The sequence below is a fragment of the Gemmatimonadaceae bacterium genome (assembly GCA_035606695.1).
Taxonomy (GTDB): domain Bacteria; phylum Gemmatimonadota; class Gemmatimonadetes; order Gemmatimonadales; family Gemmatimonadaceae; genus JAQBQB01.
The window spans coordinates 115,343-162,418 of sequence record DATNEW010000039.1; the positions used below are offsets into that span (position 1 = coordinate 115,343).

Sequence of the window (47,076 nt, forward strand, 5' to 3'; positions counted from 1 at the left end):
CGACCGCGTCGCATCAACCCACTGATCGATCACGCGCAGCCCCATCCGCTCGGCGTCGTACTCGACGAGCGCAACGCTGTCGTGCGCGATGAGCGCGCCGAAGTGGCGAATGGACGCGCTCAATGCCGCACTCCGATCGACGCGTAGATGTTGAGAATCGGCAGCATGATCGCGAGCGCCACCATCAGGATGACACCGCCGATCATCGCAATCAGCAGCGGCTGAAGCACGGTGATCATGCGCCGCACCGACGCGGGGATTTCGCGATTGTAGAATTCCTTGGTGCGAGCGAGTGCCTGATCGAGATTACCCGTCGCTTCGCCGAGCGCGACGGAGCGCAGCACGACGTTGGGGAAGAGCGCCGATTGTCCGAGTGCCGAGGCGATCGAGATGCCTTGAATGACTTGTTCGCGCGCGCTGCCGACGGCCCGCGAGACCGCGCGGTTCGTGATGATGCGCTCGATGATCTCGAGCGACAGCACGAGCTCCACGCCGGTGCGATAGAACAGACTCAGATAGGTGACGACGCGCGCCATGTTGACGTCGCGGATGACGCCGCCAACGACCGGCAGGCGCAGCACGAGACCGTCGATGAACAACCGGCCTTTTTGCGTGCGGTGGATGAAATACACCGTGAGCACGATCGCATTGAACACGACCAGAACCGCGAGCCAGTCGGCGCGCACGATTTCCGACGCACGCAGGATGATGCGCGTCGGCAGCGGCAGGGTCTTCTGTCCCTTGAGCAGCGGCAGAATGCGCGGAAACACGAAGCCGATCAAGCCGATCACCAGCAGCGTGACCGCGCCGACGACGATGACCGGATACATGGTCGCCTGCTTGAGCTGCGAGGCGATCGTCTCCTGCCAGTCCATGTACTCGACGAGCTGCCGAAGCGCGTAGCCCAACTCGCCGCTGGCTTCGCCGGCGCGAATGGTTCCGATGCAGAGCTCCGGAAACGCCATCGGATGCTCGGACATCGCGCCGGAGAGGCTCTTGCCTTCCTCGGACACGGCGAAGCGAATCTCGCCGATGATCTTGCGCAGCCGCTTGGACTGCAGGCGCTTCGCGACGTCGTCGAGCGCTTCGAGAATGGGAATGCCGACGTCGAACGAGCCCGCGACATACTCCAGGAACGCGAGCAGTTCCTTGCGATCGACCTTGCCGTCGGTGGTCGTGCGGACCGCAGCGCGCTTTTCGCGAACTTCCGTGCGAATGAGGAAGGCGCCCTTCTCACGGAGCTGATTCTCGAGCGTGGTCTCGTCGGGAGCGAACAACACTCCCTCGCGAACCACGCCGGCGTCAGTCAGAGCGCTATACCAGAAATCCGGCACCAAATCCTCGAACGCTTATTCGTGTGTCATGCTATGCGGTGACCCGAAGTACTTCATCGAGCGTGGTAAGCCCGGATCGCACCTTCGAAACGCCATCGTCCAGAAGAGTGGGACGACCGGAGAGGCGGCGAATGTCTTCCGACGACCGTCTCTCATATATGGCGGAGACGATTTCCTCGGTAATTGGCAAAAACTCGAAGATGCCTATTCGCCCACGGAAGCCGGTATTACGGCAGAGTTTGCAGCCGTTCGGCCGATAAACTTTCGAGCCATCGAGCGCGAAGCGCTGACGAATCGCGTCGGGTACGTCGTTTTCCGCCTTGCAGTCGGCGCAGAGCGTTCGAACGAGGCGCTGGGACGCGACGAGTGAAATCGCCGACGCCACGATGAACGGCTCCGCCCCCATATCGAGCAGGCGCGGAATGGCGCCGGCGGCGGTCGTAGTGTGCAGCGTCGTCAATACGAGGTGGCCGGTAAGCGCGGCGCTCAAGGCGATCTGAACCGTTTCCTGGTCGCGCATCTCGCCAACGAGAATGACGTCCGGATCGTGCCGAAGCATCGAGCGAAGACCCGATGCGAACGTCAACCCAGCGCGGACGTTGATCTGCGACTGGCGAATGCGCTCGACCTCGTACTCGACGGGATCTTCGAGCGTGATCAGGCAGCGCTCGCCGGTGTTCATCTCCAGCAGTGCCGAGTAGAGCGTCGTCGTCTTGCCGGATCCGGTTGGGCCCGTAACGGGAAGCAAACCGAACGGTTTGTTCAGCGCGTCGCGCAGCAGCGCCATGTCCGTCGGGTTGATGCCGAGCGATTCGAGCTTGAGGTTGACTCGGCTCCGGTCCAGCACGCGCAGCACCGTGTCCTCGCCATGCACCGTCGGAAAGGTCGAGACGCGAAGGTCGATCAACCGTCCCTCTACGCGCGTGCGCACCCGACCGTCCTGCGGCAAGCGGCTTTCGGCGATGTCCAGGCTCGAGAGAATCTTGATGCGGCTGAGCAGTGATGCCTGAAGTGCTTTCGGGTACGACGGTCCGTTTTGCAGCAGGCCGTCGACCCGGTAGCGGATCTGGACGATCTCCTCGAGGGGTTCGATGTGAATGTCGGTCGCGCCCACGGTCACGCCGCGTCGGATGATCTCGTCCGCGAGTTCGGCGGCCGTCATGCTGTCTTCGCTACCGGTCGCTGGCGCCTGGCGGGGAGTGGTGACGGCGGCGGTCGGCGCTGCGTTTTGCGTCCATGTCGACCGGGCGCGGGCGGCGATCTCACTGGCGCCAGACTGCGATGATGCTGTTTGTGTAGTGCCGCCACGACCATACACCGTCTCGACGAGCTGCGCAATCTCGGCAGGATCAGCCGCCGCGACCCGGATGTGCTTTCCAGTCGATCGTTCGAGTGAGCGAATGACGCCGACGTCGAACGGGTTGCCCATCGCGACAAGGAGGGCCTTGGCCTCCATGCGGAGTGGAACCACGTGCTGCGAGCGGGCGACGGCCGGCGGCACATCGCCTGTCACTGTCGGATCGACGATCAGCTCGCGCGGTTCGAGGTACGGAATGTCAGCGTCGGCGGCGAGCGTCTTGAGCAGGTCGCGCTCGGAAATGTAGCCGAGTCCGACGAGCGCTTCGCCGATGCGTTCCCCTGTCGTGAGTCGACGCTTGAGGGCCTCTTCCAGTTGGCCTGGAGTGATGAGGCCCGCTTCGACGAGCGATTCGCCGAGCCGAATTCTGCGCGACATTAACGATACCGTTCCGGGATCAGCGGGGACGCATCACTGCGGTCAGCCTTCGTCGGCTAACAATCCGTCGATCGGACAGAGGAGAACTGCGGGGGATTGAGGTTCAGCCCTGCAATCTAATCCCCAGCTCTGGCCGGTCGGCAAGCAATAAATGTTTACGGTCGCCAGTTCGCCATGAACAGATTCAACTCGCCCGGCTTCGACGAGCGCCCGGACGCCCACACCAACTCGCTTCCATCCGGGCTGAACATTGGAAATCCGTCAAACTCCGGATGGTTCGTTACGGCCTCGAGATGCGAACCGTCGGCGTCGACCAAATACAGCTCGAAATTCCGGCTTCGAGGATTCTTGTAGTTCGACGAGAAAATGATCCGCTTGTCGTCCGGCGTGAAGTACGGCGCGAAGTTCGCGCCGCCCAGGTTCGTGATTTGATGCTGGTTCGATCCATCGGCGTTCATCACCCAGATCTCCATGCGGTTCGGACGAACGAGCCGCTGCCGCAAAAGATCCTGATAATTCGTGAGCGCCGTGTCGGATGGATGCCACGCGCGATACACGATTTGCTTCCCGTCGTGCGAGAAGAACGCGCCGCCGTCATAGCCCGGTGCCGTCGTCAACCGCTTCAGGTTCGAGCCGTCGACGCGCATGGTGTAGATGTCGAGGTCTCCGTCCTTGAGCGACGTGAACACGATCGTCTGCCCGTCCGGTGACAGCGTCCCTTCGGCCGTATACACGCCGTAGTTCGTGAGGCGCGTGAGTCCGGAGCCGTCGGGGCGCGCGGTGTAGATGTCGTACGGATCCAGTCCCCACACATAACCCTTCGACGGATCGGGTTTCGGCGGGCACGCGGTATCGGCGGCGTGCGTCGAGCCGAAGAAGATGTTCGCGTCGCCGCCGTAGAAGTAGCCGCACGTGGTCTTGCCGAACCCGGTCGACACGCGTCGCACGTGCGAGCCGTCGGCGTTCATCACGAATTCCTGATCGCAGCTGCGGCCGTCACGCGTCGACTGAAAGATCAGGCGCTTGCCGTCGCTGCTGAAATACGCTTCGGCATTCTCGCCGCCGAACGTCAGCTGGCGAATGTTCGTGAGGTGACGCTCGCCCGCTTCGGGCTGGACTCGCGTGACGCTCGAGCCATGACAGCCACATGAAGAAACCGCCGCTACGATGGCGATCGTAGCGGCGGTGAGACGGGGCGCTGTTCGCATGCCCCGGAACTTACGGCTTCTTTGGCGCTGCGGCAGTCCGGGTGCTGGCACCGGCCAACGTTTCGCCGGCCGCGGTGAAGAGCTCGCGTTGCGAGCTCGCGTGATCGAGCAGATCGATGGCGCGGCGCAACGGCGCGTCGTACGGCAGGTCGCGGCGCTTGGCGCTCGAGTCGCCGGCGACGAAGTGTGCGACGCGCTGCTCGAGGACGCGGGTCATGTAGCGATTGGCCGCGTCGTACTGCTTGCGGTCGACGGTCACGCCTTTGGACTGCAGCCGGTTGTAGAACTCGTTGAGCCACGACGACTGCACTGTGAAGTTCGGCGACGCCGACTTTGCCAATTCGGTGGCGTAGTCGTCGCGCACGGTCACGAAATCCTGACCCTTCGGCGCGATCGTTTTGAGGAACGTCTGCTCGGCGGTCGTGAGCGTGTCGTCCTGCACGATCACGTCGGGCGTGATGCCACCGCCGCCGTAGACCACGCGTCCCGCGTCCGACTTATAGGGCGGCCGATTCTTCTTCGACGCGTTGGTTTCATTGCTGTCCGGCGTGTCTTCGACGAACTGGCCGTTCACGAACTTCCGCGGACGCTGAATGGATCGACCGCTCGGCGTGAGCCACTTGCCGGTCGTCAGCTTGAGCGCGTACCCGCCGTCGAGATTGTAGACGCCCTGGACCAGACCTTTGCCGAAGCTCGTCTGGCCGACGACGAGCGCACGGTCATGATCCTGCAGCGCGCCGGTCACGATCTCGGCTGCCGAAGCAGTGCGATCGTCGACGAGAATCACGAGGGGGATCGTTGCGGCGACGGGTGCATTCTTCGCCTGCTCCGACTGCGCGGGCCCTTCGCGATACTTCACGGCCGCGATGAGCGAACCTTGCGGCAGGAACATGTTCGCGATGTCGAGACTTTGCTCGAGAATGCCGCCCGGGTCGCCGCGCATGTCGATGATCAGACCGCGCGCGCCCTGCGACTGATACTGCTTGACGGCCGCGAGCAGATTGTCGTACGCGTTCTCGTTGTATTGCTGCAGCGGGATGTAGCCAATCTTGTTGCCGAGCGTGAGCGTGAACGGCACGGCGGGAATGTGAATCTCGGCGCGCGTGAAGTTGCTCGTGATCGGCTCGGTCACACCGGGGCGGGCGAACGACACGCGTACGCGAGTTCCGATGATGCCGGTGAGTGAATCGGAGACTTGATTGATCGTCCAGCCTCGCGTCGACGTCGAATCGACGCGAATGATCATGTCACCTTCACGGACGCCGCCGTTCTCGGCGGGCGTGTTCGGGTAGACCGTGACGACGCGGACGAGCTTCGTCGTCGGATCCTGCTCGATGAGCATGCCGAGTCCGCCGTATCGCCCGCCGGTTCGGCTGTTGAACTGCTTGAGGTCGCGTGGCGACATGAGCTCGCTGTATGGATCGTTGAGCTCTTTGACCAGGCCACGCGCGGCCTTCTCATAGACGTCTGGAAGCGGCAGCGTGTCCACGAATCGATCGGAGACGAGACTCATCACCTGATCGAGCAGCAGCGCGCCTTGCTGCTGAGACCGTGATTGCAGAATGAATGCGCCGGCGACGACCGGGATGGCCAGTGCGCCGATCAGCGCGGCCTTACGAAAACGTGGCATGCGAGTGTTCCAGCGTAGGTGTACCTGGTGTCCCGAACGATAACCCGGGATAAAACGACGGCGAGCCCAACGGTGGCGCAACGCCTACGGCCCGATCAGCGGTCCTCGATGACGCCCACAGGTGTAGCAGCGTCGTCCTGAGCACCGAACCGGGCCCACACCATCTTCCAGGATAATGCCACGCCGGAGCGAAACCGCTTTTTCGTGAGGCGAAAGCCGGCTGGAGAGATCGCGATGGTGAATGGCTCGCCATCGATTTCGATCTCGCGGCGGATGGTCTTCTCGAGTTTGGTCGACATGGCTGCGGGATTATACCCTATCAAACAAACGGGGTTCACCCCGTTAGCGCTGATGGGCCTTAGGCGCTCTTGCTCCCAGCCGATCGACCCGCCAGGACGTAATCGACGAACCACTCGCGCTGCTGCTGCCGAACCATCGCCTCGCGAATGAGGCCGCCTTCCTTGAGCATGTCGTGCGCCGGTTGCAGCACCCGCTGCAGATGGGAGGGATAGCGTTGGGAGAGCGGCAGTTGCTCGCGCAGGCGGTCGAGCGACACGCGCCAGGTCAGAACTCCGTTCGCGCGCGCGACCTCGATCAGTCGGAAGAGCCGGCGTGCAACAGGCGATGGAAGCGAGAAATATCTGCCGACGTTCATCGGCACGACGTAGCGCGCGGCGATGTTCTGTCGCACGAGCGGCGAGATGACGACGCGCGCCTCGCCCGGCTCCGCGGCGACGACGGCGGGGAAGAGCGCGAGCTGATCGCGCTCCGACGATCGCCGGCGCTCGATCATGACGGACGTGAGCAGCGTGAAGCTGACGTCGACCGGCCCGCACACCACGGCATCGTAATACGCGTGCTCGGATTGAAGCACTGTGCGTTCGAGACGCGTGAGCGACGCGCGCAGCTGCTCGTAGGTGCGGCCGTCGGCTTGCCGGCCCATCGATCGCAGGAACGCATGAAGCGTGAACGTGAGCGCACCGTCACTCGGCGAGCCCGCCTCGTCGAAACGGCGCATCAGCTCGATGTACACGTCCTGATCGAAGGTGCCGGGCAATCGTTCGCCGGGGCTCGCGAGGACGCGCCACCGGCCGCCATCCGCCGTGGCGAAGGAGATGACCAACTCTTCGGCCGTGTCGCTCAGGCGAAACAGCGGAAACTCCTCGATCGAGCGGTCCAGATGCACCACTCGCGCGTGAGAGCGTCGCTTCGCCGGGAGCATCATCATGCGTGCGTCGTCATCGAGGCGGCGTCATCCCAGCGGAATGAGCGAACCGGTGATGGCGCCGGCGCGGCTCGAGCAGAGAAAGGCCACCAGATCCGCAACCTGTTCGCGTTCGACGTATCGAACGTCATCGCCCATGGCGGCGACATTGGTCGCCGTACGAATCGACGTGGGCGCGATCGCATTCGCGCGCACGCCTGTCTTTCGCTCCTCGGCGGCAATGGCTCGCATCAGCGTGACGACGCCGGATTTCGCGACAGCGTACGCGGCCTTGTTCGCAACGCTTGCGCCCGGAAGCGCCGCCTCGGATGCAAAGAACACGAGCGCGCCGCGGCCGGCACGGAGCTGCGGCAAAAACGCGCGCGATGTGAGATACGCCGTGGTGAGATTGATCAAGAGCTGGCGCGACCAGATCGCGGGATCGCTTTCGGCGACGGGACCACTCATCGCGAAACCGCCGGCCATGTGGACGAGGCCCGCGAGTGCGCCGCCGTGATCGGCGCGTACGCGTTCGGCGAGATCGTCGACCGCGCTCGGGTCGCTGAGATCACAGGCGTAGCCGCGCGCGTGCGCGCCCGAAGCGACGATCGCGGCTGCTCGCGCCTCGACGTGCTGCGCGGTGCGGTCGACCAACACGAGCGCGGCGCCGAGTCGAGCGAACGTTTGCGCGACGACCTCGCCGACCTGGCCTTCGGCGCCGACTCCTGTCAGGAGGACCGTTGTACCGTTGAACATGCTCATAAGGTGGCGCAATCCTGGCCGGAGGAAAAGCAGATCCTCGGGCCTACGGCGCGAGGATGACACGTTCGGGCTGGCACGAAGCCTGTTATTGATTCACCTGACATGTCCCGCCTGAAAAGCGCCGGAATCATCGTAATTGTTGTCCTCGTGGCCTCCCTGGCCCTCATTGGCGGCCTGTCGATCACGCGGGGCACGCCCGTCAGCTATGTCTCGACGCTGTCGGACTCCGGGCCGCCGGCGATCAGCGACTCGCTGTTCGAGCGGACGTTCGAGCTGTTCACCGGTACGCACATCTTCCAGGGTAATGCCGTACAGCAGGCGAACAACGGCAACGGCATCTACCCCTCGCTCTGGCGCGACATGCGGTCGGCGCAGCACACGATCACCGTGCAGATGTACTACTCGCTGCCCGGCAAAGTAGCGGACAGCATGGCCGCGGTGCTTCGCGAGCGGGCGCGCGCGAACGTTCGCGTGCTCTTTCTCATCGACGCGTTCGGCTCGCAGCACCTGTCCGACGAGTATTTGAAATCTTTGACAGACGCCGGCGTGAAAGTGGCGAAGCTCAGGCCACTGCGCTGGTCCACCATCTCCAACGCCGCGACGCGCTCCCACGTGCGCGTCGTCGTCGTCGATGGGCGCGTCGGGTACGAGGGCGGCTTCGGCCTGGCCGACTATTGGCTCGGCGATGGACATCATGACGAGCAGTGGCGCGAATCGAACGTGCGATTCGAAGGCCCGGCGGTCATGCAACTCCAGGCCGCATTCGCCGCCGCGTGGGCGGAATCGACTGGAGAGCTGATCACCGGTCCGCTCTTCTTTCCGTCCAGCGGATTTCAGCCCGTTGGACCGACGCGCGCCGGGCTGCTGTATACGGCGCCGACGACGGGGAGCACGCCCGCCGAACGATTTCTGGCCCTCACGATCAGCGGCGCGCGCAAGTCGCTGTACATCGAGAATTCATACTTCGTTCCCGATGAGGATTTTCGAAAGCTTCTCGAGCGCGCCGCGCGTCGCGGCGTCGACGTTCGCGTGCTGACCGTGAGCTCGAAAACGGACGTGAAGACCACCTGGTACGCGGGCCGACACTATTACGAGGAGCTGCTCGGCCGCGGCGTGAAGATCTACGAGTACCAGCCGACGATGCTGCACTCGAAAACCATCGTGGCCGATGGCTTGTGGAGCTCGGTCGGCTCGATGAACTTCGACAATCGTTCGATGGCGTTCAACAACGAGTCGAATCTCGTGGTGTTGGACACGGCCTTCGGCGCGCAAATGGACTCGATCTTTTTCGACGATCTCCGCTACGCGCGTGAGATCAAGCTCGACGAGTTCCGGCATCGCTCGCGATGGACGAAGCTGGTCGAGAGCATCGCCACGTTGATGTCGCGACTGCTCTAGGCTGCTCTAGCGAATATCCTCGCGGCCGAGTGCCGCGCGCACGGCTTCGCGCATGGCGACGAGCGCTGCTTCTCGGGACGACGGCGAATCCTCGCGAACATGCAGTTCGACCCCGTCCGCCACCATGACTCGCCGCCAGCTCGCGGGCGCATCGTCATCGACGGCCTGCCGGCGCGTCTCGACCGTGGCGCCGAGCGCCGCGGCGAGTGATGACGCCACGCGGCGCTCGAGTGCGTCGCCCGTCACTTCCTTCATCTCGCCTTTGATCGTGTCGAGCGTCACGCCTTCGCGCTGGCGGATCTTGATGGCGAGAAGCTGAAGGAAGTGGCGGTAATTGTAGGTCGCGGCGGTGCCGGTCCCCTCGGGGCGTTCGAGCAATCCATTCGCGACGTAGAACCGAATCGATCGCGCGCTCGGCGCGGCGCGTGCCGACGCATTGGTCGGACGCACGCCAGCGGCATCGACGAGCGCGGTCACCTGCGCGGCGAGGCCGCGCGCGTTCCACGGCGCCTGCTTGGCGTGGGCGCGGAGAAGTGCGATGGGTGATTCAGCCATGTACCGCGAAGGGAAGCAAAGCCGTGAGCCGGCGACGAGAACGAGAAGCCAACGAGCCGAACGCGCAAGGAACAATAACGCGCACGACCGCGGTCAGGGGAGACGCAGGCTCGGCAGGGAAAATGTGAGCGTCGTGCCCGAGCCTTCGGCGCTGTCGAGCGACAGATTGCCGCCGTGGTCGTTTATCACGCGGTGCGCGACGGCCAGGCCAATGCCGGCGCGACCGGGCTTCGTCGTAACGAGAGGTTCGAAGGCGTGCGACAGCGTGTCGGCGGGGATGGCCGGGCCATCGTTGTGCAGACGCGACCGCCAGGCGCCGTCGCGATCGACCGACGACGCGATCGTGAGATCACTCCCTTCGGGCGCCGCGTCAATGGCATTGACGAGGGCATTGCTCAGCGCCAGCGCGAGCTGCTCGGCGTCGATGGCGCAGGTTGCTCGCGGGTCGGCGGGGGTGTGTTGAACGAGGAGCGCCTTGCTCTCGAGGATGCCGCGATTGGACGCGAGGACGTCGGTCCAGACGTCGTCGGGATTCGCGGGCTCGAGACGTACCGGCGCGGGACGTCCGTACTCGAGCAGTGCCGACACGAGAGCGTTGAGACGCTCCGTCTCGCGGAGAATGCGGCCGAGGTTCCGCTCGATGAGCGGGTCGTCGGTGTTGCGATAGCGCAGGAGCTGCGCGGCAGACGCAATGGCGAACACCGGGTTGCGCAACTCGTGCGCGATCGCGGCGGCGACATGCTGAGACGCCTTGACGCGCTCTCGCCGCAGCGTTCGCGCGGTGATCGGCGTGTCGGTGCGCGATTCGATGTCCACGGAGCCGTGTGGGAAGGAGAGAGGAGTGGACGTTACAGGTTCATATTAACCGAAGCGAAAAGACAGCGGAGCGCGCATGCCGACGCTCCGCTGTCTTCGTTGGTAGTCGTGCGAACGCTTCCTGTCGGCGTCTAACGGCGCGACTTCTTCCCGCTCTTCTTGGCGCCGCCCTTCTTGGTGCCGCCTTTCTTGGCCGCGCCGGCCTTTTTCGCGCTGCCCTTCTTGGCCGCGCCGCTCTTCTTCGCTCCACCTTTCTTGGCGGCGCTATTCTTGGCGCCCGCCGCCTTCTTGGCCGGACCGCTCGATTTGGCGGCTGGCTTCTTTGCTCCACCCTTCGCGCCGCCCTTCGCGGACGCGCCGCTTGATTTGGCGCCGCCCTTCTTGGCTGGCGCTGATTGCTGTCCGCCGCCGGATGATTTCTTTGCGGTCGTGGCTGGGGCCGACTTCGCAGGTGCCGACTTCGCAGGCGTAGGTTTGGCGGGCGCGGACTTCGCGGGCGCCGATTTGGCCGGTGCGGATTTGGAACCCGACGACTTCGCGGCTGCACCGCCGGACGAGGACGATGAGGACGATGCCGCGCCGCCTCCCGATGTCGAAGCCGCGTTTCCGGATCCGCCACCCGACGCGGCGCCGCCGCCCGCGGCTGCACCGCCGCCGCCTGCGCCCGAACCCGCGGGACGCCCGGGGCGACCGCGACGCGGCGCACTCAGGACGTCTTCGTCTTCCTCTTCTTCCTCGCCGGCCTCGAACGTGGCCGGCTCCTCTTCGTCGTCGTCGACATCGTCGGCGCTATCCCACAGGTCGTCGCTGTCATCCTTGTGCGTCATCCAGCCGCCGTCTTCCTCGTCGTCGTCGTCGTACGACGAGCTTCCACCACCACCACCTCCGCCGTATCCCAGATCGTCTACGTCGTCGTCACGATCAGAGAATCGGTACTCCTCATGCAACTCGTCACCCCGCGGCATGCCCGCCTCCTGAGAGGATAGTGATCAGCGAATGGGTCGACACACGGCCGTGATGACGGCTGCACGTCGTATGCCTCATACCGAATGCGCGTGGCCCAACGCATCGGAGATTTTCAACGCCTTAGTATACTTGGCCGGGCGCTTCGTCAAGAAGCTCGTCATTGCATCTCGCTGCATCCACCACGGTCCGGATGCAGATTGAAAACGTCGGAGAGCACTCGTGCCAAAACTTCTCGTTCTCTTCTCCTCGGCAGACAGCTACGCGGCGAACATGGCGGACGTTGTCGCCGACGGTGCGAAGCGTGTGCGATTCACCGAGGTGGACGTGCGCGCGGTGGTGGACGGCGGCAGCGGCGCGTCGGATCGCCGCCGACTCGAGTCCTTCGACGCGCTGCGCGACTACGACGGTGTGGTCCTGGTGGGTCCCGGTCCCGAGTCGTCGGGCCACGAGCTCGGTGCGCTGCTGGATGCGCTGGACGACGGCGAGCCGATGACGAATGTCGTGTTCGGTGTCGCCGGCGACGAGAATGCTGATATGCTGACGGCGCTCGCGCGCGCAGGTGGCCTGATCGCGGCGCAACCCAGGGGTTCGAGTGCCGAGGAGCGGGCGCGGGGTTTGGGGGCGCGGGTGGCGAAGGTAATTGGGTGGGTGCGTCATGCGCTGGGGCACGAGTCGGAGCATGCCCAAGGACATCACCACCATTCGCATGATCGCCCGGCGAGCTGACATCCAATCACAATAATGGTGTTATAGTGGCGCGATAATGTCGCTAAATACTACGCCGATAGTTGTTTGCTACTCGACTCCACTCGAAGGCGGCGACCTCCCACGCGAGATCGGCGGGCGCCCCATCGCACTCCTCCAGACGGGCGTTGGACTCGTCAACGCCGCGTTCATGCTCACACGTTTTCTGGCGACTAACAAAGTGGCGGCCGTCATCGGGTGCGGGGTCGGTGGCGCCTACCCGGGTTCGAACCTCGAGCCAGGCGACGTCGTGTGCGCCGAGTCCGAGACGTACGGCGACCTCGGGGCGGATTCGCCGGAGGGTTTTCTGGACATGGAGGCGCTCGGCTTCCCGGTCATCGCCGGCGCCGCTCCGCTATACAATGAGCTGCCGCTCGATCTGTTTCCGGCAGCGCGGCGCGTGCGATTTGTGACGTGTGCGACGTGCACCGGCACCGATGACGTCGCGCGCGCGCTGGTCGCGCGGACCGGTGGCGCGGTCGAATCGATGGAAGGCGCGGCGATCGTTCACGTCGCGAAACTCATTGGGGTGAAGGTGGGAGAAGTGCGAGGCATCTCGAATTCGGTGGGCAATCGCGATCGCGGACGCTGGCGGCTGAACGATGCGGCGCGCGCGGCGCGCGAGGCCTTGGTGCACTGGATCGAGGACGGAGCTCGAGAATGCTGAGCCTCGCGATCTCTCCCTGTCCCAACGATACGTTCATCTTCTGCCAGATGGTCAACCGCTATCGGCTCGAGCTGGACGACGTCGAATCGCTGAATCTGCGCGCCGAGCGTGGTGAGTTCGACGTGACGAAGATTTCGGTCGCGGCGTACGGGCGCATTCGCGATCAGTACGCGCTGCTGCGCGCCGGCGGTGCCGCGGGATTTGGCGTGGGTCCGCTGCTCGTGAGCAGCGTCAAACGCGAGCCGGGCGGACGCGTCGCAATTCCGGGCGATCGCACGACGGCCGCGCTGCTGCTGCGGTTGTGCGGCGACTTCGAGACGATTCCCATGCGCTTCGATCTCATCGAGGCTGCGGTGTTGTCGGGCGAGGTCGACTGCGGCGTGCTGATTCACGAAGGCCGCTTCACCTACGCCGACAAGGGTCTCGTGTGTCTGGCGGATCTCGGTGAAGTCTGGGAAGCGAAGATGAACTGTCCCATTCCTCTCGGCGCGATCGCCATTCGCCGTTCGCTCGGTGCCGAGGTGGCGCGGCAGGTGAACGACGAGATTCGGGCGAGCCTGCAGCTTGCCTGGGCGCATCCCGAGCGTTGCGCTGACTTCGTGCGCGCGAATGCGCAGGAGATGTCGCCGCAGGTGCAGCAGAGGCACATCGATCTTTACGTCAACGACTACTCGATGGACGTTGATGCCGACGCGGTGACGCGACTCGTGACGCTCGGTGAACAGCGCGGGTTGTACGCGGCGTCGCGCGAGCCGATTTTCGCCGTGTGACGCCGCGCTACGGGGCGCGCCGCGGCGCGACGCCGCGCTACGTCAGGGCTGCTTGGCGTTCAGCGCGATGACGATGTCGTTGTCGTGCGCGGTGTATTCCGGGAGATTCTTCGCGCGTTCGCTCGCCGCGGAGGCGACCAACTTGTCGTGAAAAGAGCGTTCGGCCGCCGCATCCTTTCGCATGTGCGCCGCGTTGCCGGCGAGAATGAGGCCGAGCAAATGGTTCGGATGCTTGGCGAGAATGGTGTCCGCTTCGGCGCGCGCGAGTTGTTCGTCGCCCGAAATCGCGGCGATGCGGCCCATGTCATAACGTGCGTCCAAGTCGAGCGAATCGAGCGCTTGATACGCCTGAATGGCCATCGGCGCGAACATCGCGACGGTGTCGGCGTGGCCGTTTTCGTGCGCGGCCATGATGCGATTGTACAAGCGTTCTGCCCGTTCGGTGGGCGACATGTTACTGATGTCGGGCGGTTGACCGCCGCCGCCGGCGAAGGGAGCGGCGTTCGCATCGGCGGTCGGCGTGGGCGTCGCCTCTTGACTGCGTCCGAATCGCTGGCCCGCGACGAGCGCGACGAATGCGAGGAGCGCGATCGCGGCAACTGACCACGGAAGCGCCGAATTGAAGCTGCGCTGGTCGCCGGTGCCCTCGGCGCCGGCGGGAGTGCCGCATCGATGGCAGAACTTGGCGCCGGGACGGAGCTCGGCGCCGCAGGCGGCGCACTTCGTGGCCGAGAGCGCCGCGCCGCAATTCGAGCAGAATTTGCCGGACGCCTGGGCGTGGCAAGCTGGACAGGCGATCGTGTCGCCGTCCGAGGCGGGAGAGGTTGGGGAAGTCATGCGCACCAAAGTTACACGGCGGAGGCTGTTCGCGCAGAGTGGCCTGCTCTCTGCACCGGAGATCGCCGTCGTGAATCGAGTGAGACTGTAGGTGCAGCGGACAATTGGACAAGCGGCGAACGTCGTCTACGTGTGGAACCACGAGTATCCGTGGGACGTTCGCGTCGAAAAAGTGTGTGCCGCGCTGACGAACGTAGGCCGTTCGGTGCATTTGACCGCGCGCAATCTCGGGCGGCGCTCGCGGCGCGAAGAGCTGCCAGAGGCAACGGTGCATCGGTTGCGCCCGCTGCCGCTCGGCCGATATGCGGACGCGGCGCTTCAGTTTCCCTTCTTCTTCAACCCCCGCTGGGTTTCGCATCTCACACGCACGGCGCGGGAAGCGAACGCCGACGTGTTGATGGTGCGCGATCTCCCACTCGCGCCAACCGCGATTCACGTCGGCCGGCGGTTGGGCATTCCCGTCATGCTCGACATGGCCGAGAACTATCCGGCGCTGATGACGGAAATCTTCACGGCAAAGCGGCAGAAGCCGCTCGACTATGTCGTGCGAAATCCGGCGGCGACGGCGGCGGTGGAGCGCTACACGCTGCGGAACATCGATCACGTGGTGTGCGTCGTCGACGAGATGGCGGACCGGCTTCGCGCGATGGGGTTAGGCGCCGATCGGATCAGCGTCGTATCGAACACGCCGCCACGTTCGCGCGTCGTGCCCGCGGAGTCGCGCACGGCGCGCGAACCTGACGGCGCGTTGGTACTCGGATACCTCGGCATTCTGGAAATTCCGCGCGGGTTGGGCGATGCGATCGACGCAGTTGCGCGGCTGCGGTCGCAGGGCATTGATGCGCGGTTGCGCATCATTGGTGGCGGGCGCGACAGCGAAGTGTTCGAGCAGCATGCGAAGCGGCTCAATCTCGACACCTCGATCGTACAGTTCCTCGGTCGTGTCGACGACCACCGCGAAGCGGTGCGCGCGCTGGAACAAACGGACATCGGCATTCTGCCGTATCACACGAGCGAGCAGTGGCACACGACGATCGCCAACAAGCTCTTCGATTACATGGCGCTTGGGCTTCCGGTGGTCGCGGCGGACGCGCGGCCGGTCGAGCGCATTTTGCACGAGACGGGCGCGGGCGTGACGTATCGTTCGCGCGACGTGCATGACTTCGCTCACGCGGTGTTGTCGCTGCGCAATGAAGATCGCCGGCGCACCGCGGGCGAAGCGGGCCGGCGTGCAATTCGTGATCGATATCACTGGGAACGTGACGTGGAGCGTCTCGTCACCGCAGTCGATATCACCGTCGAGCGGGCTCGAGAGAATTCTCGAAAGATTCCCTCTGCAATTTCACTTCTGGAGGCGTGACGCGAGCGCGCTGCCGCGCGTCGTTCACTTGACCACGCACGACACCAGTCACGGTGTCGTGCTCGTGTTTGGTGGACGGTTGCAGTCGAGGTTGGCAGCATGGTGTCCCGCGTCAAGGCAAGCATGATTTCCGTAGCGCTCCTCGTGTGCGGAGTGACTCTCTCCGGATGCAACACGTTCACCGACGTCGTTGCGCAAGGCGTCAGCAACGTCGCGAAGGAAATCAAGGCGGCCGGCGACAGCACGAAGTCGCCGAGCGACTCGACCAAGACGAAGCCGGACACCACGACGAAGACGCCGCCGGCAGCGACGGACACCACCGGTGTCACTCAGCAGGGAAATCCGACGGGCAGCGCCTCGGCGCCGACGACGCCGTACAGCGTCAAGTCGCCGCACTGGTCGCACATCCGCGTTCACGTCTCCGACTATCGCATTCAGTATCAGTCGGACGCGAACGTGCGTGCGACGGAGTATGCGTGGTCCGCGGCGCACTTCGACGACGTAACGCTCGACGCGGACGACAAGACGTCGGTGGCGGCGTACCATCTCGCGAATCCGACGGTTTCGGTGGTTCGCTACGCGCTCAACTGGTCGGTGATCAAGCCCGGACAGCAAAACGAGAACGTGGCCACGTCGTACACCCAGCACATGTCGCAGTGGTACGCGGCGCATCCGCAGTACACGCTCGAGAATGCGTTCCTTCACGACGGCAGCCAGTGTCCGGCGGGTACCGCGGCGACGCCGAACTGCCGCCTCACGATTCACATCTGGACGCAGGACCGCTGGGTGGTGAATCCGGGCGATGCGGGCTTGCGCGCGTATCAGGCGAGCCGGCTCGCGCAGTACATGGGCGATGCGGACGGGCTCTTCCTCGACGAGCACGGCTCCGGCGACATGTCGGACCAGCTCGGCAACAAGAATGTTCGCGAGTATCCGAGCTTCACGAACTATCAGAACGATATCGTCGGCGAGCTCTCGTCGATTCAGTCGGCGCTCGGCTCGTCGAAGAAGATCATGATCAACACGGCGGAGTACACGTCGTCGTGGGATGCGGCGATGCAGAACGCGGTGACAGGCGCCGAGCTCGAGCTCTTCAACAATCCGACGAACAACTCGATGGAGAGCCGTTGGAGCTTCATCGATGCGCAGCTCGCCAAGGGCCGCGTGTTGCAGATGGAGTCGGGCGGGACGTTGCCCGCTTCGTTCAACGCGGGCAATTCCGCGAGCGCGGCGGATCGTCAACGGCTGTGGCAGCTGGCGAGCTACTATCTCGTGGTGCCGTCGAATTCCGCGAACCTGCAGTTCGGCATTCACGACGCGTGGAACACGGCGTTCTCGACGCAGTGGCTCAAGGCGATCGAGATGAACATCGGCAGCCCGAGTGGCGCGCGCGCCGTGGTGGCGAGCGGGACTGATGCAAGCGGCTCATCGTACAAAGTGTGGGGCCGCGATTTCGGCAGCGCACTCGTGATGGTACGTCCGAGCGGGAATGGATCGTCGTTCGGCGACGCGACGAAGGCGTCGCTCACGCTGCCGACGAATGATCGCTATTTGCCGCTCCATGCCGATGGCACGGTAGGTGCCCCTGTGACCTCTGTCGAACTTCGTGCGAGCGAAGCGGTTGTGCTGCTGAAGCAAAGCCGATTCCCCTCGCTGCAGAGCGCGCCGAACCGGGTTCCGTGATCGACTGATCGGGGCTGTCGGGCGGCGCTGATGGTGCCGCCCGAGCAGTTCCGATGCCCCTGTCGCCCCACAACATCGCGCACTTCTTCACCGTCGACGTCGAAGAGCACTTTCAAGTTTCGGCGTTCGAGGGAATCGTCGAGCGGGAGAGCTGGGCGACGCAGCCGTCGCGCGTCGAGCGCAATGTGGACCGTGCGCTTGCGCTGCTGGCTGACGCGAACGCCACCGCGACGTTCTTCACGTTGGGGTGGGTCGCCGAGCGCCGGCCTGCGCTCGTGCGGCGCATTGCGGAATGCGGTCATGAGATCGCGTCGCATGGAATGACGCACCGGCGCGTCTATCATCTTTCGTCCGCGGAGTTTCGCGACGAGCTCCGCACGTCCAAGCGATTGCTCGAGGACATCACGGGTACGCACGTCGTCGGCTTTCGCGCGCCGAATTTCTCGATTCTGCCGCGCTCCGAGTGGGCGTTCGAAGTGTTGGTCGAGGAAGGGTATCGCTACGACTCGAGCCGGTTTCCGATTCATCGCATCGATTACGGATCGCCGGACGCGCCATCAGACGTTCACGTCGTGACCTGTCCGAGCGGAACGTTGCTCGAGTTTCCGCTCGCGACGTACAAGGCATTCGGCGCGCGAATTCCCGCGGCGGGCGCCGCGTACTTGCGGCACTTTCCGTATCGCGTCGTGCGCGGCGCGTTCGCGCAATCGGAGCGGCGCGGTCAGGCGGCGGTGTTCTACATCCATCCGTGGGAGCTCGATCCCGAACAACCGCGGATCGACGCACCGCTGCTGACGCGCTGGCGCCACTACACCGGCCTGTCGCGCACAACCGCGCGGGTGGCGCGGTTGCTCGGTGAGTTCCGTTTCACGTCGTTCCGCGCGCGACTGGAGCGACCGGCGCCGCGCGACGCGGTGCTCGTCGCATGACACACGTTGCGACGCGCGCGACGGAGAGCACGTCGAGCGGCACTCGCATTGTGGTGGGCAACTTCGACGGCACCGCGACGGAGTGGGACGCGTTCGTTCGCCGTCAGGATGGCGCGCGGCATTTTCATCTTCTTGGATGGCGGCGCGTTATCGAGCGCGTTTACGGGCATGAATGTGTCTCGCTCGAGGCGCGCGATGCCGATGGATTACTCGCCGGTGTGCTGACCGTTGCGCGCGTACGGAGCGCGATGTTCGGCGATTTTCTGGTCTCGATGCCGTTTGTCGATTATGGGGGACCACTCGGGAATGATGCGGCCGTGCGCGCGCTGGTGGATTCGGCGCGTTCGATGATGGGACGCCGCACATTGCTCGAGTTGCGCAGTGCGATTTCGTTGAACATCGGTGTGGAAGCGTCGCATCGAAAGATCGCGGTCGTGAAGACGCTCGCGGGCAGCGCGAGCGACGCGTGGGACGGCCTCCGCTCGCAGGTTCGCGGCGCGGTGCGGAAGGCGCAGAAGTCCGGCATCACCGTGCGGTTCGGCGCGGATCAAACGAACGAATTCTTCCGCTTGTTCGCGCTGCGCATGCGCGACCTTGGCACGCCGACGCATTCGCTTCGCTATTTCGAGACGATCGCCGACGAGTTCCCGGACAGCATGTGGCTCGCGTGCGCGTACCATCAAGGCGCCGCCGTCGCCGGTTTGTGCGGTTTCGCGTTCGAGGACGAGGTGCACCTGCTGCACGCGGCGCAGCTCGACTCGTATCGATCCATGCACCCGAACATGCTGCTCACGTGGGCGTTCATCGAGCGCGCGATCGACGCCGGCATTTCGCGATTCAACTTCGGCCGCTCGTCGCCCGGCACCAGCACGCACGAATTCAAGCGACGCTGGGGCGGGGTCGACGAAGCGCTCCATTGGTACGACGTCGGAAACGGACCCGTCGCCAAGACGCCGTCGCCGAACGACTCGGCGTACGCGCTCGGACCGCGGCTATGGAAACGGTTGCCATACCCGGTCACGACCGCACTCGGTCCACACATCGTGAAGTACATCCCATGACGAATGCAGCGCGCGCGAGCGCGGACGATCGCCGGCCCGACTTGCTCGTGATCGGTGTCGGCCTGACGGTCGTGTGTCATCTGTGGCGCGTTCCGGATCTCTTTCCGGTACTTGGGCCGCTGCGGTTGATGATTCTGAGCGCCGTCGCGTGCCTTGCCGGCTTGGTGTTGTCGCGGCGCGGCGAGCGCTCGTTGACGCGGTTGTTCACGCCGGTGACCGCTCCTCTGCTGGCGCTCGTCGCGTTGATGGTGCTAAGCATTCCTACGAGTCTCGATCCGCAGCTGAGCACTGTCTTCCTGTTCAAGGATTTGCTGCCGCGAGTTCTGTTGGGTGTGCTCATCGCGGGGAGCATTCGGAATCGCCGCGATCTCGAGTGGATCATGCTCGCCACGCTCGCGGGCTGCTGGATGTACACCGCGATGATGATGGTGCGCGCGCCGCGCGCCACTGGTCCGACAGGATGGACCGATCTGGCGATGTACGATCGCAACGACTTTGCACTCCTGGCTGTGTGCGCGTTGCCGCTCGCGATCTACTTCCTGCGTCGCGAAGCGGGGCGTAGTCGTCGCATCTTCGGTGCGCTGACGATGATGGTGCTGCTGTACGTCATCGCGCGCGGCGGTTCGCGCGGCGGATTCCTTGGCCTCACGGCGGTGCTGGGCTTCATGGCACTGCGCTATCGCGCCGTACCGGCGCGCGTACGATTTGGAGCCGTGCTCGCTGGAGCGCTCGCGATCGGAGTGCTTGGGGGCACGCGGTACCGCACTCAACTCGCGACGCTGCTCAATCCGACGCAGGACTACAACTGGTCGGGCCGCGACTACAATGGACGGTTGGAGTTATGGAAGCGCGGCCGCGGCTACATCGCCGATCATCCTGTGGTGGGCATTGGACTGGCCGCGTACACGGTTGCAGAGGGCGAGTTGTCCGAAGTGGCGCGCGAGCGTTTGGCGCACGGGCAGGAAGTCACGCCGCTCCAGGCGCACGACATGTTCATTCAGATCGCCGCCGAGCTGGGACTTCCGGCGCTGGTCGCGTTCGTGTTCTTGCTCTGGCGCTTTTATCGAACGACGCGCGACGTCCGTCGCGCACTGGACACACCGCGTGAAACCTCGCGGCCGCCCGAGCACGCGCTTGCCGTGGCGCTCACGGCATCGCTGTTGGGATTCATCGTCTGCGGCGTGTTTCTCTCGGCCGCCTACTTCGCGCAGTTCTTCATCATGGTCGGCTTCGTCGGCGGGTTGGCGAAGCTGTGTCCCGTATGGGCTACGCGCCGCGCTCCGGTTGCGCCGTATGCACCCGTGTGGGTTGGTAACGACGCCGCGGCGGCGCTGCCGCCGATTCAATGATGCGTATCAGCTTCGATCGCACGTTCGCCAAACGCGCCGTCGAGCGCGTGATCTGGTCCAGCGGATTGCCCGCGCTTCGTCGTCGCGGACTTCGTGAAAGCTCGCTTGTCCTGGCGTATCACAATGTCGTGCCTGACGGTGTGCCGCCGGTCGGCGATCGATCGTTACATCTGTCACGGGCGGCGTTCGCCACGCAGCTCGATGCATTGATGGAGACGCACGACGTCGTGACACTCGAGGAGGCGCTTGGACTGACGGTTGCGCGCGGTACGACGCGCCGGCGTCCATTCGCGGCGATCACGTTCGATGATGCGTATCGCGGCGCGCTCACGCTCGGACTCGGCGAGTTGCGGGCGCGCGGGCTGCCGAGCACCGTGTTCGTTGCGCCGGCGTTCATCGGCGATCGGACGTTCTGGTGGGACGCCGTGCGTTGGCCCATTGGAACCGCCGACGGCAACGCGTTCCGCGGCGAGGCGCTCGAACGATATCGTGGTGTCGATGCCGAGGTTCGCGAATTCGCGGCACTGCGCGGGTACGGAATTCAACCGATGCCGGCGTACGCGCGCTGCGTCACGGAGGACGAGTTGCGGGCCGTTGCCCGCGCGGGCGATGTCACGCTTGGCTCGCACACGTGGAGTCATCCGAATCTCGCCGCGCTGCACGGCGAGACGTTGCGCGCCGAGCTCGAGCTGCCGATCGCATGGCTGCGCGAGCGCTTTGCGCGCGTCACGCCGGTGATCGCGTATCCGTATGGTCGATGGTCGCCCGAAACGGCGACCGCGGCGCGCGCTGCCGGTTATGCGGCCGGGCTTCGCGTGGACGGCGGTTGGCTGCGTTCGCGCGAAGCGAATCCGCTCGCGGCGCCGCGATTAGACGTGCCGTCGGGTCTCACGACGACGGGCTTCGCGCTTCGTGCCGCCGGGATGTTTTGCCGATGAAGCGCATCGCGCTGCTGAACGAAACGAGCGGTCCAGGCGGCGCCGAGCATATGGTCTTGATGCTGGGCGAGGAGCTGGCGCGTCGCGGATACGAGGTCACGCCGGTGCTTCCGTCGTATCTGGATCCGTGGCTCGTGAACGAGTTCAAGTCGCGTGGCTTCGACCCAGAGACATTCGACGCGCCGTCGTTCGTCGATCCCGGATACCTGTCGCATCTCGTTCGAATTCTCAAACGACGCGGCGCCGACGTCGTGCACTCGCACGAGTTCCTGACGTCGGTGTACGGCGGCGCGGCGGCGGCGATCGCTCGGAAGCCGCACGTGATGACCATGCACGGCGGCCGCTACTACGCGGGCAAGCGATATCGGCGCGAAGCGTTGCGGTGGAGCGCGCGACGCAGCCGCGCCGTCGTCGGTGTCTCGGCCGCAACGGCGAACGAGCTGGCGTCGCATCTGCGACTGTCGCCCGAGCGCGTCCGTGTGGTGCACAACGGCATTCGCCCGCGACTCGGCGACCCGCTCGCGGTTCGCCGCGAGCTCGGCGTGACCGACGGCGAAATGCTCGTCGTTGCGATTGGAAATCTGAAACCCGTGAAAGCGCACACCGTGCTGCTCGAGGCGCTGGTGTTGTTGAACGCGCGCGGCACTGCGCCGTCGTGGCGGTTGGCCATCGCAGGAACCGGTAGCGAGCAAGGCCGACTCGAATCGCTTGCCGAGCAACATGGCGTGCGCGATCGACTGCATCTGCTGGGCTATCGTGCGGACGTCGGCAACATCCTCGCGGCCGCCGACGTGTGGGCGATGTCGTCGTTGTCAGAGGGTCTTCCGCTCGCGCTCATCGAGGCGATGTTCGCCGGCAGGCCGGTTGTCGCGTCGAACGTGGGCGGCATGCCGGAAGTCATCACCAACGACGTGAATGGTTTGTTGGTGCCTCCGAGCGACGCCGTCGCGCTTGCTGACGCACTGGCGCGTCTATTCGCCGATCCTGCGTTGCGTGAGCGGCTCGCCGCCGCCGGCAAGCGGGATGCGGAGGCCCAGTTTGGCATCGACCGCATGGTCGACGCCTACGAGCGACTTTACTCCGGCGCCGGAATCGAAGCCCGATGATGAAACGCATACATGACGAGATCGACGCGATCGATCGATGGTTGTATCGGCAGAAGAGCCGCCGGCCCGTGGCGATCGTGCTCGGCGCGTCGATCAACGGCCTGGCGATCGTGCGCAGTCTGGGGCGGCGGGGAATACCGGTGCTGCTCATCGATCGCGATCCGCAGCTGGGCACGTGGACCCGCTTCGCGCGCGTCGTCTCGTTGCGCGGCGTGCCGGGCGACAACGATGCCGTGCTCGAGCTGTTGCTCGGCCTCGGGCACCGCCTCGCGCAACCGGGTGTGATTTTTCCGACGGCCGATTCGCAGTGCCAGTTCCTGGCGGATCATCAGTTCGAGCTCGAGCACCATTACAAGTTCTTACAGCCCGATCCGGCGACCGTCCGCGCGATCATCGACAAGCCGAAGCAGTATGAGATTGCCAAACGCGCCGGCATTGCCATCCCGGGAACGTTCGTGCCGACGAGCATGGCCGACGCGGAACGCGCGGCGGCGTCGATCTCGTATCCGGCCATTCTCAAGCCGTACTGGGGCGCCGATCTTCGGCCGGCCAGCATGCGCGAGAGAGGCATCAAGGTGTTCGTCGTTGGATCGCGCGACGAGCTCCTGGCGGCGTACGCGCACGCGAATTCGCTCGACGTGCCGGTGATGATTCAGGAAATCATTCCAGGCGACGACAGCGAGATTTACGGCTATTGGGCGTTCTGGGACGAAGAAGGCAAAGAGCGCGCGTGGCTGACGATGCGTAAACTGCGTCAGAATCCGCCGCGTTTCGGCGACGGTTCGCTGCAACAGACCGTCGCGGCTCCGGAGGTCGCGGCGCTCAGCAGAAAGCTGCTCAAGGCGTTCGACTATCGTGGATTGGTCGGCGTCGAATTCAAGCGTGACGCACGCGACGGATCACTCAAGCTCATCGAGATCAATCCACGCACCGAAGGTGGCAATCAACTCGCGGTGAGCGCGGGAGTCGATTTCGCGTGGATTGCGTATCGTCACCTCACCGGCACCGCGCTGCCCGACGAAGCGGCGGCGTTCACGCCGGGCGTCACGTATGTGAATGAGGAAGCTGACCTCAAGACGTTTCTCGAGCTGCACAAGGCGGGTGAGCTCAAGACGACGCAGTGGCTGCGCTCCTGGTTTTCAGCGAAGGCGTATGCGCTCGGCGCATGGGATGATCCGATGCCGCTCATCGTGCTCGCGGGTCGGGTGGCGCGAGCCGCGACCAAACGCACGCTCGGCATCGCGAGCTGAGATCGCGGCTGCCGCCTAGGCCGGCGCGGCGCTCGATTCCGGATCGGCCGGAACGACACCGGCTTCCTCCGAAACGCCGCCGCGAAGTCTGCGCACCATGTTGACGAATGCCAGCGCACGCGAGCGATGCCGCAACGCAATCACGCCGACATACGTGATGGCGCCGACGAGCACCTCGATGGCGAACTGAACGGAGACCGGATACGTCGCGGGCATCACGCGCCGCGCGGTCAGCACCATCAACGCCATCGCGATCGTTGAGCTCAACGCCGGCCACAGTGCGCCGATGTAGGCAGTCGGGCGCATCCCGAGAAGGCGAAATGCAAAGCGGTACGCCGGAAACATCACAATCGGAAATCCAAGGGCCCACGCGGCGGCGACGCCAACAGCGCCCCAGTGCGAGCCCGCGAAGAACAGCGGCGGCAACACCAGCACCGCGAAGAACGTGTAGTGAAGATCACGGCGCGCATGTCCCGTGGCGACGAGCACGGGCGGAATGATCGTCGCGATCGCGCGGAATCCTCCGTAGAACGCCAGCAGACGCAACGGGCCGACGGCGGCGCTCCACTGCGGTCCGAGGCCGAGTCGAACGAGATGATCCGCCGTGATCGACATGCCGATGGCGAGCGGCAGCACGATGAACGCAAGCCCCTCCGTCAGCGCCAGCGTGTAACGCCTGAGCGCCGCCACGTCATTCTGCGCGGCCGAGAGGACGCTGGGAATCACGCGCTCGACGAGGGCGCTGACGCGGTCGATGGGAATCGTGGCCAGCGTCCAGCCGAACGTGTAGGCACCCAGTACCGCGCCGCCCAGCGCCCGGCCGACGACCGCGAAATCAGCGTTCGTATATACGTATTCTCCAACACGCGCAAAGGCGACTTGCCATCCAAACGTCGCGGCGGAGCGAATGCTCCTGAACTGTGACGGCCACGAGATTCGATGCGGGGCCCAGCTGATCGCCACACCGGTCGTGATGACCGCGCTGATCATTCCCGCGTACACGAACGACCAGTAGCGGAAGCCCAGCAGCGCAAAGACGAGATTGCCAACCATCAGCGTGATGGCGGCGACGCTGTCGAGCCAGGCGAGCTTGCGGAACTGGAGCTCGCGGGCGAGCAGCGCCCGCGGCAGCATCTGCGGCGCCGTGATCATGAACATCACACTGAGCAGGAGCACAATGCCTTCGACGCGCGGCTCGTGATAGAACGAAGCGACGACGGGCGACAGCGCCATGCACAACAGCGAGAAGCCGAACGCGTAGATCAGCGACAGGCCACCAAGCCGCGCAACCTGCTCTCGATCCATGTCGCGCCGCTGAATGATCGCGGCGCTCAATCCCAGGTCGTAAATCGGCGCGACGAGGCCCATGTAAAACATGGCCATGCCGTAGAGGCCGTAATCGCTGGGCGTGAGGATGCGCGCCACCAACAGCGTCGATCCCCAGCTCACTACCTGAGTCAACCACTTCATGCCGGCCGTCCACGCGACGCCGACCACGAGCGATCGGTCGAGCGAGGCGGTGTCCGTCGAAGCGGTGTTCGCGTCCTTGAATTCCTTCGCCATCGTCGTCCTCAACGAAGCAAATGCGTGGCCAATGCGTGGCCAGTCGGTGCGCGTGCTTCTTGCCTCTGTAGCACGGCGATGTCTGATGCATTCTCGGTCGCGCACGTCGTGGCACCCGCCGAGTTCGGCGGCCTGGAATCGGTCTTACAGCTGTTGACGCGCAGCCAGCGCGCACGCGGCCATGCCGCGCACGTCATTGCCGTCGTGCCGACGGCGAACGGCGCGGCCGCATGTCTCGACGCGCTCGAGCATGGCGGCGCGACCGTCACTCGGATCGTCAGTCCGGGGCGGCATTACGTCCGGGAGTGGAGGACGCTTCGCGACGCCATCGCGCGGCTGTCGCCGGACGTCGTGCACACCCACGGCTACCGCGCTGATGTGCTCGCCGGGGATGCGGCGCGCCGGCTCTCGACGCCGATCGTGTCGACGGTGCACGGGTTCACCGGCGGCGATTGGAAGAACCGCCTGTTCGAGTCGCTCCAATGCCGCGCGTTTCGCCGATTCGACGGTGTCGTCGCCGTGTCACGGCCCATGCGCGATGTCCTGGCTGCCCGCGGCGTCGGCGATGAGCGATTGCACGTCGTTCCAAATGCGTACGCAACGGATCAGCCCGCACTCGATGCTTCCGCATCGCGAAACATCCTTGGCATCGATGAGCAGGAATACTGCATCGGCTGGGTCGGCCGCCTGAGCTTCGAGAAAGGGGCCGACGTCATGCTCTCGGCGCTCGCGCAACCCGCGCTGCGCGGCGCGACGCTGGCGATCGTCGGCGACGGGCCGGAGCGGTCACGTCTCGAGGCGCTTGCCCACACGCTCGGCGTCGCCAAGCGCGTGCACTGGTGCGGACCGCGGCGCGACGCGCGGCGACTGCTTCGCGCGTTCGACTGCGTCGCGTTGAGCTCGCGCACTGAAGGAACGCCGATGGTATTGCTCGAGGCGATGTCCGCCGGTGTTCCTCTCGTCGCGACGCGCGTTGGAGGAATTCCCGACGTCGTCGACGACGGCTGCGCGCATCTCGTTCCCGCTGAATCACCGGAAAAGCTCGCGGCGGCGATCGCCGCGCTTCGCGGGAACGCGGACGACACGGCGTGCCGGGCGGCGAAGGCGAGTCAACGCGTGCGGCATCGCTACTCGATCGAGCAGTGGGTCGCCGATTACGATGACGTGTATCGCGGCGCAATGCGCGGCTCGTCACGCATGGCTTCATGATCGACCCCCGGTGGTTCATGGTCGCGGCGCCGGCCGCGCCGCTCGCCGTGGCGACATGGTTGTATCCGGCCGTGCTGTCGCTGTACGCGCGGCCCGATCAGGCCGATGCATCGTCGCCGCCCGATCCGGCCGAGTGGCCAACGGTCAGCATCGTGCTGTCCGCGTACAACGCGGAGAGCGTCATCGCGCGCACGCTCGATCAGTTGCTTGCCACGGACTATCCGCGCGAGCGGCTGCAGATTCTCATCGTGTCCGACGGCAGTACGGACGCCACGGAAGCGATCGTTCAACGGTATGCAGATCGCGGCGTCGAGCTCCTTGTAGTGCCGCGCGGCGGCAAGACTCTCGCTGAGAATCAAGCGGCGGCGGTCGTGCGCGGAGAGATCGTCGTCGGTACGGACGCCTCGATCATCGTGTACCCGAACGCCGTCCGGGTACTCGTGCGTCGTCTCATCGCCGAGCCGCGGTTGGGCGTCGTGTCGGGGCGTGCGCTGGTCGTGCCGCACGCCGTGTTCGCGGAAGGTGCGACCGCGGCGATGAGCGCTGTGGCGCCATCCGGCGGTTATTATGATTTTCTAAATCGGCTGCGGTTGCACGAGCAGCGGCTGGGGGGCACCGTCGGCGCTACCGGCGGGCTGTACGCGCAACGCCGGGACGTGTTCAACGTCGCGCTGCCGCCGCAGGTGACACGCGACATGGCGTGCACGCTCATCGCGCGCGAGCTCGGGTATGGGTCGGCGCAGGAAAACGGCGCGTGCTGTCTCTGGGGCCAGGCGGCGTCGTTGAGCTCCGAGTACCGGCGGCACGTGCGCACGATCATCAATGGGCTCGACACGCTCTGGCATTTTCGGCGGTTGCTGAATCCGCGGCGCGGCGGCGTGTATGCGTGGCAGTTGTGGGGGCACAAGGTGAGCCGATCGCTCATCTATCCCGCATGTGCCATCGCCGCGGTCGGACTGGTTTCACTCGTGGCGTCATCGTCGATTGCCCGCGTGCTGTTCGCCGCCGGCGTCGTTGTGCTGGCGACCGGGCTGGCGTTCGGACATTCGCCGCAGCCGCGCCCAAAGTCACGATACGCCGCTGCGTTCGCGCCGGCGTGCGTGGGATTGACGGCCGGTCTCGCTGCCTGGTGGTCGTTCGCGCGTGGCCGCCACGCCGTGACGTGGGAGCCAACGCCTCGTGGCTCGAGCGTCGAGAACGACGCTCAAAGCCCGGCCGTCATTGCCCCGACCGTTTGAAGAACATCACGAGCGGCGTCTGCACCATGATGCGCAGATCCTGAAGAACGCTGCGCCGGCGCAGGTACTCGAGATCGTACCACACTTTCGCCTTCACGTCGTCGATCGATGCATCGTACGAATGGCGAATCTGCGCCAAGCCGGTGATGCCCGGGCGCGTGCGCTGGCGAATCGGATAGTAGCCGATCTTCTCGACCAGGTTCGGAACGATGGTCGGTCGCTCGGGCCGCGGCCCGACGATGTTCATGTCGCCCTTGAGCACGTTGAGGAGCTGCGGCAGCTCGTCGAGCCGACACTTGCGCAAGAAGCCGCCGATGGGCGTCACGCGTGGATCCTTCTTCTGCGCCCAGACCGCGCCCGTGCCCGCTTCGGCGTCGACGCGCATCGTGCGGAACTTGTACATCGTGAAGGACTGCCCGCACGCGTTCCACACGCGACGATCGTGCACCGCATTCGCTATGCGCCGGCGCCGCGCGTCGGCGCGCGCTTCCGCCTGCGTCGCGCGACGGTCGGTTCCGCGCCGGCGTTCGACGGCGACTGCCTTGTTGTACATTCGGCGATCGCTCTGCGCCTGCCGCGCATTCGCGCGCACCGCTCGGCCCGCGCGCGGATGCCGTGCATCGATCGCGCGGCGGTCCGCCGGCGACAGATTGTCATAGCGTCGCCGGTCGCGGCCGACGCGCACCTGCTTGTAAATGATCGGTCCCTTCGACGTCAGACGCACCGCGATCGCGAGCAACAGCATCACCGGCGACAACACTATCAACGACACCGCGGCGATCGTCACGTTCAGCGCACGCACGGACTTGCCGTTGCGCGGCCGGGATCGACGGTCGAGAAACACCGGTGGATCGACCGCGGCGGCGGCCGCTTCGGGAACGCGCTCCTTCAACTGCAGCTTCCCCGCGGGCGCACCGGCGACCGTCGTCAGTGTCGTGAGATCGTTCGGCGCGAGTCCGGCGACGACGAGCGGTTGCACGGCCGCGGCCGGCGACGGACCGCCGGTTACCGACTCGAGTTGCTGCTGAGTCGAATTGTCATTCGCTGAGGTGCTGCCTTGTGAGGTTTCCGCATCAGGCTGCACCGCCGACCGCGAGCGGCGAAGCCTCGCGTAGCGGAAGGATTGTGCTGCTGAACCCATCTACTGCTCCTGCCGGCTGCTTCGGACGCGGGTCGTTCCGCGTCCGTCGTTCTGTCCCTCGTCAAAAGACCCGCGTTCCACCCCAGACGCTGAGCACGATGGCACCGACGTAGGCACCGGTTCGAATCCAATCCGACCAGTCGCGCTTGGTTTGCTCGGCCACATAGATCTCGTCACCGGCGCGCAGGTCGAGTTGATCGATCGTCGCGCCCGAAGCGACTTCTTCGCGCAGACGCTTGGCCTTCACGATCTCTTTGCCGTTTCGGCGCACCGTCGTTTCATCGACGTTCGCCTGATTCGTCGGACCGCCGGCGCTCATCAGCGCGTCGCTCAGCAACATGTCGGGGCGCACGGAATAGAAGCCGGGCTTCGTCACCGCGCCCGAGACCGCGACGCGAATCAACGGCTGCGCGACGATGCTCGGACTCACCACGTACTTGCCGATCTGCTTCGTGAGATACGGCGTCAGCTCCGACCAGAGCACGCCGGTGAGCGGAATCTGTCCGATGTCAGGCAGCTCCAGCACGCGACCCGATCGCACAGTGAAGGTGTCGGTGAGAGACGGTACGTTCGCAACGCGCAGCGCGACGCGATCGCCAACGTTGAAGTCGCCATTCTGCAACCGGTCGCGAATGCTTTCGAGCTCGGCGACGTTGTCCTCCCAGACCTTTCGATCCTTAGTCGCCCGCGCGGCCGAGTCCACCGTGAAGCTGCGCGCCGTCAATACTTCACGTGTTGCGAACGGTGATGCAGCGCGCGACGCCTGCGCCGCGACTTGTCCACTCGCCTGCGCCGTCGACTGTGCGTCCGCTGCCGGTGCACCGAGCACGAGCGCGGCGAGTGCGCTGCATGCGACGTGTCTCATCACATTTCTCGACATTCAAATTCTCTCGCGTCAAACGTTCTCCTGACTCGCTTCAATGCACGGCGTATACCAAACATGTGATACCTCTCACCAGCGCAATGAGACAAATGGCCAAAGACTTGCCTGTTTACGGATGCGACGCGGAGAAGTACTTCGCGCGCACGACGTCGCTCACCTATCCGTTGTATGTCTGGTCAATTGGTGCCGCAGCCACGGCGCAACGCGCCGGTCGAAGCAGAACACGCGCAGCTTCCTCAACACGCGTCTCACGCGTGGCCCGAGCCCGCAGCCGGTCCGCCACCGTCGACGCAGAGTCCGCCGTTTCAGTGGCGTCGGTACGTCGACGCGGTACGGCGTCATCGCTGGCTCGTGCTCGCCCTCGTGTTCGTCGGGATCGGTGCGGGCTGGGCCGCGAGTCGCTTCGTCAAACCGAAATACGAAGTTCACACGACGATCTGGATTCCAGCGGAAGATCGCGCGAACGACGCCGCAAACGTCCCGGGCGGACGCGTCCTCGACGCCGCCGGTTGGGCGGATCTGATGACCAGCTTCGCCGTGCTCGACAAAGTCGTCGCGCAAATGGGTCTCGTTGCGTCGGCACGCGATACATCGCAACAGTCGGCGCTCGCGGGCTTCCGTCCTTCGGACGCACTGGTGCCCGGCAAATACACACTGACTCTCGCGAACGGCCGATATACGCTCACGCCTGAGAAGGGCTCGCCGGAATCGGGCGCGATCGGCGACTCGATCGGCAGAAAATTCGGCTTCGAGTGGGCGCCGACGGCTCGACAGATCGGTACGCGCGGACAGATGGAGTTCAGCGTCGCTGCCGTACGACAGGCGTCAGCCTGGCTCCGCCAACGCCTGACGGTTCAGTTGAGCGATTCGAATTTCATCATCGCCAAGCTGCGCGGCGCGCAGCCCGACCGCGATGCCGCGGTGCTGAACACGCTCGCGCGCGAAGTGGTCGCGACCGGTACTGAGCTCAAGCGGCACAACAATACCGAAGTCGCGCAGAATCTTCAGCAGGAATTCAATGAAGTATCGGGCTCGCTCAAATCGTCCGAAGACGCGCTCGCGCGATTCCGCACGAGCGCGATCACGCAGCCGAGCGAGCAGTCGATCACGGACGCGATGCGCGATCCGACCGCGGCGCAATACTTCGCGTCGAGCGCCGCGCGCGACAGCCTGAAGAACGATCGCGAGGCCCTCGAGCGCGTGATCAGCGACGCGAAGCGCGGCCCGATCAACGTCGGCGCGCTACTCTCGATTCCATCCGCGCGGTCCGCGCCGGAGTTGAGCGCCGCGGTCTCCGAGCTCAACAAAGCCGACTCGAGCTATCAAGCGCTTCGCCGCCAGTTCACCGACGATTATCGGCCGGTGAAGGATCTTCAGGCGCAGATGACACGCCTGCGCTCGCAGACGATTCCGCAAATCGCATCCGGCATTCTCTCGCGGCTGCAAACTTCCCAGGGGCAGTTTGCCACGCGTGCCTTCGATGCGCAGCGCAAACTACAGGCGATCCCCGAGCGCGCGCTCGAAGAAGCGCGACTCCGCCGCGACGTGCAAACGAAAGAAAATCTCTACACGACGCTCAAGGGCAAGCTCGACAATTCGCACATGGCCGAGCAGAGCACCGTGGCTGAAGCGCGCGTGCTCGATGTCGCCGACGCGGCAACGCTGCCGGTTGCGAACACGCGGCCCTACATCCTCGCGGTGAGCGTACTGTTCGCGCTCGTCCTCGGCATCGGCGCCGCGCTCGTGCTCGATCGGTTCGATCCAAAGCTCCGCTATCCGGAACAGGTCGGCGAGCTTGGGCTCAGCCTCCTGGCAGCCGTACCGCACATGAACGCCTCGACCGAGATCGATCATTCAGCAGAAGAGGCGGCGCAGGCGGTCGAAGCATTCCGCGCGCTTCGCTTGAACCTTCGTCATCAACAGCCGGGCGCGGGCGCGGTGCAACTGACCGTGACGAGCCCCGGAGCATCGGAAGGGAAGTCGCTGCTCGCCGCGAACCTCGCGCTGTCGTTCGCCGAGGCGGGGTATCGTACGCTGCTGATCGACGGCGACATTCGCCGCGGTCGCCAGCACGAGACGTTCGGCGCGGCGAATGAACCCGGCCTCACCGATTTCCTGGCGGGACACGCTCGCGCCGACGAGATCGCGCGGCGCTCGACGCACGCCAACCTCCTCGTCATTCCGTCCGGATCTCGCGTCAACAGCGGGCCCGAGCTACTGATGTCGAATGAACTGCCGCGACTGCTCGCGGCGGTGAGGCCCCTCTTCAACGCGATCATCGTCGACAGCGCGCCACTCGGCGCCGGTGCCGACGCACTCGCGCTCGGCGCGGCAACCGGGAACGTGATGCTGGTGCTGCGCGCTGGAGCCACCGAGCGTCGCATGGCCGAGTCTCGCTTGTCGCTCTTGCGTCGTGCGCCAGTACGAATTCTGGGCGCCGTGCTGAACGACATCGGTGCGACGGCCGTGTATGACGAGTACAGCTACATCGAAGGGTACTACGTGCCGATGGCTACGGAGCCGTCGACGGAAACGATGCCGATAGCCGTACAAGTGCAGACTCAGGGCGATTGAGCGGCCGCGCAGCGCGGCTCGCGGGAGCGACAATGGAGTTGGAGAACGCAAACGGACCAGAATCGAGAGATCGGGCGGACCTGCTCGCCGCGTGGCGCGGGCAGGTTCGCGAGCTCGAGGCGATCGCCGTCAGCGCGGACGATGCAGAATCAGAATTGCTCTCTCAACTCCGCGGCATCGCCGACGATCTCGCGCGAGGACCCGCGCTCGTCGTCCCGCAGATCTCGGCGAGTGTCGATGCGTCGATGCAGGTCGGGCTCGTCAACGAGGCCATCGCTCGGGCTGACGTCGCGACGATCGCCGGCGACAGCGCGATCGCGTCGCCGTTCGATCTCGCCGCGCTGACTGCGGCGATCGGATCGATCGAGCAAGCGGCCTCTGAAGTCGTTGCACGCGCGGAGGGAGAATTCATCGAGGCGCGGCAGGCCATCGCGACCGAAGTCGCGGGCATTCGCGAGAGCCTCGCTGCCGAGCTGAAGGCGCTGCGCGCGGAAGTACAGCGTTCGCAGCGTCGCGCGGCCCGTCGTTCGACTGATCTCGCCGGGCCGCGCATTCTCGATTCCGCGAATGAATCACCTGTGGTCGCGCGGCTCGCCGACGTGTGCGCGCAGCTCGATTCGTTGAGGGCGCAGACACAGCAATTGACCGACGCGCTGCCAACGCAAGCTCAGGCGAATTCTTCGGCGCTCGGCGACGCGATGACGGAGCTTCGCAACTTCATCGACGGCGCGGTGTCGTCGCTGCGGCAGGATGTCAGCGCGTCGCTCAAGAGCGCGAACGACGCTGCGGCGGAATCATTGATCGCCGTCAATGCCGTGCACGCCACGATCGTCGCCGATGCGCGCGAGCAATCGGAACGCCTCTCCGCGTCGCTCCGAGCTGAGCTGTCTACTTCGCTGAAGGAAGAGCTCTCAACGGCGCTCGCCGAAATGCGGAAGACATCACGCGACGCTCGCGGCGACCTCCACGCCCTGGCGAGCGACGTGCGCGAGCAAGCGAGCCGAAACCGTCTCGCCGAGCAGGAAGCTGCCCGGGAAGTTGCCGCGTTACGCGAGGCCGCGGACGCCAAACGAATCGAAGACGATCACGCGGCGTTGCAGCGTGCGGTCGCCATGCTGGCGGTGCTCGAGTCGTTGGACGACGCGCTGCACGCGCTCCGGCGAGAGCCCGATGCCGCGGCTCGCGATCGTATCGCTCACTTCGAGCGACAGGCTCGGGCGATGGCATCGCTCGTCGAGCTCGACGAGATCGCGACCGATGGAGAGTTCGACGAGGATCGCCACGAGATCGTCGGCGTACTGCCGCTCGACGGCGACACCGACGGTGCGATCGAGGTGCGGCAGCGCGGTTACACGTTCCGCGGTCGCGTCATTCGCCGAGCGCAGGTGGTGGTCAGCGCAGCGAGTCTTGCCGCATCCTGCGTTGGCGACGGATTCGAGCTGACGCTCTAGCTGTTCGTAGTTCTCGCGTCAGCTCGCCGGGCAATCGCTCGCCGGCGGCTTACGCCGGCACCGCCGAGCGATTAGCCGGAACGAGATTCTCGACGTACCACTCGACGGCGGCCCGAAGCCCGCTCTCCACCGTGTACTGCGGTGCGAAGCCGAGCTGACTGGCCGCCTTCGTCGTGTCGGCGCGCGAGTGGCGGATGTCACCGTGACGGAACGGTTCGAACGCGGGCGCCGCCGCTGCCAACTCCGGACGTTTTTCCCCGAGTGCATCGCGAATCGATCCGAAGAGCCCGACAAGGCTGGTCGATTGTCCGGAACCGATGTTGTACGCCGTGCCCGTTGCCGAATCATCATCGACCAGAGCGGCGAGGATGTTCGCTTGCACCACGTCGTCGACGTAGATGAAGTCACGCGTCGTCTCGCCGTCGCCGTAAATGCGGCACGGCTCGCCGAGAATGAGATTGCGCGTCCAGATCGGAATGACCGCGGCGTACGGGCCATCGGGATCCTGCCGCGGGCCGAACACGTTGAAGTACCGCAGGCCGACTGTGCTGATGCCGAACGCCCGTTGATAGACCGCGGCGTACAGCTCGTTGACGTGCTTGGTGACGGCGTAGGGTGAGAGCGCGACGAGCGCGCCGTCCTCACGCTTCGGCGTTTCAGGCGCGTCGCCATATATCGCGCACGATGACGCATAGACGAATCGGCGAGCGCCGGCATCGCGCGCCGCCGTGAGCATGTGCACGAACCCGTCGACATTCGTTCGGTTCACGGCGATCGGATCTTCCATGGAGCGCGGCACCGAACCGATGGCGGCCTGATGAATGACGTAATCCACCTGCGCGCAGGCGTCGACACAGACCGCGAGATCTTCGATGTCTCCCGTCACGAGACGAAACGTTCCGCCGCCGCCTTCACTCTCGGCAATCGCTTGATCGATGTTGCGCTGATAGCCGCTCGAGAAGTTGTCGAGTCCGACGACGTGCTGGCCGAGCTGTAGCAGCTGGCGGGTAATGTTTGACCCGATGAATCCGGCTGCGCCCGTCACCAACCAGCGGCGCGGATTATTACGCAGGTTCGCCTGAATGGCGGCGTACCGACTCACACATCCTCCTCGTAGGCGTCGCGAGCCGCGCAACCAGAAGCGTCGCGCGGCTCGTTTGTAAACAAATGCAAGTGTGGTTCCTGCTGAATCAGTCGGCGTGCTGTGCGTGCCGTCCGCCGGGCTCGGAGATGTCTTCGATCGTGCGTTCGGCGCGCGAACCGTCGCGCGATTTCCGCACGACGTCCGCCTGCGACACAATGCCGACCAGTCCGCCGCGCTCATCGACGATCGGGATGCGACGCACCTTCTCCGTGCGCATGGCGTCCATGACGCGGTTGATGTGTTCGTTTTCCCGGCAAGTCGTGATGCGGCCGGAGCTCATCGCTTCCGACACGCGGCAATCGGCGCCGCGTCCCTGCGCGACACAGCGCACCGCGATGTCGCGGTCGGTGATGACGCCGACGAGCTTTCGGTCATTGTCCTGCTCGACGACCGGCACGATGCCGATGTCTTCGCGCGCCATGATCTGCGCCGCCTCCTGAATCGTTGCGTTGGGCGTGACGCAGTGCGGATTGCGAGTCATGACGTCCTTGATATCCATCGCTCTCTCCCTCGAAGTGTCGTTGATGTCATGACAAACGAAGGCGGCAAAGCGCATGCCCGGTGTCGCGCGCGAGTGGTGAACCGCTTTACAATTCGCCCTGGCGCGTCGTAGCGTGTACACGCCCCTACTCGCGTCCATCGCTCGTTTCCCATCGCCCATCTCCCCGCTCACATTGCCAGCACGTTCTCGTTCGCTGACGCCCGATACGACCGGCGCATCGGCCAAGGATATTCTCGAGCTCACCGAGAAGCTGAACGTCCGCTTCATGCGGCTGCAGTTCACGGACATCCTCGGGATCAACAAGAACGTCGAGATTCCGGCGTCGCAGTTTCAGAAGGCCCTCGACGGCGACATCATGTTCGACGGCTCGTCGATCGAGGGCTTCGTACGCATCGAAGAGTCGGATATGCTGCTCGCGCCCGACCTCGACACGTTTCTCATATATCCATGGGGCGATCCCGACAATCGCATCTGCCGGCTCATCTGCGACATTCGCATGCCGTCGGGCGAGCCGTTCCCGGGCGATCCGCGCGGTGTGCTCAGGTCGGTGCTCGAGAAGGCGCGGGGCATGGGCTACACGATGAACGCCGGCATGGAAGCCGAGTTCTTTCTGTTCCGTCCCAATCCGAACGGCGAGGCGACGACGACCACGCACGACGTCGGCGGCTACTTCGATCTCGCGCCCGCCGACCTTGGCGAAGACGCGCGCCGCGCGATGGTGGACACGCTCGAGCGCATGGGCTTCGAGGTCGAGGCGGCGCATCACGAAGTCGCGCACGGCCAGCACGAGATCGACTTCCGCTACGCCGAAGCGCTCAAGACGGCGGACAACATCGCCACTTTCCGCTTCGTCGTGAAACACGTCGCGACGCAGTTCGGCTTGCTCGCCTCGTTCATGCCCAAGCCGATCTTCGGCCAGAACGGAAGCGGCATGCACACGCACCAATCGCTGTTCAAGGGCAAGCAAAACGCGTTCTGGGACGACACGGCGAACTGGGAGCTCTCGAAGACCGCGCTGCACTACATCGGCGGTCTGCTGCGCCACGCACGCGGTATGTGCGCGATCACGAACCCATTAGTAAACTCATATAAGCGGCTGGTCCCCGGGTTCGAGGCGCCGGTGAACGTCGCGTGGTCGATGCGCAACCGCTCGCCGCTCATTCGCGTACCGGACCGTCGCGGGCTCGGCACGCGATTGGAGCTCCGCATGCCCGATCCGGCGGCGAATCCGTATCTCGCGCTCGCGGTGATGCTCGCCGCGGGACTCGACGGCATCGAGACCGACGCCGACTATCGCGAGCCGGTCAACGAGAACATCTGGGAAATGAGTTTCCGCGAAAAGCGGCGGCTGCGCATCGACGACCTGCCGCACGATCTCAACGAGGCACTCGACGAGCTCGAGAAGAACGACGTGATCACAGGCGCGCTCGGCAAACACATCACGACGCACTTCGTGGCCGCCAAGCGCCAGGAATGGCGGGACTACATCACGCAGGTCAGTGCGTGGGAGCTGGAGACGTACCTGGCGAAGTATTGATCTTTCGGTATTTATTCGGTATCGTCCATGTCGCGCTGGCGGAGGCCGACATGGACGAAATGACGCTCGAACGAAAGATCGAAATCCTCATGACCATGGCCGGCGACGACCGCGAGTCCGGTTCGGCCATGTCGCTTCCGCCGCGACTGCGCCATGCCAACGACGTCGGCGCTCTTCGCCCGCTCAACTTCCGCACGGTGAGCGCGGGTCGCGGGCGCAAGACAACGCTGCTTCGCATTCTCATGACGAATGCGTGCAGCTTCAACTGCTACTACTGTCCCATGCGCCGCGATCGCAACATGCCGCGCGCACTCCTCAAGCCGCACGAGCTGGTCAAGATTTTTCTCGAAGCGCGGCGTCGCGGCTGGTGTGAGGGTTTGTTCATCACGACGGGCATTCCCGGCCGCCCCGTGAAAGTGATGGACGACCTCATCGCCGTACTCGAGCTGCTGCGGCACAAGCACAAATTCGACGGCTACATCCACGTCAAGATTCTTCCCGGCGCCGAGCCGGCGCAGATCGAGCGGATCACCGCGCTGGCGACGCGCGTGTCGCTCAATCTCGAAGCACCATGCGGCGATACACTCACCGCGATCGCGCCCGAAAAAAGTTATGCGACGGCGATCGACACATTGTCGCGCGCGCGCAAGCTCGTGGTGCTCGAGCAAGCTCACGAACGTGACGGACGCCGCCGCAATCCTTTGCGTCCCGGCGGCGCATCCGGCATGACGACGCAGTTCGTCGTCGGTGCAACGCCGGATTCCGATCGCGCCATCGTGAACCGCGTGTCAGAGCTGTACAACGCCGGCGGCGTGCACCACGTGCACTTCAGCGCATTTCGTCCAATTCGTGAAACACCACTCGAATCGCGCCCGGCGGTTCCGGCGCTGCGCGAACATCGGCTGTATCAAACCGACTATCTGCTGCGCTATTACGGATTCAATGAAAGCGAAGTCGTCTTCGAGGCCGACGGCAACCTGCCGCTCGCGAACGATCCTAAAGTCGCGTGGGCGCTCGCGCATCCGGAACGCTTTCCACTCGAGCTCACGACGGCAACCTATGAGGCGCTCGTGCGCGTACCGGGGATTGGGGTCGTAACGGCGCGCCGTATCGTCGACGAGCGGCGCAACACCGTCATTCGCGGACTCGCTGATCTCAAGCGGATTGGCGTTCAGACGAATCGCGCGGCGGGCTTCCTCGCGCTTCGCGGACGCGCACTCGAAGCCACGCGTTGGACCGAGCAACTTGGCTTCTGGAATCCGGCCGACCAGGTTGGCGTGCGCGCGCAGGTGTACGACGTGAGCCCGGGAACCTTCCGGTAGCGCGACGCCTGACGCTACGGCGCCACCGGTAAATCCACGATGCCAACGACCTCGCGCGGACCAATGCGCGTCGTCGCCATTTTGTTCGTGCCGTTCACACGCAGCGTGATCGGCACATCCCGCGGAATACCGCACGCGAGATAGCGCCCGTCGCCGGACAGCGTGCGCACGGTACGCGTCACCGTATGCGAGCCATCCCGACCGGCGCCAGGCTCGTGCGTCCAGCTCAACGTCACGTCTCGATGCCCGAGCGGCTCGTCGCCGCGCGTCACCGCGCCGATGAGAACGCCGGTGCGATCGGATAGCAGCTTCGCATCATCACCACACACCGTGCGCGCCGCGTCGAGAGGTGAGGCGAGATTCACCTCCGCCAACTCCACCGGAGCGCGGCCGATCTCAACCTGCACGCGCGAACGCGGCCAGCCGAGAACGTCGAGCTGCCGCGTGCCGACGTCCACGATGTAATCGCCGTGCACGAGATTCTCGAAACGCACCGAGCCCGTGCTGTCGACGTCGAGCCAGCGGGTCGTGCCGATGAGATATACCGTCGTTTCATCGGCGACCGGCGGTGTACGAGCGAATCCTCTCGTCACGCGCAATTCCAGCGCGCGCTTCGGCGGCGACCAGAGCAGCACGCTGTCGCGCCACACCGCCTCGAGCGTTCCGCCATACGCGCGCAGTTGATCCGTAACGATGGTGTGCTTGCCAACCACGAGCGGCGTGGAGAATCGATTGGCGCGGCGTCCCGAGGCGATGGCCGCGCCGCTCACCTGCTGCTCGGAATTCAAACGCAACACGGGCGCGCGAATCGACCAGTCGGTCATCACCCACGCGCCGGTGGAGAGCCGCGCGAATTGTACGTCGCCGCCCGCGATCGAGTCCGCGGCGAGCAGATTGACATACCGAAAACTCACGCTGCGCAACTCGTGGGTCCGCTTGTCGATCCACAATGTCCCGCGCACTTCGGCGTGCTTCACGCGGCCGGCCGGCGCGAACTCCACGGCAAGGAGCGAGTCAGCGACGGGATTGCTCGCGAACCGAAAGCAGTGCGTCTCGATGAAGTAGTTCGACAGCAGCGTCTCGATATCGGGCGCAACGAACGTGGTGCTGTCCTGGTCCTGAATTACGTAGCCGATGCGTCGCAACTCTTCGGCGGGCAAGCTCGCCCACGTGTGACTGTCGTACAGCTGCGCCTCGTCCATTCGCACGCCCCGCAACTCGCCTGTCGCATAATCGTACGTGCGCACGTGATCGACGAGGTCGAATCGGTACGCGTGCTTCTCGCGCGTGATGGCCGTCGCGAGCAGCGCGGTCTTCACGTCCTCCCACACGGCGCCGAGGGCGAGCGCCGAGTCGGGACGCAGATTGCATTGGGTTTGCTCGCGCGTCGTCACGGGCGGCAGCCCCGCGGGCGCGCTCGACATGCGAAGTACGACGTTCGTGTCGTTCGCGAAGACGACCGCCGGCGTCGTGAACGGCCGGAGACCGATGCGCATCGCCCGCACGCGATACACGGCCGGCTGCGCGATGCGGATGGTGAATCGCCCGCGATCGTCGGTCAACGTTCGAGCGCGAATGTCACCCGCGCCGTCGAGGAGCACCACGACCGCGCCAACCACCCCGCTCGAATCGTCACGGACGAGAACCGCGCCGCGAATGAGCTGGGCGTGCGCGGACACCGCGCCCAACACCAGCGCAGCCAGACCTGAGCGAAGACGACGACAGAGTTCTCGCATACGACGAACCGGTGGGCGGGATCGTCCGTTCGGGCGGCCAGGAACGAAGCTATATATTATGCCGTCCGGGCGGAAGAAATTCCCGGCTGGGACCATCCGTGCGTTCCTGGAATTCCCCATTGCATATCCCGGGCACCTGCGCGCCAGAAGCGGAGATTGCCGAGAATGAGCTCGTTCGTTACACGCGATGCAACAGCGGCCGACGCCGACGCGCTGGCTCGTCTCTGCACGCAGCTTGGCCATCCCGCGACGCCGGACGTGATTCCCGCACGTCTGGCGCGAATCGCCGGCGACACAAACGCGCGCGCCATTGTCGTGGATGCACCGAATCGAGGCGGCGTCGTGGCACTCGCCACCATACATATCAGAAACACGCTGAATCACAACGCACCACTCGCGCAGCTATCGCTGCTCGTCGTGGAAGAAGCGGTGCGCGGCACCGGCGTCGGGCGCGCCATCGTCGATGAAGCGGAGCGCTGGGCGCGCGACCGCGGTTGCATGCGCATGGTCGTAACGACCGCCTTGCGCCGAACTGATGCGCACGCGTTCTATGAGCGCATCGGTTACACTCACACCGGGCGCCGGTATGCAAAAGATCTTGAGTAGACCAATTCGATCCACGTTCGTGGCCGCGATCGGTGTCCTGACACTTGCGGCGTCGCTCGGTCTGCGGTCCTCCGCGCCGTCCGACTACGAAGTCTACGCGCTGCGCTACGCGACGATTCCGAACTTCAAGCTGTCCGGACTCATCGCCAGCGCCGACACCAGCCGCCGCATCGACCTCGCGATGATGGTGTGGTTGATCAAAGGCAACGGCCGCAACGTCGTGCTCGACGCGGGTTTCTACCGCGACAAGTTCATTCAGCAGTGGCATCCCGCCGATTTCATGAAGCCGAGCGATGCCGTCGCGCGCGCGGGCGTGAAGCCCGAGGATGTGACCGACGTCATCATCTCACACGTGCACTGGGATCACCTGGACGGCGTCGATCTCTTTCCCAACGCGCGCGTCTGGATTCAGCGCGAAGAGTTCGAGCACCACACCGATTCGGCGGGAACGCGCAAGGACCGCATGATCGACGCGGTCGACGCGCCGGTGCTGGCCAAGATCGCGCGCGAGGGTCGGTTGATGCTCGTCGACGGCGATGCAAAGGAAATCCTTCCAGGCATCAGCGTCTACATCGGCGGCAAGCACACGTATCAATCGCAGTTCGCCACGGTGCACGCGTCGTCGGGCACGGTGGTGTTGGCATCCGACAACGTGTACCTCTACGAGAACCTCGCCCGCCACGTACCGATCGCGCAGACGCTCGACTCGGCATCGAACCTTCGCGCGCAGGCACGCATGCTGACGCTCGCGTCGAATCCGCGGCTCATCGTGCCGGGTCACGATCCGGAAGTCTTCGTGCGCTTTCCAACGCCCGGCAACGGCATCGCGAGAATCAAGTGATGCATCCGAGAATCAACGAGTTGCTGGAGTACGTCGCGGATCAACGCCGCCAACTGCGCTCGACGGTCGAGGGCATTCCGTCGTCGCGCCATAATGTCGCGCCGACCACCGGTGGTTGGTCGATCCTGGCGGTGCTCGAACATCTGGCGATCGTCGAGCCGCGCATCACGGCCATTCTCCGCAAGCGCGGCGCGGAACTGCGCGCGTCGGACTCACCGGCCGAATCCGACGCAGGCCCCATCCTGAAAAATATTGACGTCAATAGATTTCTGGATCGCACGAGGAAGATCGAGGCGCCGACACCAATTCATCCGACCGGCGCGATGGACCTCGAGGCCGCGTGGTCCGCGCTTGACCGTTCACGGACCGAGTTCATCGACACGGTCGTCAGCCTCGACGGCCTGGCCCTGGGCACCGCGTCGCATTCGCACCCGATCTTCGGGCCCGTCGACCTCTACACCTGGATCGCGTTCGTCGGCGCGCACGAAGCGCGACACGCCGATCAGATTCGCGAGATCGGCTCGTCCTTCGACGAGGCGCCTTGATGCTTCGAGAGGTTGAAGGCGGTGCTCAGCAGCGCGATGTGCGAGAAGCCCTGTGGAAAGTTGCCGACGAGCCGCTTCGCGATGGGATCGTATTCCTCGGAGAGCAATCCGACGTCGTTGCGCAGTGACAACAGCCGCTCGAACAACTTGACGGCGTCACCGCGGCGGCCGAGCAACACGTAGTTGTCGGCGAGCCAGAAGCTGCAGGCGAGAAATGCGCCCTCGCCCGGCGGCAAGCCATCGTCCGTTTCTTCACTGTCGTAGCGCAGCACGAAGCCGTGCGCACACAGTTTCTTCTCGACGTACTCCACCGTCCCGCGCACGCGCGGGTCGCTGGGCGGCAGAAAGCCGACGGTCGCAAGGGCGAGCGTGCTCGCGTCCGCGAGCTTCGAGTCGTACGACTGTGTGAACGCGTTGAGATTCGGATCGTACGCCTTCTCGCACACTTCGTCATGAATGTCCTGGCGAATGCGGCGCCACCGGTCGAGCGGGCCCTTGAGGTTGAATCGTTCGGCGCTCTTTATCGCGCGATCGAACGCGACCCAGGCCATCACCTTGGAGTGGGTGAAGTGCTGCGGCGTACCGCGAACTTCCCAGATGCTGTGATCCGGCTTGCGCCACGTCTGCTCGAGCTGCTGCAGAAGCGCGCATTCGAGCTGCCACGCATCCGGCAGCTCCGGCATTCCACCGACGCGGGCTTGATGCAGCGCGTCCATCACCTCGCCGAAGATGTCGTGCTGGATCTGCTCATGCGCCGCGTTGCCGCAGCGGACGGGTTTCGCGTTCTCATATCCGGGCAGCCACGAGATCTCCCACTCGCGAAGCATGCGCTCGCCGCTCAAGCCGTACATGATCTGCACTTGATCCGGCGCTCCGGCGCACGCGCGCAACAACCATTCGCGCCACGCACCGGCCTCGTGGTAATAGCCGGCATTCATCAGCGCGAGCAGCGTGAGCGTGGCATCGCGCAACCAGCAGAACCGATAGTCCCAATTGCGCGAGCCCGCGAGCTGCTCGGGGAGAGACGTCGTCGGCGCGGCGACGATCCCGCCCGTCGGATGATACGTCAGCGACTTGAGGGTGACCAGCGAGCGCATCACCGCGCCGGACCATTCACCGTCGTAGTGACAGAGGCTCGACCAGCGACGCCAGAAGTCTTCAGTAACCTCTAATGCGCGATCCGGGTCGGACGGCGCCGGCGGCTGCTGATTCGACGGACCCCAGGTCATCACCATCGACGCGCGGTCACCCTCGGCGATCGTGAACTCGCCGATGGTCGTCAGATCCTGCCCGCGCAGCTGCACATCCGAGCGAATGCAGATCATGTCGGGGCCGGCGATCGCGCGCAGCGTGCCGTCGTCGAGCCGGCTCACCCACGGCACCACCGATCCATAGTCGAAGCGCAGCACGATCTCCGTTCGCATCGGGACCCGGCCCCGCTTGCCGATCACGGTGCGAACCACGTTCGACACGCCGTCGCGCAGCGGCATGAAATCGATCACGGTGACGGCGCCATCCGCCGTCTCGTAGTCCGTTTCGAGAATCAGTGAGTTGTCGCGATATCGCCGCGTGCAGCGCGATGTGGGATCTGCCGGCGCGAGCGACCAATGCCCGTTCTTCTCACTTCCCAGGAGCGCCGCGAAGCACGCCGAGGAGTCGAAGCGCGGCCAACAGAGCCAGTCGATGGAGCCCATGCGCGATACGAGCGCCGCGGTCTCGCAGTCGCCAATGATCGCGTAGTCTTCGATGAGTCCGGGCATTCGTCAGCTCACGTCGGGAGAGAACACGACGACGGTCTTGACGTCGTCATCGCGGACCTCGAACGCTTCCCGCCATCGATCGAGGGGTACCCGTCGCGCGACGACACGATGCAGCCACGCGGCGTCCGCTTTCGCCAGCGCGTCGATCGCCGCCTGGTAATGACGACGATTCGCGTTGACCGAACCGAAGATCACGCGATTCCCCAACACGATCTCGCGATTGAGCTCACCGATGTCGATCGTCTCTTGCGCCGAGTGTGAGACGCCGGCAAGGCATGTGATGCCATCCGCGGCGGTGCGTTGCACCGCTTCGACGATCACCGAGGCCGCTCCGGTGCATTCCATCACAATATCATAATCGTGGCCAACGTCGTCGAATGACGCATGGTAAGTTCCACCCAGATCATGCACGAGCGCGGGCTTCGGGCCATCGGTCGCGCGATCGAGTACGTGGATCTCGAGTCCGCGCTGCGCGCCGAGCAACGCAGCGAGCAATCCCACCGGGCCCGCCCCCGTCACGAGCACACGTCTCGGCGTCCAGCGCGCGCGCTCACCAATGCGCTCGGTGTGCTCCCACGCCTTGGCGACGATGGTCGTTGGCTCGACGAGCACGCCGAGTATTCCGAGCCGCGGGTCGAGGCGGACGACGTATTCCGGCGAAAGGCGATAGAACTCCGAGCCGTAGCCGTCGAGCGCCTTGATGCCATGTTCGGTGTACTGATCAGTGCGACACATATCCCACTCCCCGACCGCGCAGTTCGCGCACGGAACGGGGTCGGGATGCCGAACGATGCCGACGACGAGATCGCCCTTCGACAACCCGCTGGCGGCCGGCGCATCTTCGACGCGACCGAGCGATTCGTGGCCGATGATCAAGCGCTGGTGTCCCGGGGGCGCCTGGCCGTAGTCGCCTTGAACGATCTCATGATCGGTACCGCAGATGCCAAGGGCCACCGCGCGCACGAGCACCGCGCCCAGTTCGCTGGATGGGACGTTGAATTCCTCGAGCTGAACCGAATTCGGGACTTTCGGCGTAACGGTAAGTGCGCGCATGGTTGGCATGAAGGACGTTCCAGTGCAGAATTCGCACCGATGAATGACAAAGAAACAACACCGAACGTCGTCGTCGTGATGGGCGTGTCAGGCGCCGGCAAGACCGCGGTGGGCCAGGCGCTCGCTGACGCCACGGGCTGGCGTTTCGTCGAAGGTGATGCATACCATCCCGCGTCGAACATCGAGAAGATGTCGCACGGAATCGGCCTCACCGACGAAGATAGACGGCCTTGGCTGGCGGCGCTTCGTGACGTCGTCGAGCAGGTCGTGCGCGAGGACGACCACGCCATCCTGGCGTGCTCCGCGTTGAAGCACGATTACCGCGAGACACTGCGCGTGCCCAACGCCGGTCGTGCGGTGCGGTTTGTCTTTCTCGACGTGCCCCCCGAAGTGCTCGCGCAGCGATTGGCTGAGCGGAAGCATCATTTCGCGCCGCCCGAGTTGTTGCACAGCCAACTCGCCACGCTCGAGAAGCCGCGCGACGCACTGCGCGTCGACGGCGCACGGCCGATTCCCGAAATCGTCGAGCAGGTCGTGAACGAGCTGCGTCTCCCCGAACGGGGTCACGCATGAAGCCGAGATTCTTCAAAACCCCGGAAGATTTTCGCGCGTGGCTGGAGAAGAACTACGAGACGGCGAGCGAGTTGCTCGTTGGATTTCACAAGGTCGACAGCGGGAAGCCGAGCATCACATGGCCGCAGTCCGTCGACGAGGCGCTTTCGTTCGGCTGGATCGACGGTGTGCGGCGGCGGATTGACGACGACAGCTACTCGATCCGCTTCACGCCGCGGAAACCGGCGAGCGTCTGGAGCGCCGTGAACATCAAGCGCGTGGCCGAGCTGACGAAAACGGGGCGCATGCAACCGACCGGTCTCGCGGCGTTTGCGCGGCGCGACGAGCGGAAATCCGCGGTCTATTCGTTCGAGCGAAAAGCCGCCGCATTCGACGCAACCACGGCAGCAACGTTTCGCCGCGACAAGAATGCGTGGACCTTCTTCGACGCCCAGCCACCAGGCTACAAGCGCATCGCGGCGCATTGGGTGATGAGCGCCAAACGCCCCGAAACGCGGGAGAAGCGTCTCGGGGCGTTGGTGGAGCTGTGCCGCCGCGGTAAGCGGCTCGACATGATGTCGCCTTACGAGAAAAAGAAGAAGGACTGACTCATGGGGTCGCGCGCGGTGCGGTTTTCGGACCGAGCTCGTACTCCTTCGGCGGCTCCGCACCCAACAGATTCTTCACGAAGTAATCCCAGCGCCGGCGCGTCATGTAATTCGATTCGTTCCCGTAGCCGTGCGGCTGATTCGGCAGCATGAGCAAATCGAAATCCTTGTTCGCCTTGATCAGCGCATCGACGACCAGGAGCGTGTTGTCCGGTGGAACGTTGTCGTCCATCGTGCCGTGCGCGAGCAACAGCTTGCCCTTGAGGTTTTTCGCGAGATTCTGATTGGCCTGGTCGTCGTAGTTCGAGCCGCCCTTGCCATCGCGAACCTCGAGTCCCTGATACCGCTCGCCCCAGTCATCCTCATATGCGCGATTGTCGTGGTTGCCCGATTCCGAGATTCCGACTTTAAAGAAATCTGGATATCGGAACATGGCGTCGGCCGTCGCGAACCCGCCGCCTGAGTGACCGTAGATCCCTGCGCGATCGATGTCGATCCAGGAGTAACGC

At 64.8% G+C, this 47,076-nt stretch carries 44 protein-coding genes (1 of these 44 running past the window's edge); 23 read left to right on the forward strand and 21 right to left on the reverse strand.

Annotated features, from left to right (window positions below; genetic code table 11):
• The 8 genes from VN706_21235 to VN706_21270 form a co-directional block, all read right to left on the reverse strand.
• Positions 1-123, reverse strand: the start of a protein-coding gene (locus VN706_21235) for a hypothetical protein (protein HXT18168.1). The gene continues 1,368 nt to the left of window position 1, outside the view; 123 of the gene's 1,491 nt are visible here — the first part of the coding sequence; it begins with the start codon at positions 121-123; the stop codon falls past the left edge of the window.
• Positions 120-1,334: a type II secretion system F family protein gene (locus tag VN706_21240; protein HXT18169.1), complete on the reverse strand. Its 1,215-nt coding sequence runs from the start codon at positions 1,332-1,334 to the stop codon at positions 120-122. The genes VN706_21235 and VN706_21240 overlap by 4 nt, the downstream gene beginning before the upstream one ends.
• A 31-nt stretch (positions 1,335-1,365) precedes the next feature.
• Positions 1,366-3,069, reverse strand: coding sequence for an ATPase, T2SS/T4P/T4SS family (locus VN706_21245; GenBank protein ID HXT18170.1), 1,704 nt, complete (start codon positions 3,067-3,069; stop codon positions 1,366-1,368).
• A gap of 155 nt (positions 3,070-3,224) precedes the next feature.
• The gene (locus VN706_21250) at positions 3,225-4,277 is read right to left on the reverse strand and encodes a hypothetical protein (protein ID HXT18171.1); all 1,053 of its coding nucleotides are present in this window, start codon (positions 4,275-4,277) and stop codon (positions 3,225-3,227) included.
• Between the two features lie 10 nt (positions 4,278-4,287).
• On the reverse strand, positions 4,288-5,907 hold the full coding sequence (locus VN706_21255; GenBank protein HXT18172.1) for a S41 family peptidase: 1,620 nt from the start codon (positions 5,905-5,907) through the stop codon (positions 4,288-4,290).
• A 95-nt stretch (positions 5,908-6,002) separates the two neighbouring features.
• Positions 6,003-6,206, reverse strand: a complete 204-nt coding sequence (locus tag VN706_21260; protein ID HXT18173.1) for a hypothetical protein — start codon at positions 6,204-6,206, stop codon at positions 6,003-6,005.
• Positions 6,207-6,265: 59 nt separating this feature from the next.
• The gene (locus VN706_21265; GenBank protein HXT18174.1) at positions 6,266-7,135 is read right to left on the reverse strand and encodes a replication initiator protein A; all 870 of its coding nucleotides are present in this window, start codon (positions 7,133-7,135) and stop codon (positions 6,266-6,268) included.
• Positions 7,136-7,159: 24 nt separating this feature from the next.
• Positions 7,160-7,867 carry an SDR family oxidoreductase gene (locus tag VN706_21270; protein HXT18175.1) on the reverse strand — a complete coding sequence of 236 codons (708 nt, stop codon included), beginning with the start codon at positions 7,865-7,867 and terminating at the stop codon, positions 7,160-7,162.
• A 153-nt stretch (positions 7,868-8,020) separates the two neighbouring features.
• On the opposite strand from VN706_21270, the gene VN706_21275 reads away from it, so the two are divergent.
• Positions 8,021-9,271, forward strand: coding sequence for a phospholipase D-like domain-containing protein (locus VN706_21275; GenBank protein ID HXT18176.1), 1,251 nt, complete (start codon positions 8,021-8,023; stop codon positions 9,269-9,271).
• 6 nt (positions 9,272-9,277) lie between these two features.
• Here the strand turns inward: VN706_21275 and VN706_21280 are convergent, their stop codons facing one another.
• From VN706_21280 to VN706_21290, 3 genes are all read right to left on the reverse strand, one after another.
• Positions 9,278-9,826 carry a MerR family transcriptional regulator gene (locus VN706_21280; protein HXT18177.1) on the reverse strand — a complete coding sequence of 183 codons (549 nt, stop codon included), beginning with the start codon at positions 9,824-9,826 and terminating at the stop codon, positions 9,278-9,280.
• 93 nt (positions 9,827-9,919) lie between these two features.
• Positions 9,920-10,642, reverse strand: coding sequence for an ATP-binding protein (locus tag VN706_21285; GenBank protein ID HXT18178.1), 723 nt, complete (start codon positions 10,640-10,642; stop codon positions 9,920-9,922).
• A gap of 131 nt (positions 10,643-10,773) precedes the next feature.
• On the reverse strand, positions 10,774-11,607 hold the full coding sequence (locus VN706_21290) for a hypothetical protein (protein HXT18179.1): 834 nt from the start codon (positions 11,605-11,607) through the stop codon (positions 10,774-10,776).
• A 220-nt stretch (positions 11,608-11,827) separates the two neighbouring features.
• On the opposite strand from VN706_21290, the gene VN706_21295 reads away from it, so the two are divergent.
• Genes VN706_21295 through VN706_21305 form a run of 3 tightly spaced genes read left to right on the forward strand, consistent with a single transcriptional unit; the run spans position 11,828 to position 13,789 of the window.
• Positions 11,828-12,334: a hypothetical protein gene (locus tag VN706_21295; protein HXT18180.1), complete on the forward strand. Its 507-nt coding sequence runs from the start codon at positions 11,828-11,830 to the stop codon at positions 12,332-12,334.
• A 37-nt stretch (positions 12,335-12,371) separates the two neighbouring features.
• Positions 12,372-13,019 (forward strand): futalosine hydrolase, encoded by a 648-nt coding sequence (gene mqnB, locus VN706_21300; GenBank protein HXT18181.1) that lies wholly within the window; start codon positions 12,372-12,374, stop codon positions 13,017-13,019.
• On the forward strand, positions 13,013-13,789 hold the full coding sequence (locus tag VN706_21305) for a 1,4-dihydroxy-6-naphthoate synthase (protein ID HXT18182.1): 777 nt from the start codon (positions 13,013-13,015) through the stop codon (positions 13,787-13,789). The genes mqnB and VN706_21305 overlap by 7 nt, the downstream gene beginning before the upstream one ends.
• 42 nt (positions 13,790-13,831) lie before the next feature.
• On the opposite strand, the gene VN706_21310 is transcribed toward VN706_21305, so the two are convergent.
• Positions 13,832-14,626 carry a zinc ribbon domain-containing protein gene (locus VN706_21310; protein ID HXT18183.1) on the reverse strand — a complete coding sequence of 265 codons (795 nt, stop codon included), beginning with the start codon at positions 14,624-14,626 and terminating at the stop codon, positions 13,832-13,834.
• 91 nt (positions 14,627-14,717) lie between these two features.
• Between VN706_21310 and VN706_21315 the strand changes: the two genes are divergently transcribed.
• The 8 genes from VN706_21315 to VN706_21350 all read left to right on the forward strand — a co-directional run bounded on the left by VN706_21315 (position 14,718) and on the right by VN706_21350 (position 24,302).
• A complete protein-coding gene (locus tag VN706_21315; protein ID HXT18184.1) occupies positions 14,718-15,986 on the forward strand; it encodes a glycosyltransferase family 4 protein in 1,269 nt (422 codons plus the stop codon).
• A gap of 123 nt (positions 15,987-16,109) precedes the next feature.
• Positions 16,110-17,669, forward strand: coding sequence for a hypothetical protein (locus VN706_21320; protein HXT18185.1), 1,560 nt, complete (start codon positions 16,110-16,112; stop codon positions 17,667-17,669).
• A 53-nt stretch (positions 17,670-17,722) separates the two neighbouring features.
• Positions 17,723-18,598 carry an XrtA system polysaccharide deacetylase gene (locus tag VN706_21325; GenBank protein HXT18186.1) on the forward strand — a complete coding sequence of 292 codons (876 nt, stop codon included), beginning with the start codon at positions 17,723-17,725 and terminating at the stop codon, positions 18,596-18,598.
• Positions 18,595-19,659 carry a FemAB family XrtA/PEP-CTERM system-associated protein gene (locus VN706_21330; GenBank protein HXT18187.1) on the forward strand — a complete coding sequence of 355 codons (1,065 nt, stop codon included), beginning with the start codon at positions 18,595-18,597 and terminating at the stop codon, positions 19,657-19,659. Before VN706_21325 ends, VN706_21330 begins: the two co-directional genes overlap by 4 nt.
• A complete protein-coding gene (locus VN706_21335; protein HXT18188.1) occupies positions 19,656-21,008 on the forward strand; it encodes an O-antigen ligase family protein in 1,353 nt (450 codons plus the stop codon). The genes VN706_21330 and VN706_21335 overlap by 4 nt, the downstream gene beginning before the upstream one ends.
• The gene (locus tag VN706_21340) at positions 21,005-21,946 is read left to right on the forward strand and encodes a polysaccharide deacetylase family protein (GenBank protein ID HXT18189.1); all 942 of its coding nucleotides are present in this window, start codon (positions 21,005-21,007) and stop codon (positions 21,944-21,946) included. The genes VN706_21335 and VN706_21340 overlap by 4 nt, the downstream gene beginning before the upstream one ends.
• Entirely contained in the window at positions 21,943-23,052 is a 1,110-nt protein-coding gene (locus VN706_21345; GenBank protein HXT18190.1) for a glycosyltransferase, read from the forward strand. Before VN706_21340 ends, VN706_21345 begins: the two co-directional genes overlap by 4 nt.
• Positions 23,049-24,302, forward strand: a complete 1,254-nt coding sequence (locus tag VN706_21350) for an ATP-grasp domain-containing protein (GenBank protein ID HXT18191.1) — start codon at positions 23,049-23,051, stop codon at positions 24,300-24,302. Before VN706_21345 ends, VN706_21350 begins: the two co-directional genes overlap by 4 nt.
• Positions 24,303-24,317: 15 nt before the next feature.
• Here the strand turns inward: VN706_21350 and VN706_21355 are convergent, their stop codons facing one another.
• The gene (locus VN706_21355) at positions 24,318-25,865 is read right to left on the reverse strand and encodes a lipopolysaccharide biosynthesis protein (protein HXT18192.1); all 1,548 of its coding nucleotides are present in this window, start codon (positions 25,863-25,865) and stop codon (positions 24,318-24,320) included.
• 78 nt (positions 25,866-25,943) lie between these two features.
• Between VN706_21355 and VN706_21360 the strand changes: the two genes are divergently transcribed.
• Together VN706_21360 and VN706_21365 are read left to right on the forward strand one after the other, a co-directional pair.
• Entirely contained in the window at positions 25,944-27,074 is a 1,131-nt protein-coding gene (locus VN706_21360) for a glycosyltransferase family 4 protein (protein ID HXT18193.1), read from the forward strand.
• The gene (locus VN706_21365) at positions 27,071-28,312 is read left to right on the forward strand and encodes a glycosyltransferase (GenBank protein HXT18194.1); all 1,242 of its coding nucleotides are present in this window, start codon (positions 27,071-27,073) and stop codon (positions 28,310-28,312) included. The genes VN706_21360 and VN706_21365 overlap by 4 nt, the downstream gene beginning before the upstream one ends.
• On the opposite strand, the gene VN706_21370 is transcribed toward VN706_21365, so the two are convergent.
• Together VN706_21370 and VN706_21375 are read right to left on the reverse strand one after the other, a co-directional pair.
• Positions 28,293-29,453 (reverse strand): sugar transferase, encoded by a 1,161-nt coding sequence (locus VN706_21370; GenBank protein ID HXT18195.1) that lies wholly within the window; start codon positions 29,451-29,453, stop codon positions 28,293-28,295. The two genes, VN706_21365 and VN706_21370, sit on opposite strands and share 20 nt — an antisense overlap.
• Before the next feature lie 61 nt (positions 29,454-29,514).
• A complete protein-coding gene (locus VN706_21375; protein HXT18196.1) occupies positions 29,515-30,318 on the reverse strand; it encodes an SLBB domain-containing protein in 804 nt (267 codons plus the stop codon).
• A gap of 186 nt (positions 30,319-30,504) precedes the next feature.
• Between VN706_21375 and VN706_21380 the strand changes: the two genes are divergently transcribed.
• Both VN706_21380 and grpE read left to right on the forward strand, forming a co-directional pair.
• The gene (locus VN706_21380) at positions 30,505-32,910 is read left to right on the forward strand and encodes a polysaccharide biosynthesis tyrosine autokinase (protein ID HXT18197.1); all 2,406 of its coding nucleotides are present in this window, start codon (positions 30,505-30,507) and stop codon (positions 32,908-32,910) included.
• A gap of 32 nt (positions 32,911-32,942) precedes the next feature.
• A complete protein-coding gene (gene grpE, locus VN706_21385) occupies positions 32,943-34,361 on the forward strand; it encodes a nucleotide exchange factor GrpE (GenBank protein HXT18198.1) in 1,419 nt (472 codons plus the stop codon).
• A gap of 49 nt (positions 34,362-34,410) precedes the next feature.
• On the opposite strand, the gene VN706_21390 is transcribed toward grpE, so the two are convergent.
• Both VN706_21390 and VN706_21395 read right to left on the reverse strand, forming a co-directional pair.
• Positions 34,411-35,463 (reverse strand): SDR family oxidoreductase, encoded by a 1,053-nt coding sequence (locus VN706_21390; protein HXT18199.1) that lies wholly within the window; start codon positions 35,461-35,463, stop codon positions 34,411-34,413.
• A gap of 88 nt (positions 35,464-35,551) precedes the next feature.
• A complete protein-coding gene (locus tag VN706_21395; protein HXT18200.1) occupies positions 35,552-36,004 on the reverse strand; it encodes a CBS domain-containing protein in 453 nt (150 codons plus the stop codon).
• Positions 36,005-36,179: 175 nt separating this feature from the next.
• Between VN706_21395 and VN706_21400 the strand changes: the two genes are divergently transcribed.
• Positions 36,180-37,544, forward strand: coding sequence for a glutamine synthetase family protein (locus VN706_21400; GenBank protein HXT18201.1), 1,365 nt, complete (start codon positions 36,180-36,182; stop codon positions 37,542-37,544).
• A gap of 50 nt (positions 37,545-37,594) precedes the next feature.
• Complete coding sequence (locus VN706_21405; protein HXT18202.1) at positions 37,595-38,866, forward strand: radical SAM protein; 1,272 nt, start codon at positions 37,595-37,597, stop codon at positions 38,864-38,866.
• A gap of 14 nt (positions 38,867-38,880) precedes the next feature.
• On the opposite strand, the gene VN706_21410 is transcribed toward VN706_21405, so the two are convergent.
• Positions 38,881-40,602 carry a carboxypeptidase-like regulatory domain-containing protein gene (locus VN706_21410; GenBank protein HXT18203.1) on the reverse strand — a complete coding sequence of 574 codons (1,722 nt, stop codon included), beginning with the start codon at positions 40,600-40,602 and terminating at the stop codon, positions 38,881-38,883.
• Positions 40,603-40,767: 165 nt separating this feature from the next.
• Here VN706_21410 and VN706_21415 point away from each other — a divergent pair, with 165 nt between their 5' ends.
• From VN706_21415 to VN706_21425, 3 genes are read left to right on the forward strand one after another with little or no spacing between them, the layout of a single operon-like run.
• Positions 40,768-41,208: a GNAT family N-acetyltransferase gene (locus VN706_21415; protein HXT18204.1), complete on the forward strand. Its 441-nt coding sequence runs from the start codon at positions 40,768-40,770 to the stop codon at positions 41,206-41,208.
• Positions 41,201-42,049 (forward strand): N-acyl homoserine lactonase family protein, encoded by an 849-nt coding sequence (locus VN706_21420; protein HXT18205.1) that lies wholly within the window; start codon positions 41,201-41,203, stop codon positions 42,047-42,049. The genes VN706_21415 and VN706_21420 overlap by 8 nt, the downstream gene beginning before the upstream one ends.
• Entirely contained in the window at positions 42,049-42,594 is a 546-nt protein-coding gene (locus tag VN706_21425) for a DinB family protein (GenBank protein HXT18206.1), read from the forward strand. Before VN706_21420 ends, VN706_21425 begins: the two co-directional genes overlap by 1 nt.
• Here VN706_21425 and VN706_21430 read toward each other — a convergent pair.
• The gene (locus tag VN706_21430; protein ID HXT18207.1) at positions 42,552-44,354 is read right to left on the reverse strand and encodes a glycoside hydrolase family 15 protein; all 1,803 of its coding nucleotides are present in this window, start codon (positions 44,352-44,354) and stop codon (positions 42,552-42,554) included. The genes VN706_21425 and VN706_21430 overlap by 43 nt on opposite strands.
• Before the next feature lie 3 nt (positions 44,355-44,357).
• Positions 44,358-45,416: a glucose 1-dehydrogenase gene (locus VN706_21435; GenBank protein ID HXT18208.1), complete on the reverse strand. Its 1,059-nt coding sequence runs from the start codon at positions 45,414-45,416 to the stop codon at positions 44,358-44,360.
• Positions 45,417-45,446: 30 nt separating this feature from the next.
• On the opposite strand from VN706_21435, the gene VN706_21440 reads away from it, so the two are divergent.
• Together VN706_21440 and VN706_21445 are read left to right on the forward strand one after the other, a co-directional pair.
• Entirely contained in the window at positions 45,447-45,980 is a 534-nt protein-coding gene (locus VN706_21440) for a gluconokinase (protein HXT18209.1), read from the forward strand.
• Positions 45,977-46,567: a YdeI/OmpD-associated family protein gene (locus VN706_21445; GenBank protein HXT18210.1), complete on the forward strand. Its 591-nt coding sequence runs from the start codon at positions 45,977-45,979 to the stop codon at positions 46,565-46,567. The genes VN706_21440 and VN706_21445 overlap by 4 nt, the downstream gene beginning before the upstream one ends.
• A 1-nt stretch (position 46,568) precedes the next feature.
• On the opposite strand, the gene VN706_21450 is transcribed toward VN706_21445, so the two are convergent.
• Positions 46,569-47,076, reverse strand: a 508-nt coding sequence (locus VN706_21450; protein HXT18211.1) for a prolyl oligopeptidase family serine peptidase, incomplete at its 5' end; no start/stop codon positions are given.

Coding starts and splice junctions, on each gene's coding strand:
- VN706_21245 (HXT18170.1), bottom strand. CDS start 3,069: ATGTCGCGCAGAATTCGGCTCGGCGAATCGCTCGTCGAAGCGGGCCTC.
- VN706_21250 (HXT18171.1), bottom strand. CDS start 4,277: ATGCGAACAGCGCCCCGTCTCACCGCCGCTACGATCGCCATCGTAGCG.
- VN706_21255 (HXT18172.1), bottom strand. CDS start 5,907: ATGCCACGTTTTCGTAAGGCCGCGCTGATCGGCGCACTGGCCATCCCG.
- VN706_21260 (HXT18173.1), bottom strand. CDS start 6,206: ATGTCGACCAAACTCGAGAAGACCATCCGCCGCGAGATCGAAATCGAT.
- VN706_21265 (HXT18174.1), bottom strand. CDS start 7,135: ATGATGATGCTCCCGGCGAAGCGACGCTCTCACGCGCGAGTGGTGCAT.
- VN706_21270 (HXT18175.1), bottom strand. CDS start 7,867: ATGTTCAACGGTACAACGGTCCTCCTGACAGGAGTCGGCGCCGAAGGC.
- VN706_21280 (HXT18177.1), bottom strand. CDS start 9,826: ATGGCTGAATCACCCATCGCACTTCTCCGCGCCCACGCCAAGCAGGCG.
- VN706_21290 (HXT18179.1), bottom strand. CDS start 11,607: ATGCCGCGGGGTGACGAGTTGCATGAGGAGTACCGATTCTCTGATCGT.
- mqnB (HXT18181.1), top strand. CDS start 12,372: ATGTCGCTAAATACTACGCCGATAGTTGTTTGCTACTCGACTCCACTC.
- VN706_21305 (HXT18182.1), top strand. CDS start 13,013: ATGCTGAGCCTCGCGATCTCTCCCTGTCCCAACGATACGTTCATCTTC.
- VN706_21310 (HXT18183.1), bottom strand. CDS start 14,626: ATGACTTCCCCAACCTCTCCCGCCTCGGACGGCGACACGATCGCCTGT.
- VN706_21320 (HXT18185.1), top strand. CDS start 16,110: ATGATTTCCGTAGCGCTCCTCGTGTGCGGAGTGACTCTCTCCGGATGC.
- VN706_21325 (HXT18186.1), top strand. CDS start 17,723: ATGCCCCTGTCGCCCCACAACATCGCGCACTTCTTCACCGTCGACGTC.
- VN706_21330 (HXT18187.1), top strand. CDS start 18,595: ATGACACACGTTGCGACGCGCGCGACGGAGAGCACGTCGAGCGGCACT.
- VN706_21335 (HXT18188.1), top strand. CDS start 19,656: ATGACGAATGCAGCGCGCGCGAGCGCGGACGATCGCCGGCCCGACTTG.
- VN706_21340 (HXT18189.1), top strand. CDS start 21,005: ATGATGCGTATCAGCTTCGATCGCACGTTCGCCAAACGCGCCGTCGAG.
- VN706_21345 (HXT18190.1), top strand. CDS start 21,943: ATGAAGCGCATCGCGCTGCTGAACGAAACGAGCGGTCCAGGCGGCGCC.
- VN706_21350 (HXT18191.1), top strand. CDS start 23,049: ATGATGAAACGCATACATGACGAGATCGACGCGATCGATCGATGGTTG.
- VN706_21355 (HXT18192.1), bottom strand. CDS start 25,865: ATGGCGAAGGAATTCAAGGACGCGAACACCGCTTCGACGGACACCGCC.
- VN706_21360 (HXT18193.1), top strand. CDS start 25,944: ATGTCTGATGCATTCTCGGTCGCGCACGTCGTGGCACCCGCCGAGTTC.
- VN706_21365 (HXT18194.1), top strand. CDS start 27,071: ATGATCGACCCCCGGTGGTTCATGGTCGCGGCGCCGGCCGCGCCGCTC.
- VN706_21370 (HXT18195.1), bottom strand. CDS start 29,453: ATGGGTTCAGCAGCACAATCCTTCCGCTACGCGAGGCTTCGCCGCTCG.
- VN706_21375 (HXT18196.1), bottom strand. CDS start 30,318: ATGAGACACGTCGCATGCAGCGCACTCGCCGCGCTCGTGCTCGGTGCA.
- VN706_21380 (HXT18197.1), top strand. CDS start 30,505: ATGTCTGGTCAATTGGTGCCGCAGCCACGGCGCAACGCGCCGGTCGAA.
- grpE (HXT18198.1), top strand. CDS start 32,943: ATGGAGTTGGAGAACGCAAACGGACCAGAATCGAGAGATCGGGCGGAC.
- VN706_21395 (HXT18200.1), bottom strand. CDS start 36,004: ATGGATATCAAGGACGTCATGACTCGCAATCCGCACTGCGTCACGCCC.
- VN706_21405 (HXT18202.1), top strand. CDS start 37,595: ATGGACGAAATGACGCTCGAACGAAAGATCGAAATCCTCATGACCATG.
- VN706_21410 (HXT18203.1), bottom strand. CDS start 40,602: ATGCGAGAACTCTGTCGTCGTCTTCGCTCAGGTCTGGCTGCGCTGGTG.
- VN706_21415 (HXT18204.1), top strand. CDS start 40,768: ATGAGCTCGTTCGTTACACGCGATGCAACAGCGGCCGACGCCGACGCG.
- VN706_21425 (HXT18206.1), top strand. CDS start 42,049: ATGCATCCGAGAATCAACGAGTTGCTGGAGTACGTCGCGGATCAACGC.
- VN706_21430 (HXT18207.1), bottom strand. CDS start 44,354: ATGCCCGGACTCATCGAAGACTACGCGATCATTGGCGACTGCGAGACC.
- VN706_21435 (HXT18208.1), bottom strand. CDS start 45,416: ATGCCAACCATGCGCGCACTTACCGTTACGCCGAAAGTCCCGAATTCG.
- VN706_21440 (HXT18209.1), top strand. CDS start 45,447: ATGAATGACAAAGAAACAACACCGAACGTCGTCGTCGTGATGGGCGTG.
- VN706_21445 (HXT18210.1), top strand. CDS start 45,977: ATGAAGCCGAGATTCTTCAAAACCCCGGAAGATTTTCGCGCGTGGCTG.